At 68.7% G+C, this 57671-nt stretch carries 55 protein-coding genes; 41 read left to right on the plus strand and 14 right to left on the minus strand.

Annotated features, from left to right (window positions below):
• The first annotated feature begins 818 nt into the window (after positions 1-818).
• From EV647_RS34025 to EV647_RS34035, 3 genes are read left to right on the plus strand one after another with little or no spacing between them, the layout of a single operon-like run.
• Positions 819-1625: a hypothetical protein gene (locus EV647_RS34025; RefSeq protein ID WP_134010452.1), complete on the plus strand. Its 807-nt coding sequence runs from the start codon at positions 819-821 to the stop codon at positions 1623-1625.
• Positions 1622-2650, plus strand: a complete 1029-nt coding sequence (locus tag EV647_RS34030; RefSeq protein WP_238177542.1) for a hypothetical protein — start codon at positions 1622-1624, stop codon at positions 2648-2650. The genes EV647_RS34025 and EV647_RS34030 overlap by 4 nt, the downstream gene beginning before the upstream one ends.
• A gap of 3 nt (positions 2651-2653) precedes the next feature.
• Positions 2654-3508, plus strand: coding sequence for a CHAD domain-containing protein (locus tag EV647_RS34035; RefSeq protein WP_134010454.1), 855 nt, complete (start codon positions 2654-2656; stop codon positions 3506-3508).
• A gap of 1 nt (position 3509) precedes the next feature.
• On the opposite strand, the gene EV647_RS34040 is transcribed toward EV647_RS34035, so the two are convergent.
• On the minus strand, positions 3510-4661 hold the full coding sequence (locus EV647_RS34040) for a DUF1015 family protein (protein WP_134010456.1): 1152 nt from the start codon (positions 4659-4661) through the stop codon (positions 3510-3512).
• 24 nt (positions 4662-4685) lie between these two features.
• Between EV647_RS34040 and EV647_RS34045 the strand changes: the two genes are divergently transcribed.
• The 16 genes from EV647_RS34045 (at position 4686) to EV647_RS34120 (ending at position 23717) form a co-directional block, all read left to right on the plus strand.
• A complete protein-coding gene (locus EV647_RS34045) occupies positions 4686-5792 on the plus strand; it encodes an HAD-IIA family hydrolase (protein WP_134010458.1) in 1107 nt (368 codons plus the stop codon).
• Positions 5793-5951: 159 nt separating this feature from the next.
• Positions 5952-6470 (plus strand): polyhydroxyalkanoate synthesis protein PhaF, encoded by a 519-nt coding sequence (locus tag EV647_RS34050; RefSeq protein ID WP_134010460.1) that lies wholly within the window; start codon positions 5952-5954, stop codon positions 6468-6470.
• Position 6471: 1 nt separating this feature from the next.
• Positions 6472-6936: a hypothetical protein gene (locus EV647_RS34055; protein WP_134010462.1), complete on the plus strand. Its 465-nt coding sequence runs from the start codon at positions 6472-6474 to the stop codon at positions 6934-6936.
• Between the two features lie 12 nt (positions 6937-6948).
• Positions 6949-7764: a TlyA family RNA methyltransferase gene (locus tag EV647_RS34060; RefSeq protein WP_134010464.1), complete on the plus strand. Its 816-nt coding sequence runs from the start codon at positions 6949-6951 to the stop codon at positions 7762-7764.
• Positions 7765-7776: 12 nt separating this feature from the next.
• Positions 7777-8706 carry an NAD kinase gene (locus tag EV647_RS34065; RefSeq protein ID WP_134010466.1) on the plus strand — a complete coding sequence of 310 codons (930 nt, stop codon included), beginning with the start codon at positions 7777-7779 and terminating at the stop codon, positions 8704-8706.
• Positions 8706-10436, plus strand: coding sequence for a DNA repair protein RecN (gene recN / locus EV647_RS34070; RefSeq protein WP_134010468.1), 1731 nt, complete (start codon positions 8706-8708; stop codon positions 10434-10436). The genes EV647_RS34065 and recN overlap by 1 nt, the downstream gene beginning before the upstream one ends.
• Before the next feature lie 110 nt (positions 10437-10546).
• The gene (gene steA / locus EV647_RS34075; RefSeq protein ID WP_134010470.1) at positions 10547-11728 is read left to right on the plus strand and encodes a putative cytokinetic ring protein SteA; all 1182 of its coding nucleotides are present in this window, start codon (positions 10547-10549) and stop codon (positions 11726-11728) included.
• Positions 11725-12672: a copper transporter gene (locus tag EV647_RS34080; protein WP_134010472.1), complete on the plus strand. Its 948-nt coding sequence runs from the start codon at positions 11725-11727 to the stop codon at positions 12670-12672. The genes steA and EV647_RS34080 overlap by 4 nt, the downstream gene beginning before the upstream one ends.
• Before the next feature lies 1 nt (position 12673).
• Positions 12674-13483 carry a hypothetical protein gene (locus tag EV647_RS34085; RefSeq protein ID WP_134010474.1) on the plus strand — a complete coding sequence of 270 codons (810 nt, stop codon included), beginning with the start codon at positions 12674-12676 and terminating at the stop codon, positions 13481-13483.
• Positions 13462-15039: a murein biosynthesis integral membrane protein MurJ gene (gene murJ / locus EV647_RS34090; RefSeq protein ID WP_238177543.1), complete on the plus strand. Its 1578-nt coding sequence runs from the start codon at positions 13462-13464 to the stop codon at positions 15037-15039. The genes EV647_RS34085 and murJ overlap by 22 nt, the downstream gene beginning before the upstream one ends.
• Entirely contained in the window at positions 15036-16061 is a 1026-nt protein-coding gene (locus EV647_RS34095) for a glycosyltransferase family 4 protein (protein ID WP_134010476.1), read from the plus strand. Before murJ ends, EV647_RS34095 begins: the two co-directional genes overlap by 4 nt.
• A gap of 21 nt (positions 16062-16082) precedes the next feature.
• The gene (locus EV647_RS34100; protein ID WP_134010478.1) at positions 16083-17828 is read left to right on the plus strand and encodes a CTP synthase; all 1746 of its coding nucleotides are present in this window, start codon (positions 16083-16085) and stop codon (positions 17826-17828) included.
• On the plus strand, positions 17825-18475 hold the full coding sequence (locus EV647_RS34105) for an NUDIX hydrolase (protein ID WP_134010479.1): 651 nt from the start codon (positions 17825-17827) through the stop codon (positions 18473-18475). The genes EV647_RS34100 and EV647_RS34105 overlap by 4 nt, the downstream gene beginning before the upstream one ends.
• A gap of 97 nt (positions 18476-18572) precedes the next feature.
• Positions 18573-19490 (plus strand): hypothetical protein, encoded by a 918-nt coding sequence (locus tag EV647_RS34110; protein WP_134010481.1) that lies wholly within the window; start codon positions 18573-18575, stop codon positions 19488-19490.
• 205 nt (positions 19491-19695) lie between these two features.
• On the plus strand, positions 19696-22989 hold the full coding sequence (locus EV647_RS34115) for a GH92 family glycosyl hydrolase (RefSeq protein WP_238177544.1): 3294 nt from the start codon (positions 19696-19698) through the stop codon (positions 22987-22989).
• A complete protein-coding gene (locus tag EV647_RS34120) occupies positions 22989-23717 on the plus strand; it encodes a peptidylprolyl isomerase (protein ID WP_134010485.1) in 729 nt (242 codons plus the stop codon). The genes EV647_RS34115 and EV647_RS34120 overlap by 1 nt, the downstream gene beginning before the upstream one ends.
• Here EV647_RS34120 and EV647_RS34125 read toward each other — a convergent pair.
• A complete protein-coding gene (locus tag EV647_RS34125) occupies positions 23700-24308 on the minus strand; it encodes a hypothetical protein (protein WP_134010487.1) in 609 nt (202 codons plus the stop codon). The two genes, EV647_RS34120 and EV647_RS34125, sit on opposite strands and share 18 nt — an antisense overlap.
• 28 nt (positions 24309-24336) lie before the next feature.
• Here EV647_RS34125 and EV647_RS34130 point away from each other — a divergent pair, with 28 nt between their 5' ends.
• On the plus strand, positions 24337-24756 hold the full coding sequence (locus EV647_RS34130; protein WP_134010489.1) for a cupin domain-containing protein: 420 nt from the start codon (positions 24337-24339) through the stop codon (positions 24754-24756).
• Positions 24757-24765: 9 nt separating this feature from the next.
• On the opposite strand, the gene EV647_RS34135 is transcribed toward EV647_RS34130, so the two are convergent.
• Together EV647_RS34135 and EV647_RS34140 are read right to left on the minus strand one after the other, a co-directional pair.
• Positions 24766-25461: a DUF4386 family protein gene (locus EV647_RS34135; RefSeq protein WP_134010491.1), complete on the minus strand. Its 696-nt coding sequence runs from the start codon at positions 25459-25461 to the stop codon at positions 24766-24768.
• A 130-nt stretch (positions 25462-25591) separates the two neighbouring features.
• A complete protein-coding gene (locus EV647_RS34140) occupies positions 25592-26416 on the minus strand; it encodes an LLM class F420-dependent oxidoreductase (RefSeq protein WP_134011435.1) in 825 nt (274 codons plus the stop codon).
• Positions 26417-26771: 355 nt separating this feature from the next.
• On the opposite strand from EV647_RS34140, the gene ald reads away from it, so the two are divergent.
• The 7 genes from ald to EV647_RS34175 all read left to right on the plus strand — a co-directional run bounded on the left by ald (position 26772) and on the right by EV647_RS34175 (position 33280).
• On the plus strand, positions 26772-27887 hold the full coding sequence (ald, locus tag EV647_RS34145) for an alanine dehydrogenase (protein WP_134010494.1): 1116 nt from the start codon (positions 26772-26774) through the stop codon (positions 27885-27887).
• Complete coding sequence (gene xerD / locus EV647_RS34150) at positions 27884-28834, plus strand: site-specific tyrosine recombinase XerD (RefSeq protein WP_134011437.1); 951 nt, start codon at positions 27884-27886, stop codon at positions 28832-28834. The genes ald and xerD overlap by 4 nt, the downstream gene beginning before the upstream one ends.
• 359 nt (positions 28835-29193) lie before the next feature.
• Complete coding sequence (locus tag EV647_RS34155) at positions 29194-30105, plus strand: ParA family protein (RefSeq protein WP_133788158.1); 912 nt, start codon at positions 29194-29196, stop codon at positions 30103-30105.
• Entirely contained in the window at positions 30090-30452 is a 363-nt protein-coding gene (locus EV647_RS34160; RefSeq protein WP_134010496.1) for a hypothetical protein, read from the plus strand. Before EV647_RS34155 ends, EV647_RS34160 begins: the two co-directional genes overlap by 16 nt.
• Positions 30449-31435 carry a ScpA family protein gene (locus EV647_RS34165; RefSeq protein ID WP_134010498.1) on the plus strand — a complete coding sequence of 329 codons (987 nt, stop codon included), beginning with the start codon at positions 30449-30451 and terminating at the stop codon, positions 31433-31435. The genes EV647_RS34160 and EV647_RS34165 overlap by 4 nt, the downstream gene beginning before the upstream one ends.
• Positions 31432-32556, plus strand: a complete 1125-nt coding sequence (gene scpB / locus EV647_RS43760; protein ID WP_370344489.1) for an SMC-Scp complex subunit ScpB — start codon at positions 31432-31434, stop codon at positions 32554-32556. Before EV647_RS34165 ends, scpB begins: the two co-directional genes overlap by 4 nt.
• Entirely contained in the window at positions 32546-33280 is a 735-nt protein-coding gene (locus tag EV647_RS34175) for a pseudouridine synthase (protein ID WP_134010500.1), read from the plus strand. The genes scpB and EV647_RS34175 overlap by 11 nt, the downstream gene beginning before the upstream one ends.
• 12 nt (positions 33281-33292) lie before the next feature.
• Here the strand turns inward: EV647_RS34175 and EV647_RS34180 are convergent, their stop codons facing one another.
• The 4 genes from EV647_RS34180 to EV647_RS34195 all read right to left on the minus strand — a co-directional run bounded on the left by EV647_RS34180 (position 33293) and on the right by EV647_RS34195 (position 37318).
• Positions 33293-34219, minus strand: a complete 927-nt coding sequence (locus tag EV647_RS34180) for a hypothetical protein (protein WP_134010502.1) — start codon at positions 34217-34219, stop codon at positions 33293-33295.
• A gap of 5 nt (positions 34220-34224) precedes the next feature.
• Complete coding sequence (locus EV647_RS34185) at positions 34225-35142, minus strand: hypothetical protein (protein WP_134010504.1); 918 nt, start codon at positions 35140-35142, stop codon at positions 34225-34227.
• Between the two features lie 42 nt (positions 35143-35184).
• On the minus strand, positions 35185-36288 hold the full coding sequence (locus EV647_RS34190) for an alpha/beta hydrolase (protein WP_202876414.1): 1104 nt from the start codon (positions 36286-36288) through the stop codon (positions 35185-35187).
• Positions 36289-36382: 94 nt separating this feature from the next.
• A complete protein-coding gene (locus EV647_RS34195; RefSeq protein WP_238177545.1) occupies positions 36383-37318 on the minus strand; it encodes a hypothetical protein in 936 nt (311 codons plus the stop codon).
• A gap of 157 nt (positions 37319-37475) precedes the next feature.
• On the opposite strand from EV647_RS34195, the gene pafA reads away from it, so the two are divergent.
• From pafA to EV647_RS34210, 3 genes are all read left to right on the plus strand, one after another.
• Positions 37476-38837 carry a Pup--protein ligase gene (gene pafA / locus EV647_RS34200; RefSeq protein ID WP_134010507.1) on the plus strand — a complete coding sequence of 454 codons (1362 nt, stop codon included), beginning with the start codon at positions 37476-37478 and terminating at the stop codon, positions 38835-38837.
• Positions 38838-38953: 116 nt separating this feature from the next.
• Positions 38954-40240 carry a GNAT family N-acetyltransferase gene (locus tag EV647_RS34205; protein ID WP_134010509.1) on the plus strand — a complete coding sequence of 429 codons (1287 nt, stop codon included), beginning with the start codon at positions 38954-38956 and terminating at the stop codon, positions 40238-40240.
• 143 nt (positions 40241-40383) lie between these two features.
• A complete protein-coding gene (locus EV647_RS34210) occupies positions 40384-41340 on the plus strand; it encodes an FKBP-type peptidyl-prolyl cis-trans isomerase (protein WP_133787974.1) in 957 nt (318 codons plus the stop codon).
• A 59-nt stretch (positions 41341-41399) separates the two neighbouring features.
• Here EV647_RS34210 and EV647_RS34215 read toward each other — a convergent pair whose 3' ends face one another.
• Both EV647_RS34215 and EV647_RS34220 read right to left on the minus strand, forming a co-directional pair.
• Entirely contained in the window at positions 41400-41897 is a 498-nt protein-coding gene (locus EV647_RS34215) for a hypothetical protein (protein ID WP_134010511.1), read from the minus strand.
• 32 nt (positions 41898-41929) lie between these two features.
• Entirely contained in the window at positions 41930-43030 is a 1101-nt protein-coding gene (locus tag EV647_RS34220; RefSeq protein WP_134010513.1) for a DUF3866 family protein, read from the minus strand.
• A gap of 87 nt (positions 43031-43117) precedes the next feature.
• Here EV647_RS34220 and EV647_RS34225 point away from each other — a divergent pair, with 87 nt between their 5' ends.
• Together EV647_RS34225 and EV647_RS34230 are read left to right on the plus strand one after the other, a co-directional pair.
• On the plus strand, positions 43118-44074 hold the full coding sequence (locus EV647_RS34225; RefSeq protein WP_133787977.1) for a YafY family protein: 957 nt from the start codon (positions 43118-43120) through the stop codon (positions 44072-44074).
• The gene (locus tag EV647_RS34230; protein ID WP_134010515.1) at positions 44071-45042 is read left to right on the plus strand and encodes a YafY family protein; all 972 of its coding nucleotides are present in this window, start codon (positions 44071-44073) and stop codon (positions 45040-45042) included. The genes EV647_RS34225 and EV647_RS34230 overlap by 4 nt, the downstream gene beginning before the upstream one ends.
• 73 nt (positions 45043-45115) lie before the next feature.
• On the opposite strand, the gene EV647_RS34235 is transcribed toward EV647_RS34230, so the two are convergent.
• Positions 45116-46306 carry a winged helix DNA-binding domain-containing protein gene (locus EV647_RS34235; RefSeq protein WP_134010517.1) on the minus strand — a complete coding sequence of 397 codons (1191 nt, stop codon included), beginning with the start codon at positions 46304-46306 and terminating at the stop codon, positions 45116-45118.
• 208 nt (positions 46307-46514) lie between these two features.
• Here EV647_RS34235 and EV647_RS34240 point away from each other — a divergent pair, with 208 nt between their 5' ends.
• The 5 genes from EV647_RS34240 (at position 46515) to EV647_RS34260 (ending at position 49740) form a co-directional block, all read left to right on the plus strand.
• Positions 46515-46706, plus strand: a complete 192-nt coding sequence (locus EV647_RS34240; protein ID WP_134010519.1) for a hypothetical protein — start codon at positions 46515-46517, stop codon at positions 46704-46706.
• Positions 46707-46778: 72 nt separating this feature from the next.
• A complete protein-coding gene (locus EV647_RS34245; RefSeq protein WP_133787981.1) occupies positions 46779-47081 on the plus strand; it encodes a twin-arginine translocase TatA/TatE family subunit in 303 nt (100 codons plus the stop codon).
• Between the two features lie 22 nt (positions 47082-47103).
• Positions 47104-47928, plus strand: coding sequence for a twin-arginine translocase subunit TatC (gene tatC, locus EV647_RS34250; protein WP_238177546.1), 825 nt, complete (start codon positions 47104-47106; stop codon positions 47926-47928).
• The gene (locus tag EV647_RS34255) at positions 47929-48801 is read left to right on the plus strand and encodes a diacylglycerol kinase family protein (protein ID WP_134010522.1); all 873 of its coding nucleotides are present in this window, start codon (positions 47929-47931) and stop codon (positions 48799-48801) included.
• Positions 48802-48900: 99 nt separating this feature from the next.
• On the plus strand, positions 48901-49740 hold the full coding sequence (locus tag EV647_RS34260; protein ID WP_134010524.1) for a chitosanase: 840 nt from the start codon (positions 48901-48903) through the stop codon (positions 49738-49740).
• A 132-nt stretch (positions 49741-49872) separates the two neighbouring features.
• Here the strand turns inward: EV647_RS34260 and EV647_RS34265 are convergent, their stop codons facing one another.
• Positions 49873-50334, minus strand: a complete 462-nt coding sequence (locus tag EV647_RS34265; protein WP_134010526.1) for a MarR family winged helix-turn-helix transcriptional regulator — start codon at positions 50332-50334, stop codon at positions 49873-49875.
• 70 nt (positions 50335-50404) lie between these two features.
• Here EV647_RS34265 and EV647_RS34270 point away from each other — a divergent pair, with 70 nt between their 5' ends.
• From EV647_RS34270 to EV647_RS34280, 3 genes are read left to right on the plus strand one after another with little or no spacing between them, the layout of a single operon-like run.
• A complete protein-coding gene (locus EV647_RS34270; protein ID WP_134010528.1) occupies positions 50405-51304 on the plus strand; it encodes an alpha/beta hydrolase in 900 nt (299 codons plus the stop codon).
• Between the two features lie 9 nt (positions 51305-51313).
• A complete protein-coding gene (locus tag EV647_RS34275) occupies positions 51314-54130 on the plus strand; it encodes an RNA helicase (protein WP_134010531.1) in 2817 nt (938 codons plus the stop codon).
• 58 nt (positions 54131-54188) lie between these two features.
• On the plus strand, positions 54189-55475 hold the full coding sequence (locus EV647_RS34280; RefSeq protein ID WP_202876415.1) for a serine hydrolase: 1287 nt from the start codon (positions 54189-54191) through the stop codon (positions 55473-55475).
• Here the strand turns inward: EV647_RS34280 and EV647_RS34285 are convergent.
• Entirely contained in the window at positions 55472-55936 is a 465-nt protein-coding gene (locus tag EV647_RS34285) for a MarR family winged helix-turn-helix transcriptional regulator (RefSeq protein WP_131346198.1), read from the minus strand. The genes EV647_RS34280 and EV647_RS34285 overlap by 4 nt on opposite strands.
• Before the next feature lie 63 nt (positions 55937-55999).
• On the opposite strand from EV647_RS34285, the gene EV647_RS34290 reads away from it, so the two are divergent.
• On the plus strand, positions 56000-56371 hold the full coding sequence (locus EV647_RS34290) for a cupin domain-containing protein (RefSeq protein ID WP_166680491.1): 372 nt from the start codon (positions 56000-56002) through the stop codon (positions 56369-56371).
• Positions 56372-56374: 3 nt separating this feature from the next.
• On the opposite strand, the gene EV647_RS34295 is transcribed toward EV647_RS34290, so the two are convergent.
• Positions 56375-57661 (minus strand): glycoside hydrolase domain-containing protein, encoded by a 1287-nt coding sequence (locus EV647_RS34295; RefSeq protein WP_134010535.1) that lies wholly within the window; start codon positions 57659-57661, stop codon positions 56375-56377.
• Between the last annotated feature and the right edge of the window lie 10 nt (positions 57662-57671).

The following is a 57671-nucleotide window of genomic DNA, read 5'->3' on the forward strand; positions in this document are numbered from 1 at the left end:
GTACTGCGACCGGGAGGTCGTGGGAGAGTAGGACGCCGCCGGACATTCACACTGTTAAGGGCCACCCCGCGAGGGGTGGCCCTTAACATTTGTGGAGGTCGGCGGCCGCCGACCAGGACGTCACCTCCCGCTGCGGGCGCGGTAACGTTTGTCCGATTACTGCTCTTCAGCATCGTTAGGAGTCACCGTGGCCACGCCACCTCGCAATCCTCGGTCCGGTTCAGGGGACCGACGCGGTTCGTCCGGAGGGGCGGGCCGCTCAGGCGGGTCCGGTGGTGGACGCTCGGACTCGGGTCGTTCGAACTCGTCCGGCCGCTCGGGCTCCGGCGCCGGCCGTTCGGGCTCTGGAGCGGGTCGCTCGGGCTCGGGTGGCGGTCGTTCTGGTTCTGGATCCGGTTGGACCGGCTCCGGGACCGGTCGTGGTGGTTCCGGGACGGGTAGTTCTGGCTCTGGAGCTGGCCGTTCTGGTTCTGGTGCGGGGCGTGGCGGATCCGGTGCTGGTGGCGGTAGCCGCGGAGGTTCTGCGGGTCGTAGTGGTGGGGCGCCGAGTCGGCGGAGCGGGATTGCCGGTGGGCGTTCGGGTGGCTCGGGCAGTTCGTCGTACCGGGATGAGAGTTCTTCCGAGAACAGGCGGGGGTTTGTCGGTTCTCGAGGTGATGACAAGTCTGCGCGGGACCCGTTCGGAGGTCAGATGTCCGGCCAGGGTGGGCGGGACGATCGGTCTGGTGGGTACCGGCGCGATGATCGGGGCGGTTCGGGGCGCGGGCCTGGTGCGGGACGCGGCGTAGCCGGCTCCCGGCGAGACGACCGCGGCGGCCGTGACGACCGGGGTCGTGATGACCGCGGTGGCTTCCGGCGTGACGATCGCGGGGGCGATGACCGAGGCGGGTATCGGCGGGATGACCGTGGTGGCGCCGGTGGTGGCGGTGCTGGCGGTGGTGGATACCGGCGTGACGATCGCGGGGGTGACGACCGCGGCGGGTTCCGTCGTGATGAGCGCGGTGGTGAGCGCGGTGGATACCGACGCGATGACCGTGCGGACGGCGGACGCGATGATCGCGGACGTGACGACCGCGGCGGGTACCGGCGTGACGATCGCGGGGGCGATGACCGCGGTGGATACCGGCGGGATGACCGTGGTGGCGCTGGCGGTGGTGGGTATCGGCGTGACGATCGTGATGACCGCGGTGGGGCTCGGCGGGACGATCGTGGTGGTGATCGTGGTGGTGAGCGTGGTGGGTTCCGGCGGGATGAGCGGTCGGGGGACGACCGTGGGGCTCGGCGGGATGAGCGTGGGGATTCTCGTGGGCGTGGGCCTGTTCGGGCCGGTGGGCCTGGGCGGGGCGAGCGTGCTCCGTTCCGGCGGGATGACCGGGGAGACTCGCGTGGGCGTCCGGCCGGGGATGCGCGTGGGCGTTCCGGAGGTCGGGACGAGCGTGGTGGCTTCGAGGGTCGCGACGAGCGGCGCGGGTCTGGTGGGCGTGACGAGCGGCGCGGGTCCGGTGGGCGTGATGAGCGGCGGGGTGGGCCTCGTCGGGAGGATCGTGAGGAGAGGGTTGGGCCGCGGCGCGATGATCCGAAGATTCCGGAAGGGATCACGGGTGCCGAACTCGACCGTGGGGTGAAGGCTGAGCTGCGGTCATTGCCGCGGACGTTGGCGGATCTGGTGGCGCAGCATCTGGTGGCGTCGGGGCGTTTCCTCGACGACGACCCGGAGCTCGCGTACCAGCACGCCCGGACCGCGCGGCGGTTGGCGGCTCGGCTCGGTGGTGTGCGGGAGGCTGTGGCGATCACGGCGTACCTGGCTGAGCACTACGACGAGGCGCTCACCGAGTTCCGTGCCGTACGGCGGATGACGGGTAACCACGAGGTCATCGCGATGATGGCCGACTGTGAGCGGGCGCTCGGGCGGCCGGACAAGGCGCTGGCGCTGACCAAGGACAAGCACGTTCATGACGTGTCGGAGGCGACGCAGGTCGAACTGCTGATCGTGGCGGCCGGGGCGCGGCGTGACAAGGGTCAGACTGCGGCGGCGGTCCAGATGCTCGAGGTGCCGGAGCTGACGAAGCGGACGCGGGCCGAGTGGCTGCCGCGGCTGCGGTACGCGTATGCCGATGCGTTGGCGGAGGCTGGGCGGACCGATGACGCGCTCGTCTGGTTCCACCGTGCGGCCGGCGTCGACGGTGACGGTGTGACGGGTGCGGCCGAGCGGGCTGCCGAGCTCGAGGGCCTCGAGTTCACCGACCTCGACGAGGACGACACGGTTGTCGACGACGAGTACTTCGAAGACGAAGACACCGACACCACCACGGACGCGACCGCTGAGGACGCGGACATCGACGTGGACACCGACGACGTGGACACCGACGACGTGGACACCGACGACGTGGATACCGACGACGTGGACATCGACGAGGTGGACGACGCCGACGAAGACGCCGACGAAGAGACCGGCACAACCACGGACGTGGCCGCTGAGGACGCGGATCTGGACGTGGACACCGACGACGTGGACACCGACGACGTGGACAACGCCGAGGTGGACGACGCTGGCGTGGACGACGCCGGGGACTTCGGTGAGGTTGGTCGCGAGGGTGACGAGGGTGTTGGGGAGATGACGGGCGGGGAGTCCAAGGGCGACGGGGAGTAGGGCGTGGAGGGCGCGGCGGGGGACCAGCCGGTTGGGGTGTTGGTGGGGACCGCGCTGGCCAAGGGGGCGCGGCGGCTCGAGAAGTCTGTCGGGATGGTGGAGAACGCCGAGGACGACGCGATCCACCAGGTACGGGTGTCCTGCCGGCGGTTGCGGAGCGATCTGAAGCTGTTCCGCAACTTGCTGGCCGGCGACTGGGCGACCGAGCTGCGAGCCGACCTGGCCGCGCTCGCGCAGGCGTGCGGTGAGGCCCGGGATCTCGAGGTGATCGCGGCGCTCGTCCGCGAAACCGCCACGAGCGAGGACAACCAGGAACACGTCGACACGATCCTCACCACGCTGACCCTCGGCCTGGAACGCGCCGCGGCCCGCTCCGCAGAGGTGGTCCTGGGAGAGTCCACCAAGGACCTGCTCACCACCATCGAGGCCGTCGCAGCAGCTCCCGACCTCAACGCCAAGGCAGAAAGGCCCTGCAGCGAGGTACTACCGCAGCTCCTCCGGTCCGCCAATGAGAAGTTCACCCAGGCAGCTGACAAGCTCAAACCCTGGACCCCGGACGACGACTGGCACGAGGTACGGCTCCTGGCGAAGCGTGTCCGGTACGCCGCCGACACGAGCGCCGTCGTACTCGGTGACGAAGCACGGACGACCGCAGCGCATGCAGCGACGTACCAAGACCTCCTGGGACAGCACCAGGACAACTGCGCCGCAGCCGACGCTCTGACTGCCATGGCTGTCGACGCAGCAGCTCAGGACGACCCAGAGCTCTCTTTCACCCTCGGGCGGCTCACCGAGCGCCACCGGGCCGCTCGCAAGCCCTTACGCGAGCAGTTCCTCAGTCTCTACCACCGCCCCTGACTCAGAGCGTCCGGAACAGCAGCCCTACCCGCGGCTTCGGGCCGAACGAGGTGGCCTTCTGTGGCAGTACGACGCCTTGCGCGGCCGAACGCAGTACCTGGTCCATCCGGGGCGCTGCGAGCTCCACAACAACCTGCTGAGGGCCAGCCAGCGCCAGTGCGTCTGACAGCGTGTGGTGGAAGGTGAGGTCGTCCTCGACCACACCCCACGCCGGAAACAGCACCTCATGCAGCAGCGCGACCGTAGGCGTCTCGGAATCAGTGTGGAGAGTCAGCCAGCTGGAGCCGTCCGTGATCGAGATGCGGTCCGGATCGCCCTCCACTCGACCAGGCTGCATCTGCCAGCCCGCCGGCGTACGTGACTGCACTGTCATCAGGTCCAGGCCTGGTACGACGCGGTGGATCGGGTCCAGGGTCAGTGGGTGCCGGATGTAGTCGACCAGCATCGCCAGACCGGCCTCTGCGGTCTGCCGGTACGGCTCGCGTAGCTGGCGCTCCAGGTACGCCGCATACCGGTGATGACCGTCTGCGATGACCGCCTCGTGTTTGGCCAGCTCCAGCTCGATCGTCGCCAGCACCTCTGGGTCGTCGATCCGCCAAATGCGGTGCTCAGCGCCGTTGTACGTCTCAGCCTCCACCCAGGGCTCACCGGACCGTGCCGCGTCCACAGCATCACTTGCCGCGCCACCGTCGGCGTACGCGAGCAGAATCGGCTCCAGATCGGCGTCTGTCGCCTCCATCAGCTGCAGCCGGTCCTCGACCCAATGCGGCATCACCTCCTCGTGCGGGAGCACTACTTGCCGCGTCGGGTCCAGCCGCAGCGAGCCGACCAGTCCGCACAGTACGGCGCTGCCCAGGCGCTGCTCGTACACGTACAGCGCGGGCCGCTCGTCCTGCACCACCACACCGTCGCGCTGCCACCTTGCGAGCCGGTGCGCGGGTTCGTCGTACCGGCCGCGACCGAGGTCCGGATCGCGTGGAAGGATGAGCCTCACCATGTTGTGCAGATCAGAATCAGTCAGCCGCCGGACGATGGCGGGCTCCAGCACGTCGTACGGCGGTGAGGTGACGGCGCCGAGCCCGCTGACCTTGCCCGCCACGAACCGCCAGGCACGCAGTGGGTCGAGTCTCAGCACCCCCCGAGGATCCAGCATGCGCGGAATCGTACGGGGTGAAGCGTGAGCGCGGAACGCACGACGCCGCAGCCGCTCTCGGCGTGTGACGAACCGCTCGCGACCCGGTACGACGTGGCGCTGCTGGACCTCGACGGCGTGGTGTACGTCGGGCCGGATCCGGTCCCGGACGCGCCGGAGTACCTCCGCAAGGCCGCCAAGGAAGGCATGCGGATCGGGTACATCACGAACAACGCGAGCCGGCCGGCGGGGATTGTTGCCGAGCACCTCGCGTCGTTCGGGCTGGACGTGATCGCCGAGGACGTGGTGACGTCGGCGCAGGCGGCGGCGAAGCTGATCGCGAGCGAGTTCCCGAAGGGGTCCCCGGTGCTCGTGGTCGGCGGCGAGGGGCTGTTCGTCGCGCTCGAGGAGTACGGGCTGACGCCGGTGCGGACCAGTGACTCGCGGCCGGTCGCCGTCGTCCAGGGCTTCCACCCGGACGTGAACTGGGTGATGCTCGCCGACGGCGCGCATGCGATCCACGAGGGCGCGAAGTGGTTCGCGACCAACCTCGACCTGACGATTCCGACCGCGGCCGGCAAGGCGCCGGGGAACGGCACGCTGGTGCAGGCGGTCCGGGCCGCGGTCGACGTGGACCCGGTCGTTGCCGGGAAACCCGAGCCGCCGCTGCTGGAGACGAGCATCGAACGGCTGGAAGCCAAGCGCCCGTTGATGATCGGGGACCGGCTGGACTCCGACATCGAGGGTGCGAACGCGGTCGGGATCGCGAGTCTGTGGGTGGCGACCGGCGTCAACGACCCGTACGACCTGGCGCGGGCGCCGAAGCACCAGCGTCCGACATACATCGCCGCAGGTCTCGGGGCGCTGGCCGAGAAGCAGCCCGGGGTGACGGTCAACGGCTCGAAGCACACGTCGGCCGGGTGGACCGCCGAGGTCGTGAACAACGCGGTCACGGTGAAGGGCGAGGGAGCGCCGTACGACGGACTTCGCGCGATCCTGTCTGCGGTCTGGGCCGCCGTCGACGCCCCCGCCGAGCCCACGAAGCCGGCCAAGCCCACCGCCCGCGGCCGCCGGCCTCGCCCGAAGCCCGCGCCGGCGGCCGACGACATCGCCCTGGACGCGGCCCTCCACCGCGTCGGCCTCGACAAGTAGCCCCCTGAGTCGGAGGGTTGCCCCCTGAGATTCTCAGTGGGCAACCCGGTAGCTGAGTGGGTGCCCACCGAGTTGGAGGGTTTGCGCGTCGGGGCGCCGGGGGGTGGTGTTGGGGCGGGGAGGCGATACCGTTGCTGGGAACGATGCTAGGAGGCAGTCATGGTGATGGACGCACTGCGCGGCTACGTACAGCTGGCGAACGGGTTGACCGAGGTCACCAAGCAGAAGGCCCTGGCGGCCGCGAAGGCGTTGCTGCAGCAGACCGGGGCGGACGCGCTGACGACGAAGGCGAGTGACCTGGCCGACGAGATCGTTGCCACCAGCAAGAGCAACCGCCAGCTGCTGCAGGCGATCGTGTCGAACGAGGTCGAGGGTGCGGTCGCACGGCTCGGATTCGTCCGCTCCGAGGAGGTCGCGGCACTGACCCGTCGGGTCAAGACCCTGGAGACCGAACTCGCCGAAGCGCGCGCTGCCGCTACGCCGGCGGCCGCTGCACCCGCCGCCGCACCGGTCGGTGACGCGCTGCTGGAGGACGGACCGGGCCCGGTTCCCGCGGCGAAGAAGGTCGCGGCGAAGAAGGCTGCCACGAAGAATGCGGCCAAGGCGGCACCTGCGAAGCAGGCAGCTGTCAAGGGCGCCAAGAAGGCTCCGGCCAAGAAGACGGCGAAGAAGGCCTGACATGACCGAGCATCCCGGCGAGCAGTTCCCACCGGACGTGGACCCGGACGTCGAGCCTGCCTTCGACCCGTACCAGTCCGAGGAGACGCAGGCGCATCCCGACTACGACACCGAGCCCGGTGCCCAGGACACGGCGCAGGACACGGCCGAGGAGACAGCCCAAGAGACGGCGGAGCACGTGGATCCCGCCGCGGTCGAGTTCGGCCCGGAGTTCGCGCGCGCTCCCGGCCAGGAGTACGAGCACTCCTTCGAGGCAGGCTCCGCCGAGGACCCGGCGTACGAGGACCCGGCAAGCGACGAGTCGACCGAGGAGAGCGGGCATCCACTGGTCGAGGAGACCATGGCTCGGCTGGACGAGCTGCGGGAGAAGCCGGTGAGTGAGCACGGTGAGGTGTACGCCGACCTGCACGAGCGGCTGCAGACCGCCTTGGTCGAGGCCGACGCCGAGCAGGGCGACCGGAACTAGCGGAAGAGCCGAGTGGCCAAAGGAGTCAAGCGGTCGCGGCTCGATGCCGAGCTGGTACGGCGTGGGCTCGCGCGCTCCCGTGAGCACGCGAGCGAACTGATCGCGGCCGGCAAGGTGAAGGTCTCCGGGACCGTTGCCGGCAAGCCCGCGACCGGAGTGGGTGCGGATGCCCCGATCGTTGTCGACACGTCCGAGCACGAGGACCCCGGCTACGCGAGCCGTGGCGCGCACAAGCTGATCGGCGCCCTCGAAGCGTTCCCAGCTGTCCAGGTCAAGGGCCGCCGTGCGCTCGACGCCGGTGCGTCCACCGGCGGATTCACCGACGTACTGCTGCGCAACGGGGCGGCGCACGTGATTGCCGTCGACGTCGGGTACGGCCAGTTGGTGTGGGCGTTGCAGACCGACGAGCGGGTCACCGTGATGGACCGGACCAACGTCCGGACGCTGACGCTCGAGGACCTCGGCGGTGAACCGGTGGATCTCGTGGTCAGCGACCTGAGTTTCATCTCGCTCACGCTCGTGCTGCCGGCGCTGCTCGGAGTGGTGAAGCCGGACGGCGAGCTCGTGCTGATGGTGAAGCCGCAGTTCGAGGTCGGCAAGGAGCGGCTCGGCAAGGGCGGCGTGGTCCGCGACCCCGAACTGCGGGCCGAGGCGGTCCGGAATGTCGCCGCCAAGGCACAGGCCCTGGGCTGGGGAATCGAAGGCGTAGCGGCCAGCCCGTTACCTGGACCGTCAGGAAATGTCGAATACTTCCTGTGGATACGCCGGGAAGCACCGCCCCTCGATGAGACGATGCTTCAAACAGCGATCGAGACCGGTCCACAGTGACGAGGGGGCAGGGTGGCTGAGCAGGAGCCGCGGCGCGTGCTGCTGGTGACGCACACCGGCCGCGAGGAGGCCGTCGAGGTTGCCCGCGACGCGCACCGGTTGCTGACCGACGCCGGGATGCAGGTCCGGCTGCTCGGCGGCGAGGCCGAGGAGCTCAAGCTCGACCCGGTGGAGATCGTCGACGACCCGGACAAGGCGGCGAACGACGTCGAGCTGATCATGGTGCTCGGCGGCGACGGCTCCATCCTGCGCGGCGCCGAGCTCGCCCGCCCGCACGGTACGCCGGTGCTCGGCGTGAACCTGGGCCACGTCGGGTTCCTGGCCGAGGCCGAGGTCGACGACCTGGAGCGGATCGTCCAGGTCGTGGTGGACCGCAGCTACACGGTCGAGGAGCGGATGACGCTGGCCGTCGACGTACGGCTGGACGACGAACTGATCTTCGAGACCTGGGCGCTGAACGAGGCGAGTGTCGAGAAGGCTGCCCGGGAGAAGATGCTCGAGGTCCTGGTCGAGGTCGACGACCGCCCGTTGTCCCGCTACGGCTGTGACGGCGTCGTGGTGGCGACGCCGACCGGGAGTACGGCGTACTCCTTCTCCGCGGGCGGACCGATCGTCTGGCCCGAGGTCGAGGCGATCCTGATGGTGCCGCTCAGCGCGCACGCGTTGTTCTCCCGGCCGATCGTGGTGGCGCCGACGTCGCGGCTGTCGATCGAGTTGGTCCCGTCCTGGCACGGGCGCGGCGTGTTGTGGTGCGACGGCCGGCGGATGGTCGAGGTGCCGCCCGGCGCCGAGATCCAGGTACGGCGGGGTTCGACGCCGGTCCGGCTGGCCCGGGCCCACGAGGCGCCGTTCACCGACCGGCTGGTGGCGAAGTTCGACCTCCCGGTGCTCGGCTGGCGTGGGGCCGCCGAGCGCAAACGCAACGGCCAACAGGAGACATAGTGCTTTCGGAGATCCGCATCACCGGGCTGGGCGTGATCGAGGACGCGACGTTGGACCTCGACCCGGGCTTCACCGCGGTCACGGGTGAGACCGGTGCCGGCAAGACGATGGTCGTGACCGGCGTGAACATGCTGCTGGGCGGCCGCGCCGACAGCGGTCTGGTGCGGCACGGGACGCGGCGGGCGCGCGTGGAGGGCCGCGCGAGCGCCGTACCGCGGGCGATCGTCCAGCAGGCCGAGGACCGTGGCGGCGAGCTGGACGACGACGAGCTGCTGATCGCTCGCGAGCTGTCGTCGGAGGGCCGTTCGCGAGCGTTCCTCGGCGGTGCGTCCGTTCCTGTTTCCGTGCTGGCCGAGGTCTCCGGAGACCTTGTCGCGATCCACGGCCAGGCGGACCAGTGGCGGTTGCTGCAGCCGGCGCGGCAGCGCGAAACGCTGGACACCTTTGCGGGCAAGGCGGTTCTGGTGCCGCTGCAGGAGTACGCCGCCGCGTACAAGCGGCACCGTGAGGTCGAGGCCGAGCTGACCGAGCTGACCACCCGCGAGCGTGATCGCCTCGCCGAGGCGGACCTGCTGCGGTTCGGCCTGAACGAGGTCGCGAAGGCGGAGCCGTTGCCGGGCGAGGACAGTGAGCTCGCCGCCGAGGAAGATCGCCTCGCGTACGCGGACGGTCTGCGTACGGCGGCCACGAACGCGGCGGATGCGCTGGCGTCGGAGGATCTCGACTCCACCCGGCCGAACGACGTACTCGGCCTGCTGGCGTTGACGAAACAGGTCCTTGACGGTGAGCGCGAGCACGACGCGAAGCTCGCGGAGCTGGCCGACCGGGCGGGCGAACTCGGCTACCTGGCGGCTGATCTGGCTCAGGAGCTCTCGTCGTACGCCGCCGATGTCGACACCGATCCGGCACGGCTGGCTGTGGTGAGCGAGCGACGGGCGTTGCTCACCAACCTGATTCGCAAGTACGGCGCTGAGCACGGCACGGTCGACGAGGTCATCGAATGGACCAAACGGTCGGCCGAGCGCCTCGCCGAACTCGACGGCAGCGACGAGCGCGTCGAGCAGTTGACGGCCGAGCTGGCCGAGCTGGACGCGAAACTCGCGGACCTGGGCCGGCAGATGCGGGAAGCACGGATCGAGGCGGCCGCACGGCTCGGCGTCGCGGTGTCCGAGGAGCTGACCGGGCTGGCGATGCCGCACGCGAAGCTGTCGGTCGAGGTGCACGAGGCCACGGCCGGACCGTTCGGGATCGACGAGGTCGAGTTCTGCTTCGCGGCGAACCCGGGGAGTCCGGCGCGCCCGCTGCAGAAGGCGGCGTCCGGCGGTGAGTTGTCGCGGGTGATGCTCGCGCTCGAGGTGATCCTGTCGGACACGCACCCCGTGCCCACTCTGGTGTTCGACGAGATCGACGCCGGGATCGGCGGCCGCGCGGCGGTCGAGGTCGGCAAGCGGCTGGCCCGGCTCGCGGAGAAGACCCAGGTGATCGTGGTGACGCACCTGCCGCAGGTCGCGGCGTTCGCGGACCGTCATGCCGTCGTGCTGAAGAGCGACGACGGATCCGTCACCACCAGCGGCCTGATCGCGCTCGACGACGACGCCCGGCTGAAGGAACTCTCCCGGATGATGGCCGGCCTGGAGAACTCCGACGCCGCGCAGGCGCACGCCGAGGAGCTGCTCGCACTGGCCGCCGAGCGGCACAAACCGCGCCGGAAGAGTCGTTCCAAAGGATGATTTTGACGCCCCGATTCACCCATAGTCACCGTTAATTCGATGCGTGAACAAGGGCCGGGCCGGGTAAATGGCCCGGGGAGGGGCTCTTGACATGGCAGGATGAGGGTGCGATGAAACTGCCCAGCCTGCGGAGAGCACGACCCACTGAACTACCCGGTGTCACCGGAGTGGTCCGGCTGGATCGACGTACCAAGAATCTCACCAAACGGCTCAAGCCGGGTGAGATCGCCATCATCGACCACGTCGACCTGGACCGCGTCAGCGCCGAGGCGCTGGTCGACTGCCGGGTCGCGGCGGTGGTGAACGTCGCCGACTCGATCAGCGGGCGGTACCCGAACCTCGGTCCGGAGATCCTGGTCGAGGCCGGCATCCCGCTCGTCGACGGCGTCGGCCGCGAGGTCTTCTCGATCCTGCACGAGGGCGAGCAGGTCCGGCTCGACGACGCCACGCTGTACCGCGGCCACGAGGCGGTCGCGAAGGGCATGGCCCAGGACAGCAAGTCGGTCGCGGAGCTGATGGACGACGCCCGCTCCGGGCTGTCCGCCCAGCTCGAGGCGTTCACCGCGAACACGCTCGAGTACCTGCGTCGCGAGAAGGACCTGCTGCTCGACGGTGTCGGCGTACCGGCGATCCACACGCCGATGGAGGGCAAGCACGTCCTGATCGTCGTCCGCGGGTACGACTACCGCGAGGACCTGGTCGCGTTGAAGCCCTACATCCGCGAGTACCGGCCGGTGCTGATCGGGGTCGACGGCGGTGCGGACGCGCTGGTCGAGAACGGGTTCGTCCCGGACCTGATCCTCGGCGACATGGACTCGGTGAAGGACGAGACCCTGAAATGCGGCGCCGAGGTGGTCGTGCACGCGTACCGTGACGGCCGTGCGCCGGGCGCCGAGCGGCTCGAGCGGCTCGGCGTGGAATCGATCGAGTTTCCGGCCACCGGCACCAGCGAGGACATCGCGATGCTGCTGGCCGACTCCAAGGGCGCCTCGCTGATCGTCGCGGTCGGCACCCACAACTCGCTGGTGGAGTTCCTCGACAAGGGGCGCCCCGGCATGGCGAGCACGTTCATCACCCGGTTGCGGGTCGGTGCCAAGCTGGTCGACGCCAAGGGCGTCTCCCGGCTGTACCGCAGCCGGGTCTCGACGTTCCAGGTGGTCGCCTTGATGGCGGCCGGCCTGTTCGCGGTCGGGGTGGCGATGGTCGCCATCGGGGCCGACGACGTCGTCTGGTCGATCCTGCGGGCGCGCTGGGGCGACTTCGTCTACTGGATCCGGGAGCTTTTCACGTGATCGACTTTCGCTACCACATCGTCTCGATCGTGGCGATCTTCTTCGCCCTGGGCGCCGGTGTGGTGCTCGGCGCCGGACCGCTGAAGAGCACCGGCAAGGATTTCGTCGCGAGCCAGGCCGAGAAGGACCGTCAGCAGCTGTCCGACGCCCGCGCCGAACTGGTGCAGCTGAAGGCGCTCGACAAGTACCGCGACGACTACGTCGCCAAGGTGACCGCCGGGATGACCACCGGCAAGCTGGCGAACAAGAAGATCGCGATCGTCACGATGCCCAACGCCGACAACGACCTGACGAACAGCGTGCAGGACGAGGTGGAGAAGGCCGGCGCCGTCGTGACCACGAAGGTCGCGCTGGACGCGAAGCTGTTCGACACCGGTCAGCGGCAGCTGGTCGAGTCGCTGGTCAACCAGTTGGTCACCGCCGACATGCAGATCCCGACGGACAGTACGACGTACCAGCGGGCCGGGCTGCTGCTGGCCCGCGGGATCGCGGCCAAGGAGGACGGCAAGACCGGCGACGCGGACTCGACCAAGGTGATCAGCGGGATGACCGGCGCGAAGCTGCTGTCGCTGAAGCCGTCGCAGATCAAGGACCGGGCGACGCTGGTCGTCGTGATCGCGGCGAAGCCGCCGACGCCGGTGCCGGACAACTCGACGTACAACGACAGTGTGGACTTCCTGGAGGGCCTGGACACCGGCAGCGCCGGCGTCGTGGTCGCGGGGACGCCGGAGACCGCGGCCGACGGCGGAATCGTCAAGGCCTTGCGGAGTGACTCCGAGGCCACCAAGATCGTTTCCTCGGTGGACGTGGCCGACATCCCCGCCGGACAGGCGACCGTCGTCTTCTCGCTGGTCGAGCAGGCGGAGGGCAAGGCGGGGCAGTACGGCGCGATCAACGCGAAGAACGGCGTCGCGCCGTCGGCCGTACAGACGAAGGACAACTGACGTGGGAATTCTGAGCGCCGCCATCGCGGCGGCCGCTACTGCCGGGCTCGAGCGTGCGGCGGAGAAGCTGCCGAAGGAGACTCGGCAGCCGTTCGAGCGCACCAACCACCGCGGTGAATCGGTGACGCTGCTCGAAGGTCCGGTGGCGGTGCTCGGTGCGCTCGCCGGCGTCGCGGTGTCCCGCGGCAGCGGCAAGGTGAAGGCTGCCGCACTGGTGGCCGGCACGGTGTCGGGCGCGGTCGGTGCGTACGACGACCTGCGCGGGACCACGCAGGCGAAGGGTTTCCGCGGTCATCTGAGCGCGTTGAAGCGCGGCGAGGTGACGAGCGGCGCGGTGAAGATCCTCGGGGTCGGCGCGGCCGGTCTCGCGGCCGCCGCGTTGCTGCCGCGGAAGTCGCGCGGCGTGAAGGCCGTCGCCGGGGTCGTTGCCGACGGCGCCTTGATCGCCGGTACGGCGAACCTCACCAACCTCCTCGACCTGCGACCGGGCCGCGCGCTCAAGGCCGTGACGGCCCTGAACGCACCGCTGGCCGTCGTGAACGGTCCGGCCGGTGCCGTCGTCGGCGCTGCCGCGGCGTCCGCCCCGTCGGACCTCGGTGAGCGCTCGATGCTGGGCGACTGCGGCGCGAACGGCCTCGGCGCCATCACCGGTACGGCGCTGGCCGCGTCGCTCCCGCGTCCGTTGAAGACGCTCGTGCTGGCGGCTGTCGTCGGACTCAACCTGGCCAGCGAGAAGGTCAGCTTCACCAAGGTCATCGCCGACACCCCGGTCCTCGACAAGATCGACCAGTGGGGCCGTCGACCCAGGTGAGCAGGCTCGCCCGCGCGGCCCTGGTTGTTGCGGCCGTCACGGTTCTGGCGCGGGTTGTCGGCTTCGGCCGGTGGTTGGTGTTCTCGAAAACTGTCGGCGCGGGCTGTTTGGCTGAGGCCTACACGACGGCCAATCAGCTGCCCAACATTCTCTTCGAAGTGGTCGCCGGTGGGGCGCTGGCGGGGGCGGTCATCCCCGTGCTGGCCGGGCCCGTCGCCCGCGGCGATCGGGCGGCGCAAGGGCGGATCATCGGGGCGTTGCTGTCCTGGTCGTTCGTGCTGCTGGCGCCGGTCGCCTTGCTGGCCTGGGTTCTGGCGGGGCAGTACACCGACGCGATGCTCGACCCCGGCGCCGACTGCGCGAGCTCCACGGCGACCGCGACCCGGATGCTGGCGATCTTCGTGCCGCAGGTCTTCGGGTACGCCGTGGCAGTGGTCGCGACCGCGGTTCTCCAGTCCCACAAGCGTTTCGCGGCCGGTGCGTGGGCGCCGCTGATCTCGAGCCTGGTGGTCGTCGGCACCTACTTCCTGTTCGCCAGCACGGCACCTGACGCGGATTCGGCCTCGCAAGGCGCCACTGATCTGCTGGCCTGGGGTACTACAGCCGGCGTCCTCGCACTAGCCCTCACAGTCCTCGTCCCGATGCTCTTGCTCCGCCTGCCGATCAGACCGACCCTCCGACTGGACCCGGGCGTCGGACCGGTGCTGCGGAAGCTCGCACTCGCCGGCCTGGCAGTACTGGTCGCGCAACAGCTCACCTTCGTCGTCACGACGTACCTGGCCAACCACCGTGGTGTGGCAGGCAGCATTGCCGTCTACACGTGGGCCAATGCGGTGTACCTGCTGCCGTACGCGGTGCTGGCCGTGCCGATCACCACAGCTGTGTTCCCGCGTCTGGCAGCAGCGTTCGAGGCAGGGGAGGGCTTCGACCGCTACGCCGCGGCGTCCACCCGCGCGGTGATGCTGGCCGGTGGCGCCGGTGCCGCACTGCTCGTCGGTACGGCGGTACCCGTCGCCAGGATCTTCGCGTACGACGACGGCGCGGTGCAGGAGGCCAAGGCGACCTCACTCGCCAATGGACTCGTCGCATTCGCACCAGCTGCCATCGGGTTCGCCGTACTCATGCATGTCGGCCGGGTGCTCTACGCCCGGCACTGCGGGCGCGAGGTGGCCGTAGTGACATCCGCGGCCTGGATACTCGTGGCTGTTGCCGGCGTGGTGCTCACGGCTCGCTGGGACGCAGTACCGGCGCTGTCCGCTGCGATGTCGATCGGCATGGTCGTCGGGGCAGTTGCACTGATCCTCGTCCTGCGTCGCGAGGCCGGACCCGCTGTACTGGCCGGAGTACCACGTGCCCACCTCACTGCACTGGCGGGCGCTGTGCTGGCCGGCGCGGCTGGCTGGGCGGTGGCACTGCCCGCAGGAGACGGTGGAGTCGGCAAAGCAGTGGCGTTCTCCGTCCTCTCCGGGCTCGCCGCCGTCGTCGTGTACGCCGTGGTCGTGCTTGCATTGGATCGCGCGGACGCCCGCGCACTCGTACGACGGGAGAAACCATGAGGATCGGGCTGCTGCTCGCGGAGTCGCGGGGCGGCATCGGGCAGCACGTTGCCTCGCTGGTGCCGCGGTTCGTGAGTGCGGGGCACGAGGTGGTGGTGTGCGCTCCTCCTGGCACGGCCGAGCACTTCGAGTTCGCTCCGGCGACCATCGTCTCCCAAGCGGCCGGGCTGCGTGACTGCGACGTCGTCCACGCGCACGGCTACCGCGCCGGCATGACCGCGCTACGGGACAGGTCCCGGCTGCGCCCCCTGGTCGTCACCTGGCACAACGCGGTGATCGCGCCAGGACCACGTGGCCTCGTGATGCGGATGGGGCAGCGGCTGGTTGCCAGAGGCGCCGACCTGACCTTGGGCGCGTCCAGCGACCTGGTGGACCTGGCCAAGAGCCTCGGCGCCCGCAACGCGCAGCTGGCACCTGTGGCCGCTCCGGCGATGCCACGGATCCGTGCACGGCGCGCCGACGTACGGCGGGAGCTGGGGATCGGCGAGCAACCCATGGTGCTCACCGTGGGGCGTCTGGCGCCGCAGAAGGACTACCCGACCTTGCTGTCCGTCGCTGCTCGTGTACACGAGTCGACTCCGGACGCGGTGTTCGTGGTCGTCGGCGACGGGCCGCTGCGGGACAACCTGCAGGCGCGGATCGACGCGGAGGAGCTGCCGGTCCGGCTGCTCGGTCATCGCAACGACGTGGCCGACCTGCTGGGTGCGGCCGATGTGTTTCTGCTCACATCGCACTGGGAGGCGCGCGCCCTGGTGCTGCAGGAGGCGATGCAGGTCGGCGTACCGGTCGTGGCCACCGCGGTCGGCGGCGTACCCGAGTTGGTCGGGGACAGCGCCGTACTGGCGTTTCCCGCTGACGCGGACGGGCTGGCGGACGGGGTGCGGGCTGTCCTGGCGGAGCCCGAGACCGCGAACGCTATGCGGACACGCGGCCGGGAGTTGGCGTCCAGATGGATGGACGAGGACGCGGTGGCAAAGAATCTGCTCGACATCTACGCGGGTCTCGTCGCGGCCGGTGGTTGACAAGAGGTAGGCTGGAGACCCGTGGACAGGGCTTCCAATTCGCAGCAGACCAAGCACGTATTCGTCACCGGTGGCGTGGCATCCAGTCTCGGTAAGGGACTGACGGCGTCCAGCCTCGGCAGTCTGCTGACGGCTCGGGGCATCCGCGTCACGATGCAGAAGCTGGATCCGTATCTCAACGTGGATCCCGGCACCATGAACCCGTTCCAGCACGGCGAGGTGTTCGTCACCAACGACGGCGCCGAGACCGACCTGGACATCGGCCACTACGAGCGTTTCCTCGACCGGGACCTCTCCCAGGTCGCGAACGTGACCACCGGCCAGATCTACTCGAGCGTGATCGCCAAGGAGCGCCGCGGCGAGTACCTGGGCGACACGGTCCAGGTGATCCCGCACATCACCAACGAGATCAAGGAACGGATGCTCGCGATGGCGGGCCCCGACGTGGACGTCGTACTGCACGAGATCGGCGGCACTGTGGGCGACATCGAGTCGCTGCCGTTCCTCGAGGCGGCCCGGCAGGTCCGGCACGACGTCGGCCGCGACAACGTGTTCTTCCTGCACATCTCGCTGGTGCCGTACATGGCACCCAGTGGTGAGCTGAAGACCAAGCCGACCCAGCACTCGGTCGCCGCGCTGCGGTCGATCGGTATCCAGCCGGACGCGATCGTGTGCCGCGCCGACCGGCCGATCCCGGACAGCGTGAAGCGCAAGATCTCGCTGATGTGCGACGTCGACGTCGAAGCGGTCGTGGCCGCGGTGGACGCGCCGTCGATCTACGACATCCCGAAGGTCGTACACGCCGAGGGCCTGGACGCGTACGTCGTCCGCCGGCTGAACCTGCAGTTCCGCGACGTGGACTGGACCCGGTGGGACGAGCTCCTCCGGGTCGTGCACCACCCGAAGGACGAGGTCACGGTCGCGCTGGTCGGCAAGTACATCGACCTGCCGGACGCGTACCTGTCGGTCGCCGAGGCGCTGCGTGCGGGCGGGTTCGACAACGACGCCCGGGTGAACCTGCGCTGGATCGCCTCCGACGAGTGCGCCACGCCCGAGGCCGCAGCCCGGCTGCTCGGCGACGTCGACGCGGTCTGCATCCCGGGCGGGTTCGGGGTGCGCGGGATCGAGGGCAAGATCGGCGCGATCCGGTACGCCCGTGAGCAGGGCATCCCGATCCTCGGGCTGTGCCTCGGCCTGCAGTGCATGGTGATCGAGGTGGCGCGTGACCTCGCCGGTCTCGACCAGGCGAACTCCAGCGAGTTCGACCCGGATGCGGAGCAGCCGGTGATCGCGACGATGGAGGAGCAGAAGCACATCGTCGACGGCTCCGGCGATCTGGGCGGCACGATGCGCCTCGGTCTGTACCCGGCGAACCTGGCCGACGGCTCGATCGTCCGCTCGCTGTACGGCGCCCCGTCGGTACAGGAGCGGCACCGGCACCGCTACGAGGTCAACAACGCGTACCGGGACAAGCTGGAGACCGCCGGGCTGGTGTTCAGCGGCCTGTCCCCGGACAACGAGCTGGTCGAGTTCATCGAGCTGGACCGCTCCGTGCACCCGTACTTCGTGGCCACGCAGGCGCACCCGGAGCTGCGGTCGCGGCCGACCAAGCCGCACCCGCTCTTCTCCGGGCTGGTTGCGGCCGCCATCGAGCGGCAGCGCGAGTCCCGGCTCCCGGTCGAGGACCCGAAGCCGGTGGCCAAGAAGACCGGTACTGAGAAGTCCGGTGCAGAGAAGGCCAAGGCTGAGACGGTCAAGGCGCGATGACCGACTACCCGGAGCTCCGGTTCGGCGCCGGGCTGGCGGATCGGCCCGAGCGCTGGCCGGTCTCCGCCTCGGAGACCGTGCACGAGACCGGCCGGGTGATCTCGGTACGCCGGGACACCATCGAACCGCCTGTCGGTGAGCAGTTCACGCGGGACGTCGTCGTACATCCCGGAGCTGTCGGCGTGGTCGCGCTCGACGAGAACAACCGGATGCTGCTCGTGCGTCAGTACCGGCACCCGGTCGGCCACAAGCTGCTCGAGGCGCCGGCCGGGCTGCTCGACGTCCAGGGGGAGCAGTACCGCCTGGGCGCCGAGCGTGAGCTGTGGGAGGAGACCGCGACCAAGGCCGCCGACTGGCGGATCCTCGTCGACGCGTTCACCTCACCCGGCCTGACGAACGAGGCGGTCCGGATCTTCCTGGCCCGCGACCTGTCACCGGCGCCGGAGTCGTTCGAGAGGGTGCACGAGGAAGCCGACATGGAAACCGTCTGGGCCCCTCTCGTCGACGTTGTCGGCGCCGCCCTCGCCGGCCACCTCCAGAACCCCATCCTCATCATGGGCGCCCTCGCCGCCTGGACCGCCCTCAACGGCCCCGGCTTCGAAACCCTCCGCCCGGCCGACGCCTCGTGGCCGGCGAAGGATCGCTGACCTGTTGAGACATCGTTACCCGCCCCCCGTGGAGAGTGGCCTGCCTGCTCGCTAGCGTCGCTGAGATGACCGACGGCGAGCGGACGGAGACCGGTTCATGAGCACGTGGCAGCCATCGCCCGGTGCGAAGAGAATCCTCGACAAGCTCGTGGTGAATGTCATCGACGGTGGCGAAGTGATGATCCATCACAACACGGCCGCTGTGTCGTTCGACCCGTCGGCCGGTCCTGTGGGGGCAGCACGAGACGACGGCTCGATGGTGTTCGACGACGCGGTCGGTCGTGCCTTCGAGACAGCCGCGGAGCGACCTCACTCGCTCACGACCGACGAGGTGACCGAGCTCAGGCACGCGATCCGGGCTGTCACCTTCACGGCGCTGGACAAGCGCCTCGAGGACCGTGCGACCGAAGCGGGCAGACCCCTCCAGATGCGACTTGATGCCGGCAACGCAGCGGATCGGTTCCTGAACGACGGGCTGCGGCACGCGGACTGGGCCATCAACGGCGACCGGATCTGCTACCGGCTCAATCCCGAGCTCGGCACGAGCCTTCGGCAGGTCCCGACGGATGAGCCTGAGCGTCCGGTCGCCCGGGACGCGGCGCTGGCGCTCGCCGCTCAGTACGCGCGGGCGCACGGTGACTGGCCCGACAACGCGGTCAGGAGCTTGCTCAAGGTGCCGCGGGAGCAGGTCTTCGAAAGTGTTGTCGACGCGAAACTGGCAGCGCACCTGCGGGAGAACTTCGAGCCGGCGCGGGACGCGTTGGCGGACCTGCGCGCGCGATTGACCGACGACATCCGCACCGAGTTCCAGCAACTCTCCCAGGAACCGCATCTCGAGACGTCCGAGGTCCAGAGGCGAGTGGCCGCAGTGTGCGAGCGCGTCGACGACTCGGCCCGGACCGTGAAGGAAACCCTCAACGCGGTGGCAGCGCAGCAATCCGTCCGGCCATCGGCCACCGGAGCGCGCAAATCCGCGGCAGAGCGGCCGCACAAGTGGACCAGTTTCGGTCGCTGACCCTGGAGCCGGGGACGTAGTCGGCGGTTCCGGAACTACGCGGAGGGGTTGACCGGCTGCGGTCGGTGCGGGTACTTGTTGCTGACAACGATGTCACCCATCCTTGAAGGTTGGTCCGCCCATGCGTCGTTCTGGTGTGTTTCGGCCTGCGCGTTTGCTGCTTGCCGGTGCTGTGCTCGTGGCTCTCGCTCCGCAAGCTCATGCCGTGCCCACGCCGGCGCCGCCCGGCTCCAGCGATCATCCGACGACGGCGACGCCGCCCGATCCGCTGGTTGCTGGTCTGCGCACGCCGGAGGCCGTCGGGAGTAGCCGGATCACCAGTAGTTCCTTGGATCCGACTGAGCAGGTGGATCCGTTGGTGGGTACGTCGAATGCGGGGAACGTGTTTCCGGGGGCCGTCGTACCGTTCGGGATGTTCTCGTTCAGTCCGGAGGCGAGTCGGGGGAATGCGTACCGGACGGCCGCTCCGGGCGGGTACTTGTACTCGGCGAGCAAGATTCGTGGGTTCAGCCTGACGCATATGAGCGGCACCGGGTGTGCGGGTGGATCGGGAGACATCCCGATCTTCCCGTTGGCGGGTGAGGTGACGAGTTCGCCGCAGAGTGATGCGAAGGACGAGCTCTACGCGTCGACGTACAGCCATGCGAACGAGGTCGCGAAGCCGGGGTACTACAAGGTCGGTCTGGACTCCGGGGTGACCGCGGAGTTGAGTGCGACCACACGGACCGGGTCGGCGGCGTTCACGTTCCCGGCGGACAAGGCCAAGACGTTGATGTTCCGTACGTCGAACTCCGAGGTCGGCTCCAGTGACGCGCAGGTCAGTATCGACGCGGCCCGTCGCACGGTCAGCGGGTCGGTGACGAGCGGGAACTTCTGCGGCTACCTGGCCGGCGTCGGGCGGCGCAGCTACTACACGCTGCACTTCGTCGCCGAGTTCGACCAGCCGTTCAGGAACCAGGGCACCTGGACCGACACCACGGTGACACCGGGCAGCACGAGCGCTCGCGGCGGTACGACGTACGGCGCCGATGGGTGGATGCCGCCGAACAAGGGATCCGGCGGGTACGTCGGGTTCGACAGCGACAAGGTGACGATGCGGATCGGCATCTCCTACGTGAGCACCGCCAACGCTCTGGCGAACCTGCGCGCCGAGAACCCGCGCGGTACGTCGGTCGCCGTCACGGCCGCGAAAGCCAAGCAGACGTGGCGAAAGCAGCTCCACCGGATCGAGATCACCGGCGGTACGACGGACCAGCGCACCATGTTCTACACCGCGCTGTACCACGCCCAGCTGCACCCGAACGTGTTCAGCGACGTCAACCGTCAGTACTGGGGTTTCGACCAGAAACCGCACTACCTCTCGCGCGGGCAGCAGGCGCAGTACGCGACGTTCTCCGGTTGGGACGTCTACCGGTCGCAACTGCAACTAGTTACATTGCTCGAGCCCGAGCGCGCCGGAGACATCGCGCAGTCGTTGTTGAACCAGGCCACGCAGAACGACGGCATCTGGGACCGATGGACGCACGCGTCCGGCAGTACGGCGGTGATGACCGGCGACCCGTCCGCACCAGCTGTGGCCGGCATCTACGCGTTCGGTGGTACGAACTTCGACGCCCGCGGCGCACTGCGCTCGCTGGTGAAGGCAGCGACCGTGCCGACCGCGAAGGACCTCAGCTCGGCCGGCAAGCCGGTCATGTCGATCGGGCAGCGCCCGTCGCTGGACAAGTACCTGGCGCTGCATTACATCCCCACGAAGTCCAACGCCTGGGGTGGTGCGGTCGAGACGCTCGAGGACGTGACTGACGACTTCGCCTTGGCTCAGCTCGCGCTCCGGCTGGCTCAGGGGACCAGCGACACATCGACGTACGAGAAGTTCCTCACCAGGTCGCAGTACTGGCAGAACGTGTTCAACCCGGCCAACGGCGGCTACATCCAGAACCGGGACGACAACGGCGCTTGGCCCGCTTTCACGCCGTCGACGTACGACGGGTTCGCCGAGGGGAGCAGTGCGCAGTACAGCTGGATGGTGCCGCACAACCGGGCCGGTCTGGTCGACGCGATGGGCGGTACGGACGCCGTGAACCAGCGGCTGGATGCGTTCTTCAAGAACCCGGACGGGACCTGGGCGCTGACCGGTGCGGGCGAACTGCACGCCGAGATGGACAACGAGCCGTCGATCAACACGCCCTGGATCTACAACTACACCGGCCGCCCGTACCAGACGCAAGAGACGTTGCGGCAGGCAATGAACCAGCTGTGGAACACCAGCACCGGTGGGATCCCGGGGAACGACGATCTCGGGGCGATGTCGTCCTGGTACGTGTGGACCGCCCTGGGCCTCTACCCGGACGTACCGAGCCGTGCGGAGCTCCAGGTCGCGGCACCCCTGTTCCCGCGGGCGGTGATCCACCGGGACGGCAAGACCATCCGGATCAACGCTCCGGGTGCGGATGCGCAGCACGTGCAGTCGTTGAAGGTGAACGGGAAGACCTCGACCAAGCCGTGGCTTCCGGAGTCGTTCGTGCAGCGTGGTGGGACGCTGGACTTCACACTCGGTATGACGCCCAACAAGACCTGGGGTGCGAAGGACGCACCGCCGTCCTGGCGGACCGGCGAGATCCCGTTCCAGACCTCTACCGACACCAGCCGCGTGGTAATCGCGCCTGGCACTACTAGTGCACCCGTAGCGCTGCAGGCTCACCGGCTGAGCGGTACGGCGCAGGATGTCAGCTACACGTTGAAAACACCTGCTGGTCTCACAGCGACACCTACTACCGGCACGTTCCACGTCGACAAGGTCGGTAGCGCGTCAGTGACGATCACGGCCGCCGCTGGTACGCCGGACGGCCGCTACCCCGTCACAGTGGAGATGAAGGCGGCTGACGGAACCGCCTTGCCACAGGTCGGTTTCACTGTGGTCGTGGGGCAACCGAACTCGTTCTTCGTACTACGTGAAGGCGTGGGCATCTCTGATGACAGCAGCGACCACACCGAGGCGGACTACGACGGCGGGGGCGTCAGCTACTCACGTCAGGCGCTGGCCGCAGCCGGTCTGACGGCAGGCGGCACAGGGACGGTCCAGGGCCTCAGCTTCACGTGGCCCGACGTACCCGCCGGCGACCCGGACAACGTGCCGGCCGACGGACAGCTGCTCAACCTGAACCTGCCCGCCGGTACGACGAAGCTGTCCTTCATCGGCAGCGCGGTCAACGGCAATCAGCAGACGACCGCGACGCTCAACTACGCGGACGGTACGACGTCGCAGATCGACCTGTCCTTCAGCGACTGGACCCTGGGCGGTGGCGGCGACACCCTCCACTACGGCAACGTGATCGTCGCAACCACGCCGTACCGCAACGAATCCGGCGGCGGAAAGGACAACGTCACCACGCACATCTTCGCCACGGCACCTGTGACGTTGACGCAGACCCCGGTCAGCATCACGCTGCCCGAGAATCGTGACCTACGACTCTTCACCGTTGCGGGAGGGAATTCTTGATGAGGAAGACCATCGCGATCGCAGTGCTGACAGTGCTGACAGGAGCTAGCCTGCTGGTCGGCACACAACCGGCCGACGCTGCCAGTACGCCGGGGAGCACCAAAGGACCATGCGGCTACACAGTGACGCCCGACGAGCCGCCTGCCCGTCCGGTGTCGCTACCGCCCGACCCGGAACCCACACCGGACAAGGGGATCGTCAAGGTCGTCGTCGCGACCAGCCAGGGACCGATGCTGCTGTCGCTGGACCGCGCGAAGGCGCCGTGCACGGTGCAGAGCTTTCTGCACCTGGCGAAGAGCCGGTTCTACGACTTCACCACCTGTCACCGGCTCACGCTGTACCCGACGCTGAAGGTGCTGCAGTGCGGTGACCCGAGCGGTACTGGCGAGGGCGGGCCGGGCTACTCGTACAAGGACGAACTGCCCACCGACCTGCCGAACTGGCCGGACGACCCGACCGGGACGCGGAAGGTGTACGCCCGCGGCACGCTGGCAATGGCGAACGCCGGCCCGAACACCAACGGGTCGCAGTTCTTCCTGGTCTTCGGGGACTCGCGGCTGCGGCCGGACTACACCGTTTTCGGTTCGGTCGACCGCCTCGGGCTCGCCACACTCGACCGGGTGGCGGCCGGCGGGATCGCACCGACGCCCGACGACCCGGCACCGGTCGACGGCCCGCCGGTGCGCAGGACCGACATCATCGTCGCGCGGTCACTCGGCTCCCGCTGAACCCACGGCCTCGCCGCCGTCCTCCGCGAGGGCGGCGGCGACCAGCCGGCTGTTCGCGGTGAATTCGCCGGCGGGGATCTTCGGGAGCATGTCGTCCCAGGCGGCGATCATCGCGCCGCGGAGTTGCATCATGCCGAGGGGGCGGGCGAGGAACCACAGGTGGAAGTGCTCGCTGCCGTCACCCCAGCGGCTGAAATGCGTCCGGCCGACGCTGTCGATGCTCTGGATCGCTTTCGCCACGCGCTGGATCATCGAGCCGAGGGTGGCGGTCAGCTCCGGAGGCAGATTGTCGAGGCGGTAGTGCTCGTGCGGCTCCAGGAGCGCGACCAGCGGCAGGCCGGTAGGCTCGAACACCTTCAGCGCCCACTGGTCGTCGCGCCAGATCACGGACCGGTCCGGATCCGCACATTTCAGGCACGGCGGGCCGCCGTCCTCGCCGCGTCGCGGTGGTTCGGGCAGCACGGGATCGGCCAGCGGCACGACCTGGAGGTCGCCTTCGAACGGGAAGAACGGTTCGCCGAGCAACGGTTCGGCCGACACGCGTTCGCCGTACGGAAGCCGCCGGTGGTAGTCGGAGGGCAGATCGGTCATGGACCGCACTCTGCCGGAGAATCGGGGCATGGAACAGAGTCGGATTGTTGCGGCGGAACTCGCCACGCTGCTGGATCTCGAACCGCACCCGGAGGGCGGGTGGTACCGGCAGACGTGGCGCTCGCCGGTCGAGTTCGAGCCAGCGGGGTATGACGGAACTCGTGCCAGCGCGACCGCCATCTACCTCCTACTCGCACCGGGGGAGGAGTCGCGATCGCACCGGGTGCGGTCGACGGAGCTCTGGCTGTGGCACTCGGGCGGGCCGTTGACGTTGGAGTACGACGATCAGACGGTCATCCTCGGTCCGGACGTGCGTGCCGGGCAGCGCCCGCAGGTGGTGATACCTGCGGGCGCGTGGCAGGCGGCCCGGCCCGTGGGTGACGAGGCGGTGCTGGTGTCGTGCATCGTGTCACCGGGCTTCGACTTCGCCGACTTCACGATGCGTTAGACCCTGGCTCTACATCTGCGGGACGATGCCCTCGCCTGCTGTGACCTCCGGGAGGTGTTCGCGGACCATGTAGCCGCCGGCGCAGGCGATCCACACAGCGGAGAGCAGCAACGGGATACCGGTCATCAGGAAGCCGCCGGCAACGAACGCGCCGTCGGAGGCGAACACACCGAACGAACCGGCGAACGACACCACGGCTGCCAGCAGCGCCAGATACCCGAGCCAGTTCGGCATCAGGTGCGTCCGCATCACACCCAGGCCGGCCGCGGCCAACGGCAGCGCCGCGGCGAAGCCGATCATCGTGGTCATCACCGAGGTGGTCTCGTACATCGCCATCGTCACTCCGGCGTCGCGGCCGTCGATACCGAAAGCGGTCGCACCGGTGAGCGCGGCGTTCACGAAGATCGCACCACCCACCAGCACCGAACCGGCGAGCAGTGCCAGGTGCACGTCACTGCGCTCGTCGCGCTCACGCATCGCCTCGGCGAACGCGGACGCGAACCAGATCACCAACCCGCCCGCTGCGGCCCACATCAGCGCGCTGGCCAGGATCATGCCGCGGTTGTCGCTCAGCCACGCCGTGATCGTGGTCTGGGAGTCGTCGACGGTCGGTGGATTGCCGGGCAGGAACCTGCCCAGGAGTGCCAGGACGACGAAGGCCAACCCGGCGAAGCCGCCCCAACGCAACTCGTGTCGCTCAGTCATGGGGAAACACCTCCAGTGTGCACACCACGAAATATGGTGCGTCTACTGCTGATATTCCTCCGCTCCGAGCGGCCGTCAAGAGGGGTGCCGTCCGGCGAACAGGCGCGTCGTCGGACGGCAGCGCACACCGCTACTGGAGAACGGTTGCCAACGCCTCGTATCCGGGCAGCAGATCGATGCCTTCATGGCCCAGTTGCTGGATCGCGACGTGGTCCGCGCCGGCGTCCAGATGGGCCTTCAGGCCGGCCGCGATCTCGACCGCGGAGCCGTGCAGCACCATCGCGTCGACGAGCCGGTCGCTGCCGCCGTCGGCGAAGTCGTCGTCGGTGAAACCGAGCCGCTCGAAGTTCGTCGTGTAGTTGCTCAGCTGCAGGTACGGCGCCAAGCGGTCGCGGGCCGTCGCGCGCGCGATCTCCGGATCGGTTTCGAGCACGACCATCTGCTCCGGTGCGAGCAGCGCCCCGCCGCCGAGGATCCGGCGCGCTTCCCGGGTGTGCTCCGCGGTGGTCAGGTAGGGGAGCGCTCCCGCCGCCCGCGCACCGGACAGTTGCAGCACCTTCGGCCCGAGCGCGGCCAGCGCCCGCCGGTCGGCCGGCACCTTCGCGTCGTCCAGTTCGTCGAGGTAACCGACGATCGTCCGGTACGGCGACTTGTACTCGCCGGTCGCCTCCCGGTGGCCGATCCCGACGCCGAGCAGGAAGCGCCCCGGGTGCTCCTCCTCCAACCGGTGGTACGACGCCGCGACGTCGGCCGCCGGCGATTTCCACATGTTGACGATGCTGGTGCCGACGGCAACGGAACTCGTTGCGGCCAGCAACACCTCGGCGTCGCGCAGATCGGCCTCGGGCGAGCTGCCCAGCCACAGCGTGCCGTACCCCGCCTGCTCCAGTCCGGCCGCGAGCTCCGGGCCGTAATGCTGGCCGCCGTGCCAGATCCCGTACCGTCCCAGTTCCATCGCCACTGCGTACTCCTTCTCGTCGGACGTCCCTCGGCGTGCAACCCGGGGCGGGCGGGCGCCATTCCACAGCATCCCCGACGGCTACGAATGCCCGTCAATGATCGTTGCCACGTCAGCCGGCCAAGTAGTTGAGAAGTGCATGAAACGACCGGTTCATTTTTGCCGGAATGCTTCCATTGGATTAATGCCGGGGCACTCGCAGAGTGTCGCGTGACGATCAGACCATCCGATCGGCTGGTATGAACCCCGCGGGCTTACACTCGGCAGCGACCTAGCGGCATACCCCTCAACCGCCGGGCCGCGGACACAACGACGTGAGCCGCACACCTGGAGCGTGAAAGAAGGGCGAGTTGTGAAGGTCGGAGTACCGAAAGAAGTCAAGAACCACGAGTACCGGGTGGCGATCACCCCGTCCGGTGTGCACGAGTTCGTGCGGAGCGGGCACGAGGTTCTGATCGAGCAGGGGGCGGGCAACGGTTCGCTGATCCCGGACGACGAGTTCATCGCCGCCGGGGCGCGGATCGTGCCAGAAGCGGACGATGTCTGGGCCGACGCGGAGCTGGTGCTCAAGGTGAAGGAGCCGGTGGCGGAGGAGTACCACCGGATGCGCAAGGACCAGGTGCTGTTCACCTACCTGCACCTTGCCGCGAGCCAGGACTGCACCGAGGCGCTGCTGAAGTCGGGTGTCACCGGAATCGCCTACGAGACAGTGCAACTGCCGGACGGCACTCTGCCGCTGCTGGCGCCGATGAGCGAGGTGGCGGGCCGGCTGGCGCCGCAGTCCGGGGCGTACCACCTGATGGCGCAGGGCGGCGGCCGTGGCGTGCTGCTCGGCGGCGTGTCCGGCGTACACCCGGCCCGTGTGGTCATCCTCGGTGCCGGTGTCTCCGGGATGAACGCTGCCGCAATCGCCCTCGGTATGCAGGCACAGGTGCAGCTGTTCGACCGCAACATCGCGCGGCTGCGGCTGGCCGACCAGATCTACCAGGGCCATCTGCTGACGATCGCGTCGAACGCGTTCGAGATCGAGAAGGCTGTTCTGGAAGCCGACCTGGTCATCGGCGCGGTGCTGGTCGTCGGTGCCAAGGCGCCGAAGCTGGTCACCAACGACATGGTCAGCCGGATGAAGCCGGGCAGCGTGCTCGTCGACATCGCGATCGACCAGGGCGGCTGCTTCGAGGACTCGCGTCCGACCACGCACGCCGACCCGGTCTACAAGGTCCACAACTCGCTGTTCTACTGCGTCGCGAACATGCCCGGTGCGGTGCCGAACACGTCGACGTACGCGCTCACCAACGTGACGCTGCCGTACGCGATCGAGTTGGCGAACCTCGGGTGGCGGGAGGCGCTGAAGCAGGACCACAGCCTGGCGCTCGGCCTGAACACGTTCGACGGGCACGTCACCTACGGTCCGGTCGCGGAGGCACACGACCTGTCGCAGCTGAAGCTCGACGAGGTGCTGGTCTGAGCAACATCTCTCGGGGCAACATCGCACGGGCGGTCAGCGCGTACCTCGACCACCTCACCGTCGAGCGCGGCCTGGCCGCCAACACGTTGGCGTCGTACCGGCGTGACCTACGCCGGTACGTCGGCTACCTCGCGGCCACGGAGATCGACGACCTCGGCCGGATCACGGAGGCTGTGGTCAGCGACTTCTTGATGCGATTGCGCGAGGGCGACGCCGACCACCCGCCACTGACCGCGTCCAGTGCGGGGCGGACCGTGGTGGCGGTCCGTGGCTTCCACAAGTTCTGTGTGCGCGAGGGACTGACCGCAGTGGACCCTGCGGCGGCGGTGAAGCCACCTGCGCCGCCGCAGCGGCTGCCCAAGGCCCTGTCTGTCGACGAGGTGACCAGGATCCTCTCGGCGGCCGCTGGGGCCGAGGCCGAGCCCGCTGTACTGGCAACACGGGATGCGGCGTTGCTGGAGTTCTTGTACGGCACTGGCGCCCGTATCTCGGAGGGCGTTGGGCTGGACGTCGACGACATCGATCTGGACGCCGGTGCGGTACTGCTGCGCGGTAAGGGCAGCAAGGAGCGGGTAGTACCTGTCGGCACCTACGCCCGTGAAGCGCTGTCGGCGTACCTGGTCCGTGGGCGCCCTGAGCTGGTGTCACGCGGTCGCGGCACCCCTGCGCTGTTCCTGAACGCCCGCGGCGGGCGTCTGTCCCGGCAGAGCGCTTGGACGGTACTGCGTCGTGCTGCCCAGCGGGCCGGGATCTCGAAGGAAATCTCCCCGCACACACTGCGGCACTCGTACGCGACACATCTGCTCGACGGCGGCGCCGACGTACGTGTGGTCCAGGAGTTGCTGGGACATGCGTCGGTGACGACGACGCAGGTCTACACGCTGGTGACGGTCGACAAGCTCCGCGAGGTCTACGCCACCTCACACCCGCGGGCGCTGTCCTCCTGAGGGCCACCCCGGTGCGCTGAGTCCGTGGACGGTGTGCGATCATCTCGTCACGGTCGGTGATCCGGGGAGGGTGATCGGCCGAGTTCGGAGCTTTGTCGACAAACAGCCCCACCCCGGTGCGGAGTGGCTGGTTGAGAGTGCTTGAATGCACGCTTACAGTCGCTGGGATCGCCCGTATCGGTTGAAAGGTTTGACGAGTCATGAACGAGTCGACATTCCCGGGCACCGAACACGTGATGGGCCACCTTCCGGGACACGTTTCCGCCCCGGAGCCGGTCCAGCCGATCAGCACGCCACCCAGCGAACCGCCCCGTCCGGCCCCCGCGCCGGCGCGCGCCCTGCCCGACAACTATGCGGAGATGCCGAAGCCGACGGCCAAGCTCACCGCGGAGGACCTTGCACCCGTGAACGACGCGAACGGCCCGAGGCACAGGATCGGGCCGACCGGCCGGCCGCTGCCGGACCTGCCGACGCCACAGCCCCCGACCAAGACCGGCCCGGCGCAGGTGATCGCGATGTGCAACCAGAAGGGCGGCGTGGGCAAGACCACCACCACGATCAACCTCGGCGCGGCGATCGCCGAGACCGGTCGCAAGGTGCTGCTGATCGACTTCGACCCGCAGGGGTCCGCCTCGATCGGTCTCGGCGTCCAGCCGCACGACCTCGAGCTGTCGGTCTACAACCTGCTGATGCAGCGCGACATCACCCCGGACGAGGTCATCCAGCCGACCCGGGTGGAGAACCTCGACCTGCTGCCGGCCAACATCGACCTGTCGGCGGCCGAGGTCCAGCTGGTCCAGGAGGTCGCCCGCGAGTACACGCTGCAGCGGGTGCTGGACCCGATCATCCCGTTGTACGACGTGATCCTGATCGACTGCGCGCCGTCGCTCGGCCTCCTCACCGTGAACGCGCTGACCGCGTCGAACGGCATCGTCGTACCGCTCGAGTGCGAGTTCTTCGCGCTCCGCGGCCTGGCGATGCTCACCGACACGATCGCCAAGGTGCAGGACCGGCTGAACCCCAAGCTGGAGATCGTCGGGATCCTCGGCACCATGTTCGACGGGCGCACGACGCACGCCCGGGAGGTCCTCGACCGGGTGGTCCAGGCCTTCGACGAGCGCGTCTTCCACACCGTCATCCGGCGTACCGTCAAGTTCCCCGAGACCACGGTCGTCGGCGAACCGATCACGACGTACGCGCCATCGTCCCAAGCGGCCACGCAGTACCGCGACCTTGCCAAGGAGGTGCTGGCGCGTTGTCCCGCCGGGTGAGCCTGCCAGGTGCCAGTGAACTCTTCGGGGGTGCGGCACCGAAACAGACCAGACCCGAGAAGCGCACCACCACCGACGGACCGTCCTCGACTGTGCGGTCCCGGACCGCGGTCGTCGACGACCGGAAGTCGAGTGGTCGGATCCGTCACGACACGAAGATCACCGTGTACGTGACGGAGGAGGAGCTGCTCGGCCTGGAACAGACCAGACTCGCGCTGCGCGCGGAGCACGGCCTGACGGCCGACCGGGGCCGGATCGTCCGCGAGGCGATCGACGTCCTGCTCGCCGACTTCGTCGACCACGGGCCGGACTCGGTGCTGGTACGGCGGCTGAAGGCGTCGGAGTGACCGTGTCCTCCTCGGACTCGTTGCCGTTGGACCTGGGCACCGACGCTGCCCCGGCTGTTGCCGAGGGCAAGGGGTTCAGTGTTCACCTGGTGAACTTCGAGGGGCCGTTCGACCTGCTCCTGCAGCTGATCTCGAAGCACAAGCTGGACATCACCGAGATCGCGCTATCGGTGATCACGGACGACTTCATCGCGCACATCAAGGCGCTGGGGTCGGAGTGGGACCTCGACCAGACGTCGGAGTTCCTGCTGATCGCGGCGACGCTTCTGGATCTGAAGGCGGCGCGGTTGCTGCCGAAGGGCGAGGTCGAGGACGACGAGGACCTCGCGCTGCTCGAGGCTCGGGATCTGTTGTTCGCGCGGTTGTTGCAGTACCGGGCGTTCAAGCAGATCGCCGCACTGGTGCAGGAGCGGATGGCGGTCGAGTCGCGCCGGTTCCCGCGGGCTGTGGGGGTGGAGCCGCGGTTCGCGGAGCTGCTGCCTGAGGTGTTGCTGGGGATTGACCCGGCCGGGTTGGCAGCGCTGGCAGCCAAGGCGATGGCGCCCAAGGACGACGTACCTCCTGGGGTTTCGCTTGCGCACCTGCACGCGCCGGCTGTCACTGTGCGGGAGCAGGCGGAGGTGATCGTCGACCGGTTGCGGCGGCAGCGGAGCGCTACGTTCCGGTCGCTGGTGGCTGACTCGCCGGACACTGTCACTACGGTGTGCCGGTTCCTGGCGTTGCTGGAGCTGTTCCGCGAGGCGGCCGTGACGTTCGACCAGGTCACGCCGTTGGGCGAGCTGACCATTCGGTGGACCGGGACCGACGAAGGTGAGATCGCCGTCAGCGACGAGTTCGACGAGGAACCGAAGCCCGCCGACGAGACCGGCGAGGCGCCGGTCGTCGAGGACGATACGCACTTCCTCGAACCCGGTGAGATTCTCACCGATGAGTCCGACATCCACGAACCCGCCCCAGACGAATCCGAGACGGCAAACCAGTGACCAACTCCCACGAGCCCTCCACTCCAGAGGACACAACGTCCACCGAGGCGCAGCCGTCCACCACCCCCGACCCGACGATCACCCCCGACGCGTCCACCACCTCCGATGCCGTGGAGCAGTCGGGAGTGTCGGACGAGGTGGTTGGGGAGGGTTTTGCCCCCGAATCGGCAGGTAACTCTCCCCAACCCGACGAGGCGGGTGGGGAGGACGAGGAGCATCTGCCGCCGGGGCAGACGGCGGTGCCCGTGGGGGACGAGGTTGTTGTCGACGACGAGACGATGCGGCGGGCGCTCGAGGCGATCCTGATGGTGACGGACGAGCCGTTGCCGGTGCTGACGTTGGCTCGTGCGGTCGGCCGGCCGACGGGTGATGTGGCTGCAGCGCTCGAGGAGCTGGCGGCGGAGTACACCGAGCAGGGGCGTGGATTCGACCTGCGTGAGGTGGGCGGCGGCTGGCGGTACTACACCCGCGCCGAAGCCGCGCCGTACGTCGAACGCTTCGTCCTCGACGGTCAGCAGGCGCGCCTCACGCAGGCCGCGCTCGAAACCCTCGCTGTGGTCGCCTACAAGCAACCGGTCAGCCGGGCGCGTGTCTCCGCGATTCGTGGGGTGAACGTGGACGGCGTGATGCGTACGCTCGTCGCCCGCGGTCTGGTGGAGGAGGCCGGCTCGGACACCGAGTCGCAGGCGACCCTGTACCGCACGACGACGTACTTCCTGGAACGCATGGGCATGCAGTCCCTCGACGACCTCCCCGAACTGGCCCCGTACCTCCCCGACATGGACGACATCGAGGACGAACTGGCCGCCCAGACCCTCCCACCCGCCCCCACCCCCGACCCGCAGCCATCAGCAGACGAGGCCGGTGAGGCTGAGGGGTCGGACGACGCCACAGCACCTTCCGCGGACAGCACCTTGGCCGAGGACGCCGTCGCGGAGGGCGCGGAGGTTGGTGCGGTTGAGGTGAGCGAGGAGCCTCCTGCGGGTGCGACGGACAGCGGCTCTGGCGAGGCAGCTGCGGACGGCGTGGACGTGGAGTCCGACGACGTGGACGCTGAAGAGGGTGTAGACGCGGACGCTGGGGATCTGGGTGTGGAGGCGGGGGTGCGGGATGGGGGATGACGGCGGGGTTCGGTTGCAGAAGGTTCTGGCTCGGGCGGGGGTCGCCTCGCGGCGGAACTCGGAGATCTTGATCGAGGAGGGGCGGGTCGAGGTCGACGGGCGGGTGGTGACGGAGTTCGGGGTCCGGGTGGATCCTGAGACGGCGGTGATCCGGGTCGACGGTGCGCGGATTCCGCCGGTGAGCGCGAACGTGTACCTCGTCCTCAACAAGCCCCGCGGCGTCGTGACCACGATGTCCGACCCGCAGGGGCGCCCGTGTATCGCCGACTTCGTGGAGGACCGGCCCGAGCGGTTGTTCCATATTGGTCGGCTCGACACCGACACCGAGGGTCTGCTGCTGCTCACGAACCACGGCGAGTTCGCACATCGCCTCGCGCACCCGTCGTACGAGGTCTCCAAGACGTACGTCGCCGAGATCGAGGGCAACGTCAAGCCCGTAGTACTGCGCGCGATCCTGGACGGTGTCGAGCTCGAGGACGGCCCGGCCCGCGCGGACACGGTGAAGATCGTCTCGACGGTGCCCGGCCGCACCCTCGTGGAGATGTCACTCCACGAGGGCCGCAACCGGATCGTCCGCCGGATGTTCGACGCGGTCGGTCACCCGGTGAAGCGGCTGACCCGTACCGCGATCGGTCCGGTCCGCCGCGGCAACCTCCACACCGGAGAGCTCCGCGAACTCGACCCACCCGAGCTAGGCCAACTCCTCGACCTCGTAGACCTCTGACCGGGGCCGGGTCTACTCGCCGAACAGTTGCTCGTAGGCCTGGTTGTCCTGGAAGAGCCGGGAGTACGCCACTTCGCTGAACGTGCGCGGCACCTTGCCGAACGCCTTGATCACGGTCGCCGTCCCGTTGGCGTGCCCGAACTCGTACAGGTACGGCGCCCCGGTCTCCTTGTCGACGCCCACCACGATCGTCTTCTCGCCGCAGCTGTTCGCGACCAGCGCCTCGAACCCTTGCCAGGTGGATCGCCGCACGACCTTCACCACCGGCTTGCCGGTCAGCGGGATCCGGATCGTGTAGAGCGCCCCCGCGCGCGTGCTGGCGAGGAACGTGTCGTACGCCGCGGTCTGGCTGATCAGCGTCATCGTCTTGACCGCGCTGAACCCGGCGTACGACGTCTTCCGGCTGAACGACGTACCGTCGACGACGTTCCAGCGCACGATGTTGTCGCCCAGGACGGCGTACATGTTCTGGCGGACCAGTGTGCTGTCGCGGTTGAACCGGGAGCTCTCGAGGTAGCGGACATCGCCCCAGCCGCCGCCGATCGGGGTTCGCTTCACGGTGGACGGATCGACCTCGCTGGGGAACCCGTTCGCCGTGTAGGTCAGCAGGTTCAGGGTGGACCCGAGGACGACGTACTGCCGCCGGCCCTCACCCGTCTGCTCGGCGTTCGTCTGTGTGCCGATCCCACTGGCGACCCGGAGCTGGTTGTCCGGCAGCAGGTCCTTGCCGCCCCACGTGCTCGGGCTGGCGCCCGGCGGACTCACTCCGTACAGACCCCGCACGATGAGGTCCCCTCCGCTGGTGGTCGAGCCCAGCACCAGCTGACAGAACGGCACAGCTGCCGCGTCAGTAGTACTTGCTGTGGCGGGCGCTGCCTGAACCAGTGCCCCGGCAGCCATCGCCAGCCCCAGGAACCCTGCAGCACGCTTCCTGATCATCTCGCTCACTCTCCGTACAGTAGGACGTTGGATTCTGCACTGCCGGGGTAGTGGCGGAAGTACGTCTTGTCCTCAGGTGCGGCGAGCTGGTCGCCCACCTGTCCCAGACCCTTGATGACGGTGGCGGTGCCGTTGGCGTGGCCGACGGCGTACAGGTAGCCGCGCCGCGTGTCCTTGTCGATGGCAAGCAGCAGCGTGCTCTGGTTGCCGCACTTCTCGGCGATGAGCGTCTCGAACCCCTGCCACGTCGACGCACGCACCTTCTTCACAACCGGTGCGCCGCTCACTGGGATGCGGATCGTGTACAGCGCTCCGCCACGGGTGTTGGCGAGGAACGTGTCGTAGCCGCGGGTCTGACTGATCAGTGTCATCGTCTTCACCGCCGAGAACCCGCTGTACGTCGCTTTGTTGCGCCAGACGGACCCCTCCACGGTCCAGCGCGTGACGACGTCGCCCTGCAACGCATATGCATTCCTACGCGTCGTAGGACCGTAATAGGTCGACTGCTCCAGGTACGTCTGGTGGATCCAGCCACCGCCCACCCTGGTCTTCTGGACCGAGTCAGGGTCGAGCTGACCGTTGGCGGTGGCGTAGCTGAACCGGTAGAGGTCCGTCCCCATCACCACGTACCCCCGGTCCAGCATGGCGGCCGGCGGATCCGGCTCCCAGCCGACGGACGTCGCGAGCCGAACCGAGTCGACCGGGAACAACGCCTTCGGCCCGATGCTGGGCGGTGACGCCGTCACGGGCGCGGTCGCGGTGATCCGCTGGAACTTGTGGTCGCCCTGCACGGTCACCGTGCCCAGCGTCATCGAACAGGCCGCGCTCGCCTGCCCCGCCGCAGCCTGTACCGGTACCGGCACCAGCGCTGCCGCCGTCATCGCCGCGCCCAGCGCACCCGCGGCGATCCGCCTTCTGATCATGCAGCCCCCTTCGAGGAGTCGTGTCATCCACCTCGATGCCGACTATCCCGAAAAGGTTAGGGACCGGTCGAAGAACTCCCGGACCAATCGCCGTACGGCGGGTACGCCGCAGCGCGACGTACCGACCAGCTTGGCTCGCGCGGCAGCCGTCATCAGGCCGGCGGACTGCAGTTGCGGCGCGAACGCGGCGTAGTCCGTCCAGATCCAGTGGTTCGCGTCGGACAGCTGCACCCGCCGTACCGGACCGCCGTGTGAGAGCACAGCTGACCAGGTGCGGTCGAAACGCTCGTCCCGGAACCCGTCTGTCCCAGCGAGCAGGAGCGGCTTGCGCGTGCCGTGCCGAGCGATTGGGTAGAGCTCACCGTCCAGCGTGTCCAGGTAGCCCTCCAGGTTGGCGGCGGCACGGACCCGCGGGTGCTCCAGCGACACTGCGGCCGTTGCACCTCCAGCTGAGTGCCCGTAGACACCAACACGCCGCAGGTCGATCGACTCATGCAGATCCGACAGGTGGTTCAGCACGAACCGCATGTCGGCGAAACGCGTGTCCATCATCAGCCGCGACTGCACTGGGTCCGTCTGCACGTCCGGACCGATCTCGATGACCCGTAGCCGCCCGTCCGGGAACACAACCTCACTCGCCTCACCCGGGTGGTCCACTGTGAGTACGACGTACCCGTGGCTGGCGAGCTCTTCCGCCACGGAGGTGCCGATGGTCCGTGGGTCTGCACCACCTGGGCTGTAGAGCAGCGTGGGCCGCCGTCCGGGCAGTGCCGGTATGTCGACGTACGAGTGGGTCAGGATGGCGGCCCAGTTCACTCCACTGGTCGGCAGCTCTGGATGCAGCACGCCGGCGTCCAGACCCTTGAAGACCTCTGCAGCGGCCGGTGCGAGCTGTGGTGCCCGTTGGTACCCGCGCACGACGGTGGCGGGATAGAAGACCGTCAGAGCGAGCTCACGGGTGGGTGAGCCGTTCCACGGGTCGGAGCGGTCCGGGTCGACCAGGGCACGGGTCGTCGTACCGACGTGCCAATTGCCGGTGGGAGCGGGCAGACGGAGTGTCAGGTCGGTGGCCGCGGACGCTGAGAGTGGGAGTGCACCTGTCAGAGCGGAGGCGGCGGTGGCGGTGAGGAAGGTTCGTCGTCTCATGCCGACGACGTTGGCACGATAGAAACCGCAGGTCGGCTGAGCCATCGGCATCTCCACCCGGACTTCCAGCCCCGGGTGGAGATGCCAGTGATGATCAGGCGCCGGTCAGCTGGGTGCCGGCCGTGTAGTAGCGGAAGTACGAGTCTGCGGCCGGGAAGGTGGTCGGGACCTTGCCGAGACCCTTGATGACCGTAGCGGCCCCGTTGGCGTGGCTGACGGCGTACAGGTAACCCGCACCGGTGTCCCTGTCGATGCCGAGCAGCAGGGTGCCGTAGTTGCCGCACTTCTCGGCGATGAGTGTCTCGAAGCTCTGCCAGGTCGAGGTGCGGATCTTCGTCACCACCGGCTTCCCGGAGCCCGTGGGCACCTGGACCGTGTAGAGCGCGCCACCGTTCGTCGTCGCCAGGAACGTGTCGTACGCACGGCCTTGACCGATCAGCGTCATCGTCTTGACCGAGCCGAAGCCGCCGAAGGTGGTGTAGTACTTCCAGCCGCTCGGAGTGACCGTCCAGCGAGCAATCAGGCCGTCGGTGAACTGATTGATCAGCGAGTAGACGTTGGACCGGCTGAAGCCGGCCACGGAGTACCGGCTGAGCTCGACGTACTTGTGCAGCTCGTCCCAGCCTCCACCGACCAGGGTCTGCTTGACGGTGCCCGGTACGACGGAGGTTCCGGTGCCGTCGGTGATGTAGCTGGTGCCGTACATACGCGCCCCGAGAGCTACCAGGCCGGTGCGCTGCTCGCCGGCCGGTACCACCAGTTCGGTGCGCACCGAGGTGGGCAGATGCGCCTGCCCGTCCGGGTAAAGGTTCATCGGGCCCAGCCGCCGGACACTGGCGGAAGGGGCTGCGGTGATGGTCTGCAGAGTGTGGTCGCCACCTGGGGTAACCGAGCCCAGTCGCAGCGAGCAGGCAGCGGCCGTGCCGGCTGGTGCGGCCGTGGCCGGTGCGGTGCCTCCCACGGTCATCAGGGTGCCCGCAGCGAGCGCCCCGGTGGCGATCGCACCGAGCGCGCGCCTGTTCTTCTTCATATCGTTTTCGCCCTTCTCAGTCTGGTCGGAGATGGTGCCTCCGAGTGATCGATGCGGGCGGACGCCCCATTGTTGCGGGCATCAAAGGGATAACGCCGTACGACGGCGCGCCTGAGACATCACCCGGTTGTCGGAAGTGCGCCGTAGTGTGGGTGATGTGAACCGGCGAATCTTCGGTCTGGAGAACGAGTACGGCGTCACCTGTACGTTCCGCGGGCAGCGGCGACTGACCCCGGACGAGGTGGCGCGGTACCTGTTTCGGCGGGTCGTGTCCTGGGGACGGAGCAGCAACGTCTTCCTCCGCAACGGGGCGCGGCTCTACCTCGACGTGGGCTCCCACCCGGAGTACGCGACCGGGGAGTGCGATTCGGTCACCGACCTGATCGCGCACGACAAGGCCGGCGAGCGGATCCTCGAAGGCCTGCTGGTGGACGCGCAGAAGCGGCTGCACGACGAAGGCATCTTCGGCGACGTCTACCTGTTCAAGAACAACACCGACTCGGCCGGCAACAGCTACGGCTGCCACGAGAACTACCTGGTCAGCAGGCACGGCGACTTCGCCAAGCTGGCCGACGTGCTGATCCCGTTCCTGGTCACCCGGCAGCTGATCTGCGGCGCCGGCAAGGTGCTGCAGACGCCGCGCGGCGCGGTGTATTCCGTGTCGCAGCGCGCGGAGCACATCTGGGAAGGGGTCTCCAGCGCGACCACCCGGTCCCGGCCGATCATCAACACCCGCGACGAGCCGCACGCGGACGCCGAGCGGTTCCGCCGGTTGCACGTGATCGTCGGCGACTCGAACATGTCCGAGACCACGATGCTGCTCAAGGTGGCCAGCACCGACCTGGTGCTGCGGATGATCGAGGCCGGCATCGTGATGCGTGACCTGACCCTGGACAACCCGATCCGGGCGATCCGCGAGATCAGCCACGACATGTCCGGCCGCCGCGAGGTGCGGCTGGCGAACGGCCGCGAGGCGAGCGCCCTCGACATCCAGACGGAGTACCTGACCAAGGCGCGCGACTTCGTCGACCGCCGGGAGCTGGGGACGCCGGCTGTCGAGCGGGCCCTGTCGTTGTGGGAGCGGACGCTGAAGGCGATCGAGTCCGGCGACCTGTCCGGGATCGAGCGCGAGATCGACTGGGTGATCAAGTACCGGCTGATCGAGCGGTACCGGTCGCAGAACAACCTCGGTCTGGCCAGCCCGCGGGTGGCGCAGCTCGACCTGGCGTACCACGACATCCACCGACCGCGCGGGTTGTACTACCTGCTCGAGCGCCGGGGAGCGGTCGCCCGGGTCGTCGACGACCTGCGGGTCTTCGAGGCCAAGTCGGTGCCGCCGCAGACCACCCGGGCACGGCTGCGCGGCGAGTTCATCAAGCGCGCCCAGGAGCGGCGGCGGGACTTCACCGTCGACTGGGTGCACCTGAAGCTCAACGACCAGGCGCAACGGACGGTGTTGTGCAAAGACCCCTTCAAGTCCCACGACGAACGCGTCGAGAAGCTCATCGCCAGCATGTAGAAGAAAGAAAAGCTGGGGTGGGCGCCCACGACGAGCGCGTCGAGAAGCTCATCGCCAGCATGTAGGTCCTGGCTAAATAGCATGCTTGGTCGCTGTGCGCTGCTTAGAAAGGGCGCATGGCGATTGACATCAGGCCTGTGACCCAGGCCGAGACCAAGGAGTACCTGCGGGTGCTGCCGTATGTGAACGGCTTCCCGCAGGAGGAGCCTGAGCCGTCTGCCTGGTACGCCGGTAGCGCAGCCTGGCCACCACAGGTCCCGAAGACGGCGGACGAGCTGGAGCGGGACGCCCAGGATCTCCTGACGGACTGGTTCCGGCCACAGGCGGCGTTCGTCGACGGCAAGATCGCAGGTGCGTCGGCGATCGTCTCGGTGCAGGTCACCGTCCCCGGCGGACAACAGGTAGCCCTTGGCGGCGTCACATCAACCGCGGTGCTGCCGACGTACCGGCGGCGTGGACTGCTGCGGAAGATCATGTCGGCGATGCTGGACGACTGCCGCGAGCGCGGTGAGTTCCTGGCCGGGCTGAGCGCGAGCGAGGCGACCATCTACGGGCGCTACGGGTTCTCGCCCGCGACGTTCCAGCACCGATGGGAGGTACGCCGTACCGATGTCGCCTTCCGCTCAGAGTTCGCGGACCCGGGTTCACTCGACCTGGTGGACGGAGCGGAGGCCGCGAAGGCGTGGCCGGTACTGCACGAGCAGGTGCGCGCAGAGCGGGTCGGAGAGATCAGCCCGCTGCCGGGCAAGTGGGACGGGCTCGCAGGCGGTGGGTTGCCCGCTGACGGGTCCGGGCCGGCGCATCACCTCCTGCATCGCGGCGCGACCGGGGCGGTGGACGGTGCTGCGATCTTCCGGTTGCCGTGGTCACCGGACCCGGAGCAGGCCGGCGTACTGCAGGTCGAGGCGATCGAGGCCCTGACGTCGGATGCGTACCGTGCGTTGTGGGGATTGCTGCTGGACTTCGACCTCACGAAGCGCGTCGTGGCCGCGAGGCGACCGGTCGACGAGCCGCTGCGGTGGATGCTGACCAACCCGCGAGCGCTCAAGCTCACCCGGACCCGGGACAACCTCTGGCTGCGCGTTCTCGACGTACGGCGTGCTCTCGAAGCTCGCACCTATGCAGCGACCGATTCACTCGTGTTAGACGTCTCCGACGACCTGTACGGCGCCGGTCGTTGGAGGCTGGACGCAGCACCGGACGGAGCCGTCTGCACCGCAGTCAACGCGGAACCGGACCTCAGCCTGAGCGTGAACGAGCTGGGCTCGCTGTACCTCGGCGGAGTCCGCGCAAGCGAGCTCTCGTACGCCGGACGCATCGTACAGCGCACGCCCGGCGCAGTGTCACGTCTGGACGCGCTGCTGCGCCCGGACCGTGCTCCGCACAACGCTGTCGGTTTCTGAGTCGCTGTGACTGTACGTGGTGTGACGCAACGGTGACGCACGCGCCCGATCACCCAGTTGAGTCCGCAAGCTAGGGTGGTCCGCGTTGTTGACCGGAGGCAATCGGCGCACTAGGCGCCGGGATGGTTCGAGGTGCTGGTTTCGTGCGCAAGTTGTTGAGTTTCGTCGTAGTCGCGGCGCTGGGGGCGTCCCTGGTCGCGTGTGGCGACAACGGATTCGGGGCCGGCGGTATCAAGGTGACCTCGGACTTCGGGCAGAAGCCGACCATCACCCACCGCGACGGCGACCCGGAGAAGCAGCTGGTGACCGAGGTCCTCAAGGAGGGCGACGGTCCCGAGGTGAAGAAGGGCGAGCTGCTCACCGCGAACTACCTCGGCCAGATCTGGCGCGACGGCAAGGTCTTCGACAACTCCTACGACCGCGGAGCGCCGTCGTCGTTCCCGATCGGCGTCGGCGGCGTCATCTCGGGCTGGGACGAGGGCCTGGTCGGCAAGAAGATCGGCAGCCGCGTGCTGATGTCGATCCCGTCCGACAAGGGCTACAAGTCCGAGGGCAACGAGAAGGCCGGGATCAAGGGCGACGACACGCTGATCTTCGTCGTCGACCTGGTCGCCGCGGCCGGCAACGACACCCAGCTGAACGCCGACCCGGTCACCCCGTCGGCACCGACCAAGATCAAGGTCTCCGGCCCGTTGAACGCCGCGCCGACCGTGACGGTTCCGGCCGGCACCAAGCCGCCGGCGAAGCCGGGCAAGCCGGTCGTGTTCGCGCAGGGCAAGGGCAAGCCGATCGAGAAGGGCGACCAGCTGGTCGGCCGGTTCGTCATCTACGACTACACCGGCAAGAAGCAGGCCAGCACCTGGGACGCTCAGCCCGCGACCGCGCAGAGCCCCGCGCAGCCGGCCGCGCCGACCGACCAGCTCCCGACGGTCGGCGGCGCCCAACCCGGCCCGCTGGACGGGTTCGCCGGAATCCCGGTCGGCAGCCGCGTGCTGGTCGAGCTCCCCGCCTCCAAGGACCAGGCAGGCAAGGCCGTCAACGCATTCGCCGTGATCGACGTCCTCAACGCCTTCCCGGCCCCGAAGCAGACCGGCCAGTAGTCGCAGCCTGAACCTCGAAGGACCGGCTCCCCATCTCGGGAGGCCGGTCCTTCGGCGTTTCAGCGGGTACGCCGGACCGGGCGGCCGCTGAACCACCGGTTGGCGTCGGTGTGGAAACTGAGGACGATCGCCGTGATCACCGCGGTGACGTGAACGCAGCGGATCGCGCCGAACGCGATGAAGGACGCCGACCAGTCGAGCGCGCCGAAGTCGCCGTCGCGGAAGAACCAGCCGACCGGCCCCACCGCCAGCGAGGCGATGCCGACGGTGCCGAGCAGGACGGTGAGCAGCCAGCGGGACCAGCGGACACCCGGGCGGAAGTAGCGGTCGATGACCACGAACAGGCCGCCGTACACGATCGCGCGGAAGGCGATCTGGACGAGCAGGCCGAGGACGGAGGAGCCGTCGGCGATCGCGCCGGCAACTCCGAGCACGGACTCGGCGATACCGGCACCGACGGCTGTGAACCACAGGGTCGTCGCGCCCCGGACCGCCAGCGGCGGTTGGGGACGGGCGACGTCGTGAATCGTGAGAGCGCGGTGCTTGGTGCTGTTCATACCACCAACTGTCGCCGCGGGAGCCCGTCCGGTCAGGAGTACTGCGACCCCACTCCAGGTGGTGGTACATCCACCAGACGCGCGGCGTGCCGGCCTGCGGCGGCGGCGGCCTCGAAGTAGGCACGGTCCTCGTCCAGGGCGCGGCCCATGGTCGACAGCTTGATGGGGGCCGCCTGTAGTGCGTCGTACAGCCCGTCGACCCCTACACGCACCACGCGGTGCCGTGCCTTCAACGGCTCAGCAGCGTCCCGTACGGCGTCACCGAAGTCGCCGGAGAGATCCGGTACGACGACGTCGGCCGGCTGGAGCGCCACGCGACCGTACGCGGTGAGGCTGTGGTGGGAGATGCCGCGGTGGCGTGGACGCGGATCCGCCTCCGAGATCCGCAGCGAGGCGACGGCCCGGCCGCCCAGTGTGCCGATTGCGTTGACCGCCTCACCCGACTGCACGCCGGAGAACCCCCAGCGAGTACCTGTGCCCAGGTTGCCCGGGCCCTGAGTGATGACGACCAGCTCCGCGGCGAGGACCTGTACGGCGGTCAACAGCCCGGTGTGGACAGTCACCGCCTCGCGGTCACCGCCATACGCCTGGCCGACCGTCACGGTGCCGCTGAGCCAACCGGCGTCGCGCAGGGTCGCGACACTCCGCGAGAACGCCAGCGGCAGCGCACCGCCGTCCGTCATCACGTAGACCACGCGTGTGGTCGGCCGCGCCTCGTACACACCTGCCAGCACGGCCGGGAGGGCGGAGTGCAGATCCGCGACCACTACCGGCGTACCGAAGAGGTCGTCTGCGTCCCGCAGTACGTCGTGATCGGGGGAGTCCTGCTCGTCCGCACCCAGCACCATCGCCTGCAGTGGCGTGTACCGCGCCTTCACCAGGTGCCCGCGCTCCGGTGGATCCTCCGGCAGCCGGTCCGGTACGGCGACCACCAGCGCGTACCCACCTGTGCCCAGACCACGGTCCAGCGCGCCTACGTTGAGCAGCACGCGGTCACCGGCTACCGGCGTACCGACCAGGTCCGGGTAGGCCAGCGCGCGCACAGGCTGCTCGCCGACCATCACTGTCAGTTCCAGCGCACCGGCCCAGCTCCGCCCGACCTGCGCCACCACACCGTCCCGCCACCGAATCACAGCCCGACACTACTGGGTCGAACCGGTGTTCGAAGTTCTGGTGCGGAAAGGCGGGTTTTGGACGCCCCGAGGCCGTAAGGTGGTCGGGTGTCGGCGCGGAAGAGTGAGCGACTGCTCAACGTGGTCATCTGCCTCCTGGTCGCGCGCACCTATGTGACCAAGGAGCGGATCCGCGAGGTCGTCGAGGGGTACGCGGGACAGACCGACGACGCCTTCGAGAAGATGTTCGAGCGCGACAAGGACGAGTTGCGCGATCTCGGCATCCCGATCGAGATGGGCACGATCGACAAGTTCTTCTCCGACGACGTCGGCTACCGGATCCGCCGGGACGTCTTCGAGCTGCCCGAAGTGCACCTGGAGCCGGACGAGGCCGCCGTCCTCGGCGTGGCCGCGCGGGTCTGGCAGCACGCCGGTCTGTCCGAGGCGACCACGTCGGCGGTGCTGAAGCTGAAGGCGGCAGGGATCCAGACCGACCAGTCGGCGCTGAGCGCGATCGAGCCGCACGTCGGGGCGTCGGAGCCGGCCTTCGACCCGCTGTGGGCCGCTGTCGTGGCTCGGCAGGCGGTGCGGTTCCAGCACCTGCGCAGCGGCGCATCCGAGCCGACCACGCGGACACTCGAGCCGTGGGGGATCGTCTCCTGGCACGGCCGCTGGTACGTCGTCGGACGGGACCGCGATCGCGAGGCGACCCGGATGTTCCGGATGTCCCGGATCGGCGGGGACGTGAAGACAGTGGGGGAGCCGGGTGCGTTCACCGTGCCCGAGGGGACGGACCTGCGGTCGCTGGTGACCGAGCTGGCCCCGCCGCGGCCGACCTCGGAGGCGAAGGTGCGAGCGCGGACCGGGTCGTGTGTGAGCCTGCGGCGCCGCGCGAACGCCATCGAGCCGTACGAGGAGGGCTGGGACCTGCTGCACGTCCCGTACGCCGACTCGTCGGTGCTGGCCGAGGAGATCGCGTCGTACGGACCTGACGCGGTCGTCGAGGGACCAGGCGACGTACTGGACGGCGTGCTCTGGCGGCTGCGGACGGTGGCCGGGGCATGAGCAATGCACGTGACCAGGTGCAGCGGTTGCTGGCGCTGGTGCCGTACCTGCGGGAGAACGACGGTGCTCGCGTCGACGACGTCGCCAAGGAGTTCGGCGTACGGCCGAAGCAGATCATCGCGGACCTGAAGGTGCTGTGGTTCTGCGGACTGCCGGGTGCGCAGATGGGCGATCTGATCGAGATCGACATCGAGGCGGCCGAGGGCGACGGGGTCATCCACATCAACAACGCGGACTACCTCGCGCGGCCGCTGCGATTGGCCGCGGCGGAGGCGCTGGCGCTGCTGACCGCCCTGCGGACGCTGCGCGAGGTGACCGGTGGTCCGGACCGGGACGCCGTCGACCGCGCGATCGCGAAGCTGGAGCGGGCCGCCGGCGAGGCCGCGGCGGCGAGTGAGGGTGCGGCCGCGCACGTTCACGTCGAGCCGGCCGCACCGGAGATCGCCGAGATCGTCAACCGCGCGCTGGCCACGAAGCGGCGGTTGCATCTGACGTACGACGTACCGTCGCGGGACGAGACGACCGAGCGCGATGTGGACCCGATGCGGCTCGTCGTGTCGGAGGGACGCACGTACCTGGAGGCCTGGTGCCGCCTGGCCGAGGACGTGCGGCTGTTCCGCCTGGACCGGATCGCTGCGGTCAAGCTGCTCGACCTCCCGAGCGAGCCGCCGCCGGAGGCGACGCCGCGAGACCTGTCCAACGGGATGTTCCAGCCGTCGGAGCGCGACCTGCTGGCGACCCTGAGACTCGCTCCGCCGGCCCGCTGGGTCGCGGAGTACTACCCGAACGAGTCCGTCGAAGAGGGCCCCGAGAACTCCCTCATCGTCAAACTCCGCGTCGCCGACACCGCCTGGCTCCAGCGCCTGGTCCTCCGCCTCGGCGGAGCCGCCACAGTCCTGGACCCGCCAGACCTCACCACCCAGATAGCCGCCACAGCCCGAGACGCCCTCTCGGCGTACGACGACTGACCACACCCACTCGCCCCTTCGGCGGGCGGTTCGGTGCGGCGGGTGGGGTGCCGTGGGTGTTGGACGCGGTGGGTTAGCTCTGGCTGAGTTGTTTTTCGAGGGGGGAGCGGAAGCGGGGGGTGACGCGGACTCCTGCCAGCCAGGTGGTCCAGCGGGCGGCTTCGGACTCGACCAGGGCCGTGGTGTCGGCACCTACGTCTTCCAGTAGCTGGTAGCGGACCTCGCCGGACTCGGGTTGGCCCCAGGCGCCGATGATGCGGCCGTCGGACCAGATGCTGGGGCCGATGTTGCCGGTGGTGTCGAAGAGCTTCGACTTGTGCGGGCCCAGGAACCACTCGCGCTCCTTCCAGCCCATGGGCGTCGGGTCGAGACCGGGCAGGAACGCCACCCAAGGGTCGACCGGGGCCTCCGGCGCCTCATCTCCTGGAAGCACGTACCCGACCTGACCGTCCAGCTCCACCTCGACCGCCTCGACAGCCGTCAGCGCCTTCCGCGTCTGGCCAAGCGTCCACCCCGCCCACCACTGCAGATCAGCCGCCGTACCCGGGCCGAACGACGCCAGCCAAGCCCGCGCGAGCGTCACGCGCGCGTCCTCCGCAGCGGGCTTGTCGCCGAGCCCACCGGGCAGCCAGTCCGCAGCAGGCGACCACTGGTGCTGCCCGCTCAACCACGTTCCCAGCGGGCGCCCCCGCACGATCCGTCCCTCAGCAGCCAGTTGGAACAACACCCGGCTCGTCACATAGGGCTGCGCGGCGTACGCCTTCCCGACCGCCATGTTGAGCCGCGTCCGCAACCGCGGCTCGTCAGCAGACAGCTCCTGCGCCGTCGCGGACCCCCGCAGCGCCAGGGCGGTCGCCGTCGACTCCTCGACCGCCGCCAGCCACTGCCCGCAGGACTCGATGCCGTCCGCGATCCCCGACTCGGCCAGATGTTTGACGAGCAACTTCCGCTGCTTCACGGCGATGTCGTCCGTGCACGCCGCCTGGACCACAGGCGCGAACGGCGTCGGTACGACGAACACCGTGCGCCGCATGCCCAGCATCCGGATCAGCGAACGATCCTCGTACAGCGCACGCTCCGTGCTCGCGACGTCACTCCCCGGCACCCGAGCCGCGACGCTCAGATGCACAGTGGCCGGATCGGTCGCATGCAGCGCCACCATCGACGCCGCCGCCTCGACCGGATCGGCCGCCTGGCAGCCCGCGCCGAGCCGATGCCGCCGCCCGAGCCGCCTCCGCCGCTCCTCGACCCCGATCCGCACCATCCACGACCCCTAGCCTCGCCCCGAACCACCCGTGCACCCGCTCAGAACCCGCTCAGAACCCGCTCGGAACCCACTGTGAACCAGTTGCTGAGTCCCGTCGTACCACCCTGCGGGACACTCGGTTTTACCATCACGTTCCGACACCGTTGTCCGCCGAGACCCACCGCGGGACGTGGGCGCCGGGCCGGAACCGGCTAGGCTCCTGGGTATGTACTGGTTCCTGCTGTTCCTCGCGGTGGTGGCGGTGTGGCTTCTGGTCCTCGCCCTGCTCGCGCTGAAGTTGTGGGGCCAGGTCAAGGCACTGACGCGTGAGTTGGTCGCCGCCCAGTCCAAGCTGGAGGCCGCGCAGTCCGAGGCCGGGTCTGGACAGACCCGTGAGGACATGCACGCTCCGGCGTAGTATTCGGCCACGAACTCAGGCTCGAGTCCCGAGTTGATGTTGGCAGTGTTTGATGGTGAAAGGGAGATCGACATGGCAGCACCGCTCATCGGTATGCCCCAAGGCGCCGAGTGGCTCGTCATCCTTGCGATCGTCGTGCTGCTGTTCGGATCGGCCAAGCTGCCTGCGCTGGTGAAGCAGCTCGGCAAGTCGAAGAAGATCTGGGAGGAAGAGGTCGGGCCGCGCAAGAAGGACGCGGAGCTGACCGAGGACGCCTCGCAGCCTCCGGCGCAGCAGGCCGTGCAGCAGACGCAGGCCCAGCCGGCTCAGCAGCCGAACCAGGTGAACGGCCAGGCGCCGGGCGACGGCCTGCCGCCGACGCACACGGCCAACTGAGTCGAACGCGCCACCTGTGTCGATGGTGAAGTTCGGGCGGCGGAAGGAGAAGAAGGACCGCCTCCCGAAGGACCCAGAGGGTCGGATGACCCTGCGCGAGCACATTGTCGAGCTCCGTAACCGGCTGCTCATCAGTGTGCTCGCGATCGTGGTCGGGACGGTCGTCGGCTGGATCTTCTACAACCACGCCTTCGACTTCCTGACCAAGCCGTTCGTGACCAGCGTGGCCGAGATGGCCAAGGATGCCGGTCAGACCAAGACGCCGCAGCTGACGTTCCCAGGTGTCGGCAACGCGCTGACGTTCCGGATCAAGATCTCGGCGCTGTTCGGCCTGATCCTGGCCGCGCCGGTCTGGCTGTACCAGTTGTGGGCCTTCGTTGCGCCCGGACTGCACCGCAGCGAGCGCAAGTGGGCGTACATCTTCTCGGCGATCGCGACTCCGCTGTTCGCGGCCGGTATCGCGGTGTCGTACTGGACGCTGCCGAAGGGAATCGAGATCCTGCTGGGCTTCACCCCGCTCGACATCCAGAACCTGGTCGAGCTGCCCGACTACCTGGACTTCGTGCTCCGCACGATGCTGGTCTTCGGTGTCGCGTTCCTGATCCCGCTGGTGGTCGTGCTGCTGAACATGGTCGGCGTGGTGCCGGCCGCCGCACTCGGCAAGTTCCGGCCGTACATCATCCTGGTGATCTTCGTGTTCGCCGCCGTCGCGACGCCGTCCGGCGACCCGTTCACGATGTGCCTGCTGGCGATCCCGATGTGCGTGCTGTTCTTCGTCGCCGAGATCATCTCGCGGTTCAACGACCGGCGCCGGGCCCGCCGAACCGACGAACTCCTGGCGGACTGAGTGAGTCGGCGGATCGCGCTGGTGGTCAACCCCACCAGCGGTCGCGGACGTGGTGCGCGGATCGCGCCGGGGGTCCGTGAGCGGCTCGCCGCCGCCGGTCTGAGCGTCGACGTCCACACCACCACCTGTGCCGAGGACGTCGGGAGGATCGCCGCCGAGGTGGTCGCCTCCGGGGCGGACGCGGTCGCGCTGATCGGCGGCGACGGCACGATTCACCTCGGCGCCCAGGTGCTGGCCAACTCCGGTATGCCGTTCGGCGTCATCCCGGCCGGCACCGGTAACGACTTCGCCCGCGGTATCGGCGTACCGCTGAAGGATCCTGCGGCGGCGGCCGACCTCGTGGTGGCCGGCCGGACGCGGAGGATCGACCTCGCGGTGGCGAAGGACGAGTTCATCACCACGGTCGTGGCGGGCGGGTTCGACTCGCTCGTCAACAAGCGCGCCAACGCGATGAGCTGGCCGAAGGGCAGCTCCCGCTACACGGTCGCGACCCTCGCCGAGTTGCGCACGTTCAAGCCCCTCGAGTACGTCGTGACGGTCGACGACGAGGTGATCGAGACCAAGGCCATGCTGGTCGCCGTCGGTACCGGACCGACGTACGGCGGGGGACTGCAGATCTGTGCCGGCGCCGAGATCGACGACGGCCTGCTGGACGTGACGATCATCGAGCCGGTGTCCCGGATGACGCTGCTGCAGCTGTTCCCGAAGCTCTCCAAGGGCACCCACGTCGGCCATCCGGCGGTGCGGACACTCCGGGGCCGCTCGGTGCGGATCGAGTCGCCGGGCATCACGGCGTACGGCGACGGTGAGGTGCTCGGCCCGCTGCCGGTCGACATCGGGATCGCCCCGGGCGCGCTGACCGTCTTCGCCTGAGACACAACTGACATGAGCTGAGCTGTTCTCACGGCCGTCCTTCGTCTGATAGGAAAGCTTCCTAACAGTTCATTCCTCGGACGCCCCTCGGAGGACCTCATGGAGTACCGCCCCACCCGCCGGACCACACTGCTGCTCGGTCTGTCGCTCGCCGCCGTGCCGGCCACCGGACTCGCCGTCTCCCGCTATGCGCCGCACGCCGACGCCGCTGTGCGCCCCACCGTGCGGGCGACCGGCCTCGACGACCCCGCGAAGAAGGAGATCGCGATGCAGATCGTCTGCAGCGCGGAGAACTCGTCGCTGGACTGGAAGGCGCAGTACAAGTACATCGAGGACATCGACGACGGCCGCGGGTACACCGCGGGCATCATCGGGTTCTGCTCCGGGACCCACGACATGCTCGAGCTGGTCGAGCTGTACGCCGACCGGAAGCCGAACAACGTGCTGCAGAAGTACCTGCCGGCGCTGCGCAAGGTGGACGGCAGCGACTCGCACGCGGGGCTCGATCCGAACTACCCGAGGGACTGGAGGACCGCGGCCAAGGACTCGGTGTTCCAGCAGTGCCAGAACGACGAGCGCGACCGGGTGTACTTCAACCCCGCGGTGAGCCGTGGGAAGTCCGACGGGCTGCGGACCCTCGGGCAATTCTGCTACTACGACGCGATCGTCATGCACGGCGACGGTGACGACGCGACCAGCTTCGGCGGCATCCGCAAGCGTGCGCTCGCCAAGGCGAAGCCACCGGCGCAGGGCGGCAACGAGACGACGTACCTGAACGCGTTCCTGGACGCGCGGGTCTGGGCGATGAAGCAGGAGGAGGCGCACAGCGACACCAGCCGGGTCGACACCGCGCAACGGGTCTTCCTCCGCAACGGCAACTTCAACCTGAACACCCCGCTGGACTGGAAGGTGTACGGCGACCCGTACCACATCGGCTAGCCCCCGAAGCGCGCAGCCGGGCTCTCTTCGGACCACCAGGGACGGGAGCCCGGCTGCGTCATGTCCGGACTCCCGCCACTCACCAACCTGCTCGGCGGGCCGGTCGGCGGCCTGTGCTGAGCGTCGGCGCGGTCAGCTGCCGGTGTTTGATGAGTGGTGGCGGTCCGTGCGGTGGTCGAGTTCGGCGCGCCGGCGCAGCATAGACAGGCTGGTGGCGAGCTGTTCGAGGGCCGGTGCGGAGCCGACCCAGGTCTGCAGTTCGGCTTCGACGGTCGGGGTGGCAGCGGCGAGGACGTCGGCGCCTGCGGGCGTCAGTTCGACCAGCGAGGAGCGACGGTCGGAAGGGTTCGCCGTACGCCGGACGCGCCCGGCGGACTCGAGGCGGTCGACGGCCTTGCTGGTGGCGCCGACCGTGATCGCCATCTCCCGCGCCAGGTCGTAGACCCGCGTCGTCCCGTGTGCCGCGACGAACCGCAGGAACTCGAACTGACCGAGCGGGAGGTCGTGCTCGGCCTTCAGCCGGGCGTCGATCACGTTGTAGAGCCGGGTTTCCAGCCGGACCAGGTCCGTGAACAATGCTGTGAGATCAGTCACGGGAATTAGATTCCTCGGAATGTAGTTGCAGAGAACTATATTCCTCGGAATCTATCATCAGGAGACGGCGATGAGCGCTGAAGACCGCGAAGCAGCACGCAGCATGATGGAGAAGGGCAAGCTCGGCCGGCCGCCGGAGGAGCAGCGCGCCGAGTTCGACGCGCGGTTCGCGAACCTCCCGCTCGGCGACGACGTCACGCTCGTCGAGCGCACGCTGGGCGGCGTGCCGGCGCTCGATGTGCGCGTCGCGGGGGCGGACCAGGACGGGGTCATCCTCTATCTGCACGGTGGCGGGTACGTCATCGGTTCGGCTCGGACCGGCGCGAACCTGGCGGCGCCGTTGTCCCGCCGCAGTGGCGTTCCGGCGGTCTCGCTGGAGTACCGCCTGGCACCTGAGCATCCGTTCCCGGCCGGGGTCCACGACGGGCTGGCGGCGTACCGCGAGCTGGTCGAGGGCGGTCAGAACGTCGTGATTGCTGGTGATTCGGCCGGTGGCGGGCTCGCGCTGGCGGTGCTGCTCGCGGCCCGCGCGGAGGGGTTGCCGCAGCCTGCGGGGACGGTGCTGTTCTCGCCGTGGACCGATACGACGCTGACCGGGCCGAGCATCGACGCCCGAGGTGACTACGACCCGCTGTTCAGCCGCGCCAACATGGTTGAGACGGCGGAGCTCTACCTGGGCGGCGCGGACCCGCACAACGAGCTGGCCAGTCCGGTGTTCGCGGACCTGAAGGGTCTCTCGCCGCTGCTCGTGCAGGTCGGTTCGGCGGAGGTCCTCCTCGACGACGCGCTCCGCCTCGTCGCGCGCGCCGCTGAGCAGGAGGTGGATGTCAGCCTCGACGTGGTCGCCGGCGCGCCGCACGTGTACCAGTACTTCGCCGGCCTGATGCCGGAGGCCGACGAGGCGCTCGACCATGCCGCGACGTTCATCAAGAACCGGCTCCGCGACAAAACTGTGGGAGGCGTCGCATAGATTGGGGGCATGAGCACTCCGTCCGAGAAGTACGCGACGTTCCGCTCGGACCAGGAGCATCCCGCCGTGAAGGACTTCCGGGCGCTCTACGACTTCGAGCTGGACGAGTTCCAGCTGCGCGCCTGCGCCGCCCTCGAGGACGGTCACCAGGTGCTGGTCGCGGCGCCCACCGGCTCCGGCAAGACGCTGGTCGGCGAGTTCGCCGTCCACCTGGCGCTGGAGCGCGGCCAGAAGTGCTTCTACACCACCCCGATCAAGGCCCTGAGCAACCAGAAGTACGGCGATCTGGTGAGCCGGTACGGCGCGGACAAGGTCGGCCTGCTCACCGGTGACAACTCGGTCAACTCCGAGGCCCCGATCGTCGTCATGACGACCGAGGTCCTCCGGAACATGCTGTACGCCGGGTCACAGACCCTGCTCGGTCTGTCGTACGTCGTGATGGACGAGGTGCACTACCTGGCCGACCGGGCCCGCGGCGCGGTCTGGGAAGAGGTGCTGATCCACCTGCCGGACTCGGTGTCGGTGGTCTCGCTGTCCGCGACCGTGAGCAACGCGGAGGAGTTCGGCGACTGGCTGGAGACCGTCCGCGGCAACACCGTCGTCGTGCTCGAGGAGAAGCGGCCGGTGCCGCTGTTCCAGCACGTGATGGTGGGTAAGCGGCTGCATGACCTGTTCGCCGGTGAAGCGCCGACCGCGAGGGTCGGCGTTCCCGCGAAGGCGTCCAGGTCGGGCAATCCGGCGAAGGAGGTCAAGGCCGATCTCAGGGATCTGGTGAACCCGCAGCTGGTCCGGATCGCGCGGGACGACAACCGGATCTTCCGCGACGACTCGCGCAAACCACGCCGGCGTCGCGACCTGCCGAAGGGGCGGCCGGCGCGGACCCACTTCACGCCGTACCGCTCGGACGTGGTGGAGGAGCTGGACGCCGGCGCGTTGCTGCCCGCGATCTTCTTCATCTTCTCCCGCAAGGGCTGCGAGGACGCGGTTGTGCAGTGCCTGCGGTCCGGTCTGCGGCTGACCAAGCCGTCGGAGCGCGACGAGATCAAGCGGGTGGTGGCCGAGCGTACGGCGGACCTCCCGGACGAAGACCTCGGCGTGCTCGGGTACCACGACTTCGCCGAGGCGCTCAGCCGGGGCATCGCCGCGCACCACGCGGGCATGCTGGCGGCGTTCAAGGAGGTTGTCGAGGAGCTGTTCGCGCGCGGCCTGATCAAGGTCGTGTTCGCCACCGAGACGCTTGCCCTGGGCATCAACATGCCGGCGCGCACCGTCGTGCTGGAGAAGCTGTCGAAGTGGAACGGTGAGGCGCACGTCGACATCACGCCGGGGGAGTACACGCAGCTCACCGGGCGCGCCGGGCGGCGCGGGATCGACGTCGAGGGGCACGCGGTCGTGCTCTGGCAGCCGGGGTTCGATCCTCGGGAGGTCGCAGGCCTCGCGAGCACCCGGACGTATCCGCTCCGGTCGTCGTTCTCCCCGTCGTACAACATGGCCGTCAACCTGGTGCGTCAGGTCGGGCGGATGCGGGCGCGGGACATGCTCGAGCTGTCGTTCGCGCAGTTCCAGTCCGACCAGGCCGTGGTCGGCCTGGCGCGGCAGGTGCAGCGCAACACCGAGGCGCTGGAGGGATACAAGGAGTCGATCGAGTGCCACCTCGGCGACTTCCTGGAGTACGCCGCTCTGCGCCGGCGGATCGGTGATCGCGAGGCGTCCGGCTCGAAGCGGCGCAAGCTCGACCGCCGGGTCGAGGCGCAGGACTCGATCGAGAAGCTCAAGACCGGTGACATCATCCGGATCCCGGCCGGCCGGAGCGCCGGCTGGGCGCTGGTGCTCGACCCGGGCATGCGGTCGGAGCGGGAAGGGCCGCGGCCGACCGTGCTGACGCTGGACCGGCAGGTGCGGAAGCTGTCGATGGTCGACTTCCCGGCGCCGGTCGAGGCGATCGGTTCGTTGCGGATCCCGCGGAAGTTCAACCCGCGCAACCCGCAGCAGCGCCGCGAGCTGGCCCAGGTGCTGCGGACGCGGACCGACCTGCTCGGTGAGGACGGGCCGCCGTCGCGGTCCCGCGGCAAGGATGCCGTCAGCCACGCGGACGACCCGGAACTGCAGGAGATGCGGGCGGAGCTGCGCGCGCACCCGTGCCACGGCTGCTCGGACCGTGAGGACCACGCCCGCTGGGCGGAACGGTACTTCCGGCTCGATCGGGAGAACCGTGACGTGCAGCGGAAGATCGAGCAGCGGACGAACACCATCGCCCGCCAGTTCGACCGGGTCTGCCAGGTGCTGGACGCGTTGCACTACCTCGATGGCGACAAGACGACCGAGGCCGGCGACCGGCTGGCGCGGATCTACACCGAGCTCGACCTGGTCGCGGCCGAGTGCCTGCGGCAAGGAGTTTTCGACGACCTCACCGTGCCGGAGCTGGCGGCGTGCCTCGCCGCACTGGTCTACGAGTCGCGGTCGAAGGACGAACCGACGTCACCCCGGTTGCCGCGTGGCGACGTACGGGAAGCGATCGAGCGGATGGGGTCGATCTGGCGGGACCTGTCCGCGCTGGAGCGGGACATGCGGGTGGACTTCCTGCGGTCGATGGACCTGAACTTCTGCTGGCCCGCGTTCCGCTGGGCGTCGGGCGCGTCGCTGGCCGAGGTCCTGTACGAGTCCGACCTGGCAGCCGGCGACTTCGTCCGCTGGGTCAAGCAACTCATCGACCTCACCGAACAGATCGCCGACGCCGCCGGCGACACCCCGCTGCGCAAGACAGCCCGCTCCGTCGTAGACCAGATCCGCCGCGGCGTAATCTCCTACGCCTCGATGGTCGAGTAGACCTCTTCGGGTGGAAGACTTCCTTCTGCGCAGTACGCGGTTGTTGTAAACCCCTGCCTTGAAGGAGAAGACGTTCGTGGAGTTGTCGCGCCGGAGTCTCGGGAAGTTGGCTGTTGCGACTGGGGCTACCGCTGCGGTGGGTACCGGTGCCGGTTATCTGATCGGGCGGCCTGCTGATGCTGCCGCGACCTGGAAGGCGACCGGGACCGCGGTGCCGGCGTTGGCCGGGTTCGACAACCAGATGAAGGCGTTCATGCAGGCGCGTGGCGTCACCGCCGGGCAGGTTGCCGTGACCTACAAGGGGCGCCTGGTGCTTGCCCGCGGATACAGTACGTCGACCGCGCTGACCGTGCAGCCGACGTCGTTGTTCCGGATCGCGAGCCTGTCCAAGTCGTTCACCGCGGCCGCGATCGTGAAGCTCGTGCAGGACGGCAAGCTCAGCCTGTCCACGCCGGTCACGAACATCCTCGACATCACGCCGGCGAGCGGACTGACCCGGGACTCGCGCTGGTCGACGATCACGTTGTGGAAGCTGCTGCAGCACCTCGGCGGATGGGACCGGGACGTGTCCGGTGACCCGAACTTCAAGGACGCGGTCATCTCGCGCACCCTCGGCGTACCGCTGGAACTGCAGCACGCGGACGTGATCAAGTACATGGCCGGGCAGAAGCTCGACTTCACTCCGGGCACGAAGTACGCGTACTCGAACTTCGGGTACCTGCTGGCCGGCCGCGTGATCGAGAAGGTCAGCGGCCTGAGCCACGAGAGCTATGTGAAGCAGAAGCTCCTGGCCCCGTTGAAGATCAAGCGGATGTCGCTCGGCTACTCGATCGCGAAGCACAGCGGCGAGACGTCGTACGAGTCGCAGTACTCCGGACCGACCGTGCTCGACATGACCGGCAAGACCGTCGCCGCGCCGTACGGCTCGTTCAGCATGCGGATCCAGGACGCGAACGGCGGCTGGATCGCGAGCGCGCCGGACCTGGTGCGCTGGGCAAGGATGTTCGACGCGCCGTCGAGCGTGCTGAACAGCACGTCACTCGGCCGCGTGTGGGCGAAGCCGTCCACCGGTGTGAACGCCGACGGCTGGTACTACGGTCTCGGCTGGCAGATCCGCCCGGTCACCGGCGGCACCGGTCGCAACACGTGGCACACCGGCAGCATGCCCGGCACGTACACGCTGCTCGTCCGTACGTCCGGCGGGCTGAGCTGGGCGGCGCTCTTCAACCGCCGCGACGACGCGAGCGGCAAGTCGTACGGCGACATCGACGCAGCAATGTGGACGGCAGCCAACGGCGTGAAGTCCTGGCCCACCCACGACCTCTTCCCCCAGTACTTCAGCTAGAACATCAGTGCGCGGAAGCGAGGCGTGCTGATCTGGGTTTCGCCGGCCATGTCGGTGAGTACGTCGCGCAGGGTGTCGACTGCTTCGTCGCCGAGGCTCTTGCGGAGTCTGCGCTCGTAGGTCTGGTGGAACCGCCGGGCGGCGGCGAGGGCTCCGTTGCCGCGCTCGGTCAGGTGCAGCAGGCGGGCGCGCGCGTCGGTCGGGTCGGGGCGGCGTTCGACGTACCCGCGGCGCTCCATGTCGTCGACGATCTGGCTGGCGCCCTGCTTGGTGATGTCGAGTCGCTCGGCCAGGCCGGTGATCGTGGTCGGGCCGTCGTGCAGCGTCCTGAAGACGAAGCCGTCCGACCGGCCTTGGTCGTCGTACCCCTGAGCGGCGACGTACTCGCGGAGCTCGCGGACGAACTCCTGTTCCGCGAGGAGCAGGAGGATTCCGATATCAGGCTTGCCCGAACGCGTCATACCGGTCATGATAGTCAAGCTGACTTGGTCAAGTCAGCTTGACTAAATGAGATGGGGGAACACATGCACGTCATTCGCGAGGCCGAGGCGCCGCGGTTCCAGCTGCCGGGCGTCGAGTTCACCGTGTTCGCCGCGCCCAGCCTCGGGTCGGCCGGGCTGTGCGCGTGGCGGCTCACCGTCGACGTGGGGCACGGCGGGGACGCGCCGCACACGCTCGACCGCGACGAGATCTTCACGGTGCTGAGCGGTTCGGTGCAGTTCGGCCCGGACGGCGACAAGCTCGGTCCCGGCGACTCCGTCGTGGTCCCTGCGGGTGAGCCGATCTCGCTGACCAACCTCGGCGAGGACAAGGCGGAGCTGATCGTCGCCATCACGGCCGGCTTCACCGGTTACATGGCCGACGGCACGACGGTCCAGCCGCCCTGGTCCAAGTAGCCGTCAGCAACGCCGGATCGGTGCGGTGTACGTCGTGTTGCTCGCTGTGGCGACGTAGTAGTCGGTGACCCAACTGCCATCACTCAGCCGGTCCCAGACTGCCGTAGTACCGACCTTGGAGCCGGGCGCCTGGCAGGTGACCCACGCCAGCGAGCCGATCGGCAGAGTGCTCGGGTACGTCGAGTAGGCCGTACCCGGGCCGTGCCGCCGGGTCAGATTGTTGATCGTGGTCTGGAAGGGGAAGGTGCACCCGGGCAGCGGCGCGCTGTATCCGGTCTTGTTCGGGGTCCGCACGTAGTAGTCGGTCACGTAGGTGCCGTCGATGAGCTTGTCCCACACCGTGGTGGTGCCGATCTTCGGTCCGAAGGTCTGGCAGACGATGCGGAGCGAGGTGTTCGCCGCGATGGTCGAGCGGACCGGGTAGGCGGTCGACGGACCGCTGTACGAGTGCACCGTCGTACGGACGGTGTACCTGTAGGCAACGCTCGCCACCGGTGCGTCGAAACGGTCGCTGTCGATGTTGAGCGTCACGCCGCCGTAGGTCTCGTTGTGGTCGCCCTGGTACTGCTTGCCGCGCTGCCCGACCGCCCAGAACGTGTTGGGGACACCAGCCCATCCTGTGAGCAGGCTGCTGTTGTCCCAGCGTGCGATCCACAGTGCGTCCGGCCGTGCGTACGACGAGGAGTTGTACGCTGCGGCGAGGTCGAGGGCCCCTGAGCTCAGGTTGGCATACACGCCGGACACGTAGCGCTGCAGGTGCAGTTCCTTCGTCCAGGCGGACAGGTAGTGCAGGACGGCGGATCGGCAGACCGCGTCGGCGCGGTTGTAGTTCTCCATGTCGTTGTAGAGCGCACTGCCAGGCAGGAGGCCCAGTGCCTTGGCCTTCGCGACCGCGTCGTCCGCGTCCCGGACGGCGTCGCGGTTCGAGGAGGCTGTCGACATCTTGTACCTCCGCGTGCTGCAGGGGGCCTGGAGACCCAGGTAGATCGGGACGAGCCGCCATCCCATCGCGGTGACGGACGCAACCCACGCCGGGGTCAGCTGTGGCTGGGCGCAGGACCGGTTGACGCCGCCGAAGTAGATCCCGATCGCCTTGTACGGCGAGGCCTTCCACGCGGTCATCTGGGCGAGCGTCGGCGCCGTACAGGTGTCGAACGCGAGACCGGTGAACCGCGTCGCCGTTGTACCGGCGTTGTAGGTGATCGGCGTCGTCGGCTCGGCCACCGCGGGCGCGGCAGGGCCGATCAGCAACACTCCGAGAGCTGCAACGAGAACCTTGACCTTGAACATGCCCGTCACC

Source organism: Kribbella sp. VKM Ac-2566 (assembly GCF_004366005.1).
GTDB classification, from domain to species: Bacteria; Actinomycetota; Actinomycetes; order Propionibacteriales; family Kribbellaceae; genus Kribbella; species Kribbella pratensis.

What these genes read in the sequence shown, in the direction of transcription:
- EV647_RS34040 (WP_134010456.1), bottom strand. Translation starts at nt 4,661, where the DNA reads ATGCTGGATCCTCGGGGGGTGCTGAGACTCGACCCACTGCGTGCCTGG.
- EV647_RS34050 (WP_134010460.1), top strand. Translation starts at nt 5,952, where the DNA reads ATGGTGATGGACGCACTGCGCGGCTACGTACAGCTGGCGAACGGGTTG.
- EV647_RS34055 (WP_134010462.1), top strand. Translation starts at nt 6,472, where the DNA reads ATGACCGAGCATCCCGGCGAGCAGTTCCCACCGGACGTGGACCCGGAC.
- steA (WP_134010470.1), top strand. Translation starts at nt 10,547, where the DNA reads ATGAAACTGCCCAGCCTGCGGAGAGCACGACCCACTGAACTACCCGGT.
- EV647_RS34095 (WP_134010476.1), top strand. Translation starts at nt 15,036, where the DNA reads ATGAGGATCGGGCTGCTGCTCGCGGAGTCGCGGGGCGGCATCGGGCAG.
- EV647_RS34105 (WP_134010479.1), top strand. Translation starts at nt 17,825, where the DNA reads ATGACCGACTACCCGGAGCTCCGGTTCGGCGCCGGGCTGGCGGATCGG.
- EV647_RS34110 (WP_134010481.1), top strand. Translation starts at nt 18,573, where the DNA reads ATGAGCACGTGGCAGCCATCGCCCGGTGCGAAGAGAATCCTCGACAAG.
- EV647_RS34120 (WP_134010485.1), top strand. Translation starts at nt 22,989, where the DNA reads ATGAGGAAGACCATCGCGATCGCAGTGCTGACAGTGCTGACAGGAGCT.
- EV647_RS34125 (WP_134010487.1), bottom strand. Translation starts at nt 24,308, where the DNA reads ATGACCGATCTGCCCTCCGACTACCACCGGCGGCTTCCGTACGGCGAA.
- EV647_RS34130 (WP_134010489.1), top strand. Translation starts at nt 24,337, where the DNA reads ATGGAACAGAGTCGGATTGTTGCGGCGGAACTCGCCACGCTGCTGGAT.
- EV647_RS34135 (WP_134010491.1), bottom strand. Translation starts at nt 25,461, where the DNA reads ATGACTGAGCGACACGAGTTGCGTTGGGGCGGCTTCGCCGGGTTGGCC.
- EV647_RS34140 (WP_134011435.1), bottom strand. Translation starts at nt 26,416, where the DNA reads ATGGAACTGGGACGGTACGGGATCTGGCACGGCGGCCAGCATTACGGC.
- EV647_RS34155 (WP_133788158.1), top strand. Translation starts at nt 29,194, where the DNA reads ATGCCGAAGCCGACGGCCAAGCTCACCGCGGAGGACCTTGCACCCGTG.
- EV647_RS34175 (WP_134010500.1), top strand. Translation starts at nt 32,546, where the DNA reads ATGGGGGATGACGGCGGGGTTCGGTTGCAGAAGGTTCTGGCTCGGGCG.
- EV647_RS34180 (WP_134010502.1), bottom strand. Translation starts at nt 34,219, where the DNA reads ATGATCAGGAAGCGTGCTGCAGGGTTCCTGGGGCTGGCGATGGCTGCC.
- EV647_RS34185 (WP_134010504.1), bottom strand. Translation starts at nt 35,142, where the DNA reads ATGATCAGAAGGCGGATCGCCGCGGGTGCGCTGGGCGCGGCGATGACG.
- EV647_RS34190 (WP_202876414.1), bottom strand. Translation starts at nt 36,288, where the DNA reads ATGAGACGACGAACCTTCCTCACCGCCACCGCCGCCTCCGCTCTGACA.
- EV647_RS34195 (WP_238177545.1), bottom strand. Translation starts at nt 37,318, where the DNA reads ATGAAGAAGAACAGGCGCGCGCTCGGTGCGATCGCCACCGGGGCGCTC.
- EV647_RS34205 (WP_134010509.1), top strand. Translation starts at nt 38,954, where the DNA reads ATGGCGATTGACATCAGGCCTGTGACCCAGGCCGAGACCAAGGAGTAC.
- EV647_RS34215 (WP_134010511.1), bottom strand. Translation starts at nt 41,897, where the DNA reads ATGAACAGCACCAAGCACCGCGCTCTCACGATTCACGACGTCGCCCGT.
- EV647_RS34230 (WP_134010515.1), top strand. Translation starts at nt 44,071, where the DNA reads ATGAGCAATGCACGTGACCAGGTGCAGCGGTTGCTGGCGCTGGTGCCG.
- EV647_RS34235 (WP_134010517.1), bottom strand. Translation starts at nt 46,306, where the DNA reads ATGGTGCGGATCGGGGTCGAGGAGCGGCGGAGGCGGCTCGGGCGGCGG.
- EV647_RS34240 (WP_134010519.1), top strand. Translation starts at nt 46,515, where the DNA reads ATGTACTGGTTCCTGCTGTTCCTCGCGGTGGTGGCGGTGTGGCTTCTG.
- EV647_RS34245 (WP_133787981.1), top strand. Translation starts at nt 46,779, where the DNA reads ATGGCAGCACCGCTCATCGGTATGCCCCAAGGCGCCGAGTGGCTCGTC.
- tatC (WP_238177546.1), top strand. Translation starts at nt 47,104, where the DNA reads ATGGTGAAGTTCGGGCGGCGGAAGGAGAAGAAGGACCGCCTCCCGAAG.
- EV647_RS34260 (WP_134010524.1), top strand. Translation starts at nt 48,901, where the DNA reads ATGGAGTACCGCCCCACCCGCCGGACCACACTGCTGCTCGGTCTGTCG.
- EV647_RS34270 (WP_134010528.1), top strand. Translation starts at nt 50,405, where the DNA reads ATGAGCGCTGAAGACCGCGAAGCAGCACGCAGCATGATGGAGAAGGGC.
- EV647_RS34275 (WP_134010531.1), top strand. Translation starts at nt 51,314, where the DNA reads ATGAGCACTCCGTCCGAGAAGTACGCGACGTTCCGCTCGGACCAGGAG.
- EV647_RS34285 (WP_131346198.1), bottom strand. Translation starts at nt 55,936, where the DNA reads ATGACGCGTTCGGGCAAGCCTGATATCGGAATCCTCCTGCTCCTCGCG.
- EV647_RS34290 (WP_166680491.1), top strand. Translation starts at nt 56,000, where the DNA reads ATGCACGTCATTCGCGAGGCCGAGGCGCCGCGGTTCCAGCTGCCGGGC.
- EV647_RS34295 (WP_134010535.1), bottom strand. Translation starts at nt 57,661, where the DNA reads ATGTTCAAGGTCAAGGTTCTCGTTGCAGCTCTCGGAGTGTTGCTGATC.